At 74.6% G+C, this 42570-nt stretch carries 37 protein-coding genes (1 of these 37 only partly in view); 20 read left to right on the top strand and 17 right to left on the bottom strand.

The features are described 5' to 3' along the window. Nucleotides 1–527: 527 nt before the first annotated feature. Both AC069X_RS04780 and AC069X_RS04775 read left to right on the top strand, forming a co-directional pair. Nucleotides 528–1739 carry a M4 family metallopeptidase gene (locus AC069X_RS04780; RefSeq protein WP_478725079.1) on the top strand — a complete coding sequence of 404 codons (1212 nt, stop codon included), beginning with the start codon at nucleotides 528–530 and terminating at the stop codon, nucleotides 1737–1739. Beyond that, complete coding sequence (locus AC069X_RS04775) at nucleotides 1736–2038, top strand: protealysin inhibitor emfourin (protein ID WP_478725077.1); 303 nt, start codon at nucleotides 1736–1738, stop codon at nucleotides 2036–2038. The genes AC069X_RS04780 and AC069X_RS04775 overlap by 4 nt, the downstream gene beginning before the upstream one ends. 22 nt (nucleotides 2039–2060) lie before the next feature. On the opposite strand, the gene xdhC is transcribed toward AC069X_RS04775, so the two are convergent. The 3 genes from xdhC to AC069X_RS04760 are packed head-to-tail and all read right to left on the bottom strand — an operon-like array spanning nucleotide 2061 to nucleotide 6713. Further along, nucleotides 2061–2870, bottom strand: a complete 810-nt coding sequence (gene xdhC, locus AC069X_RS04770; RefSeq protein ID WP_478725125.1) for a xanthine dehydrogenase accessory protein XdhC — start codon at nucleotides 2868–2870, stop codon at nucleotides 2061–2063. A gap of 1 nt (nucleotide 2871) precedes the next feature. Next, nucleotides 2872–5247 (bottom strand): xanthine dehydrogenase molybdopterin binding subunit, encoded by a 2376-nt coding sequence (gene xdhB, locus AC069X_RS04765; protein WP_478725075.1) that lies wholly within the window; start codon nucleotides 5245–5247, stop codon nucleotides 2872–2874. Further along, nucleotides 5244–6713, bottom strand: a complete 1470-nt coding sequence (locus AC069X_RS04760; RefSeq protein ID WP_478725073.1) for a xanthine dehydrogenase small subunit — start codon at nucleotides 6711–6713, stop codon at nucleotides 5244–5246. Before AC069X_RS04760 ends, xdhB begins: the two co-directional genes overlap by 4 nt. An 832-nt stretch (nucleotides 6714–7545) precedes the next feature. Between AC069X_RS04760 and AC069X_RS04755 the strand changes: the two genes are divergently transcribed. Continuing rightward, entirely contained in the window at nucleotides 7546–7773 is a 228-nt protein-coding gene (locus AC069X_RS04755; RefSeq protein WP_478725071.1) for a CbtB domain-containing protein, read from the top strand. Between the two features lie 14 nt (nucleotides 7774–7787). Then, the gene (locus tag AC069X_RS04750; protein ID WP_478725069.1) at nucleotides 7788–8600 is read left to right on the top strand and encodes a CbtA family protein; all 813 of its coding nucleotides are present in this window, start codon (nucleotides 7788–7790) and stop codon (nucleotides 8598–8600) included. Nucleotides 8601–8694: 94 nt separating this feature from the next. On the opposite strand, the gene AC069X_RS04745 is transcribed toward AC069X_RS04750, so the two are convergent. Further along, nucleotides 8695–8967 carry a hypothetical protein gene (locus tag AC069X_RS04745; protein ID WP_478725067.1) on the bottom strand — a complete coding sequence of 91 codons (273 nt, stop codon included), beginning with the start codon at nucleotides 8965–8967 and terminating at the stop codon, nucleotides 8695–8697. Between the two features lie 261 nt (nucleotides 8968–9228). Between AC069X_RS04745 and AC069X_RS04740 the strand changes: the two genes are divergently transcribed. Then, complete coding sequence (locus AC069X_RS04740; protein WP_478725065.1) at nucleotides 9229–10659, top strand: amidohydrolase family protein; 1431 nt, start codon at nucleotides 9229–9231, stop codon at nucleotides 10657–10659. A 47-nt stretch (nucleotides 10660–10706) separates the two neighbouring features. On the opposite strand, the gene AC069X_RS04735 is transcribed toward AC069X_RS04740, so the two are convergent. Continuing rightward, the gene (locus AC069X_RS04735) at nucleotides 10707–11939 is read right to left on the bottom strand and encodes an FAD-dependent oxidoreductase (protein ID WP_478725064.1); all 1233 of its coding nucleotides are present in this window, start codon (nucleotides 11937–11939) and stop codon (nucleotides 10707–10709) included. Between the two features lie 296 nt (nucleotides 11940–12235). On the opposite strand from AC069X_RS04735, the gene AC069X_RS04730 reads away from it, so the two are divergent. Then, nucleotides 12236–12460, top strand: a complete 225-nt coding sequence (locus AC069X_RS04730; protein WP_478725062.1) for a hypothetical protein — start codon at nucleotides 12236–12238, stop codon at nucleotides 12458–12460. Nucleotides 12461–12794: 334 nt separating this feature from the next. Here the strand turns inward: AC069X_RS04730 and AC069X_RS04725 are convergent, their stop codons facing one another. The 3 genes from AC069X_RS04725 to AC069X_RS04715 all read right to left on the bottom strand — a co-directional run bounded on the left by AC069X_RS04725 (nucleotide 12795) and on the right by AC069X_RS04715 (nucleotide 16452). Further along, entirely contained in the window at nucleotides 12795–13994 is a 1200-nt protein-coding gene (locus AC069X_RS04725; RefSeq protein ID WP_478725060.1) for an MFS transporter, read from the bottom strand. A gap of 83 nt (nucleotides 13995–14077) precedes the next feature. After that, the gene (locus AC069X_RS04720; RefSeq protein WP_478725058.1) at nucleotides 14078–15385 is read right to left on the bottom strand and encodes a DegT/DnrJ/EryC1/StrS family aminotransferase; all 1308 of its coding nucleotides are present in this window, start codon (nucleotides 15383–15385) and stop codon (nucleotides 14078–14080) included. Continuing rightward, a complete protein-coding gene (locus AC069X_RS04715; protein WP_478725056.1) occupies nucleotides 15379–16452 on the bottom strand; it encodes an NAD-dependent epimerase/dehydratase family protein in 1074 nt (357 codons plus the stop codon). The genes AC069X_RS04720 and AC069X_RS04715 overlap by 7 nt, the downstream gene beginning before the upstream one ends. A gap of 813 nt (nucleotides 16453–17265) precedes the next feature. Between AC069X_RS04715 and AC069X_RS04710 the strand changes: the two genes are divergently transcribed. The 5 genes from AC069X_RS04710 (at nucleotide 17266) to AC069X_RS04690 (ending at nucleotide 24673) form a co-directional block, all read left to right on the top strand. Beyond that, the gene (locus tag AC069X_RS04710) at nucleotides 17266–18750 is read left to right on the top strand and encodes an aldehyde dehydrogenase family protein (protein ID WP_478725054.1); all 1485 of its coding nucleotides are present in this window, start codon (nucleotides 17266–17268) and stop codon (nucleotides 18748–18750) included. A 69-nt stretch (nucleotides 18751–18819) separates the two neighbouring features. After that, nucleotides 18820–20367, top strand: a complete 1548-nt coding sequence (locus AC069X_RS04705) for a GMC family oxidoreductase (protein WP_478725052.1) — start codon at nucleotides 18820–18822, stop codon at nucleotides 20365–20367. Beyond that, nucleotides 20364–21485 (top strand): quaternary amine ABC transporter ATP-binding protein, encoded by a 1122-nt coding sequence (locus tag AC069X_RS04700; protein WP_478725050.1) that lies wholly within the window; start codon nucleotides 20364–20366, stop codon nucleotides 21483–21485. Before AC069X_RS04705 ends, AC069X_RS04700 begins: the two co-directional genes overlap by 4 nt. 94 nt (nucleotides 21486–21579) lie before the next feature. After that, nucleotides 21580–23673: an ABC transporter permease subunit gene (locus AC069X_RS04695; RefSeq protein ID WP_478725048.1), complete on the top strand. Its 2094-nt coding sequence runs from the start codon at nucleotides 21580–21582 to the stop codon at nucleotides 23671–23673. 1 nt (nucleotide 23674) lies between these two features. Then, a complete protein-coding gene (locus AC069X_RS04690) occupies nucleotides 23675–24673 on the top strand; it encodes an ABC transporter substrate-binding protein (protein ID WP_478725046.1) in 999 nt (332 codons plus the stop codon). A 95-nt stretch (nucleotides 24674–24768) separates the two neighbouring features. Here the strand turns inward: AC069X_RS04690 and AC069X_RS04685 are convergent, their stop codons facing one another. Next, nucleotides 24769–25194 (bottom strand): subtilase-type protease inhibitor, encoded by a 426-nt coding sequence (locus AC069X_RS04685; protein ID WP_478725045.1) that lies wholly within the window; start codon nucleotides 25192–25194, stop codon nucleotides 24769–24771. A gap of 379 nt (nucleotides 25195–25573) precedes the next feature. Here AC069X_RS04685 and lanKC point away from each other — a divergent pair, with 379 nt between their 5' ends. The 4 genes from lanKC (at nucleotide 25574) to AC069X_RS04665 (ending at nucleotide 32143) form a co-directional block, all read left to right on the top strand. Then, complete coding sequence (gene lanKC, locus AC069X_RS04680) at nucleotides 25574–28228, top strand: class III lanthionine synthetase LanKC (protein ID WP_478725044.1); 2655 nt, start codon at nucleotides 25574–25576, stop codon at nucleotides 28226–28228. Further along, nucleotides 28225–28362, top strand: coding sequence for a SapB/AmfS family lanthipeptide (locus tag AC069X_RS04675; protein WP_478725042.1), 138 nt, complete (start codon nucleotides 28225–28227; stop codon nucleotides 28360–28362). The genes lanKC and AC069X_RS04675 overlap by 4 nt, the downstream gene beginning before the upstream one ends. A gap of 119 nt (nucleotides 28363–28481) precedes the next feature. Further along, the gene (locus tag AC069X_RS04670; RefSeq protein ID WP_478725040.1) at nucleotides 28482–30296 is read left to right on the top strand and encodes an ATP-binding cassette domain-containing protein; all 1815 of its coding nucleotides are present in this window, start codon (nucleotides 28482–28484) and stop codon (nucleotides 30294–30296) included. Next, nucleotides 30293–32143 carry an ATP-binding cassette domain-containing protein gene (locus AC069X_RS04665; RefSeq protein WP_478725038.1) on the top strand — a complete coding sequence of 617 codons (1851 nt, stop codon included), beginning with the start codon at nucleotides 30293–30295 and terminating at the stop codon, nucleotides 32141–32143. The genes AC069X_RS04670 and AC069X_RS04665 overlap by 4 nt, the downstream gene beginning before the upstream one ends. Before the next feature lie 116 nt (nucleotides 32144–32259). On the opposite strand, the gene AC069X_RS04660 is transcribed toward AC069X_RS04665, so the two are convergent. The 5 genes from AC069X_RS04660 to AC069X_RS04640 all read right to left on the bottom strand — a co-directional run bounded on the left by AC069X_RS04660 (nucleotide 32260) and on the right by AC069X_RS04640 (nucleotide 36147). Next, nucleotides 32260–32880 (bottom strand): response regulator transcription factor, encoded by a 621-nt coding sequence (locus AC069X_RS04660; protein WP_478725036.1) that lies wholly within the window; start codon nucleotides 32878–32880, stop codon nucleotides 32260–32262. A gap of 338 nt (nucleotides 32881–33218) precedes the next feature. Further along, a complete protein-coding gene (locus AC069X_RS04655; protein WP_478725034.1) occupies nucleotides 33219–33587 on the bottom strand; it encodes a PRC-barrel domain-containing protein in 369 nt (122 codons plus the stop codon). A 145-nt stretch (nucleotides 33588–33732) separates the two neighbouring features. Beyond that, on the bottom strand, nucleotides 33733–34470 hold the full coding sequence (locus AC069X_RS04650; RefSeq protein WP_478725032.1) for an SDR family oxidoreductase: 738 nt from the start codon (nucleotides 34468–34470) through the stop codon (nucleotides 33733–33735). 241 nt (nucleotides 34471–34711) lie between these two features. Continuing rightward, entirely contained in the window at nucleotides 34712–35935 is a 1224-nt protein-coding gene (locus AC069X_RS04645; RefSeq protein WP_478725030.1) for a helix-turn-helix domain-containing protein, read from the bottom strand. Beyond that, the gene (locus AC069X_RS04640; protein WP_478725028.1) at nucleotides 35932–36147 is read right to left on the bottom strand and encodes a hypothetical protein; all 216 of its coding nucleotides are present in this window, start codon (nucleotides 36145–36147) and stop codon (nucleotides 35932–35934) included. Before AC069X_RS04640 ends, AC069X_RS04645 begins: the two co-directional genes overlap by 4 nt. Nucleotides 36148–36360: 213 nt before the next feature. On the opposite strand from AC069X_RS04640, the gene AC069X_RS04635 reads away from it, so the two are divergent. From AC069X_RS04635 to AC069X_RS04620, 4 genes are all read left to right on the top strand, one after another. After that, on the top strand, nucleotides 36361–36867 hold the full coding sequence (locus AC069X_RS04635) for a hypothetical protein (RefSeq protein WP_478725123.1): 507 nt from the start codon (nucleotides 36361–36363) through the stop codon (nucleotides 36865–36867). Nucleotides 36868–36958: 91 nt separating this feature from the next. Continuing rightward, nucleotides 36959–38296 (top strand): (5-formylfuran-3-yl)methyl phosphate synthase, encoded by a 1338-nt coding sequence (locus AC069X_RS04630; RefSeq protein WP_478725026.1) that lies wholly within the window; start codon nucleotides 36959–36961, stop codon nucleotides 38294–38296. 116 nt (nucleotides 38297–38412) lie between these two features. Continuing rightward, nucleotides 38413–38952: an ArsR/SmtB family transcription factor gene (locus AC069X_RS04625; protein WP_478725024.1), complete on the top strand. Its 540-nt coding sequence runs from the start codon at nucleotides 38413–38415 to the stop codon at nucleotides 38950–38952. Next, a complete protein-coding gene (locus AC069X_RS04620) occupies nucleotides 38949–40265 on the top strand; it encodes an MFS transporter (RefSeq protein ID WP_478725022.1) in 1317 nt (438 codons plus the stop codon). The genes AC069X_RS04625 and AC069X_RS04620 overlap by 4 nt, the downstream gene beginning before the upstream one ends. 37 nt (nucleotides 40266–40302) lie before the next feature. On the opposite strand, the gene AC069X_RS04615 is transcribed toward AC069X_RS04620, so the two are convergent. From AC069X_RS04615 to AC069X_RS04605, 3 genes are all read right to left on the bottom strand, one after another. Continuing rightward, on the bottom strand, nucleotides 40303–40758 hold the full coding sequence (locus tag AC069X_RS04615) for an iron chaperone (protein ID WP_478725020.1): 456 nt from the start codon (nucleotides 40756–40758) through the stop codon (nucleotides 40303–40305). Between the two features lie 78 nt (nucleotides 40759–40836). Beyond that, nucleotides 40837–41289, bottom strand: coding sequence for a pyridoxamine 5'-phosphate oxidase family protein (locus AC069X_RS04610; protein WP_478725019.1), 453 nt, complete (start codon nucleotides 41287–41289; stop codon nucleotides 40837–40839). Next, complete coding sequence (locus AC069X_RS04605; RefSeq protein WP_478725121.1) at nucleotides 41286–41618, bottom strand: VOC family protein; 333 nt, start codon at nucleotides 41616–41618, stop codon at nucleotides 41286–41288. Before AC069X_RS04605 ends, AC069X_RS04610 begins: the two co-directional genes overlap by 4 nt. A 172-nt stretch (nucleotides 41619–41790) precedes the next feature. Between AC069X_RS04605 and AC069X_RS04600 the strand changes: the two genes are divergently transcribed. Next, nucleotides 41791–42570, top strand: partial view of an ATP-binding protein gene (locus tag AC069X_RS04600; protein WP_478725017.1) — the 5' portion only. The gene runs 2031 nt beyond the window's last position; 780 of the gene's 2811 nt are visible here — the first part of the coding sequence; it begins with the start codon at nucleotides 41791–41793; the stop codon falls past the right edge of the window.

Here is a 42570-nt window from a genome sequence, read left to right as displayed (position 1 = left end):
CCTCGTACTGGACGTACTCGGGCTTCCGCCCGGTGCGGCGAGAGCGCGTGCAAGGCGTCGCGGGGCAGACGGAAGTTCGACGACAGGCCCTAGGGCCGGGGCCGCGCGGTCAGGGGCGGCGCCGGCAGGCGGTGACGCGGTCGCCGTGGCCCAGCCGGCGGACGGTCAGCGGCGCGCGGCCCGGAAGGGGCCGCGTACGGGAACCACCGTACCCGCGGGCCGACTTGGAACGATCATGGCGTGAAGCGTCGGCCGTCGCTGCGTTTGCCGGCGGTTGCGGACGGCAGGAGACTGGTGGTATCAGCGTGGCCGTGCCGCGGGGAACAGGGCTGACCGGGCCGATGCCGGCGCCTGTCGCATGCTTGCCGTGGGTCGCGCCCACGCGTCCGCCCCGGTCACCTCAGGGGCCCGTGAACGCCGTCCCGGCCGGTCGAATCCCGGCCACCGTCGCGCACGTTCACCCTTCGAATTCTGCGGCCGGAACGATGAACCGTCAACCGTCGGTCCTCGCACCCCGGAGGTGCACCATGAGCAGGACCCGCCCGATCAGCTGCATCACTCCCCCGTACGTCCTCGACAAGCTCCTGGAGAGCGACGACGGCGACGTCCGCCAGGCGGCGCTGGCCACCCTGCTGGCCACCGCCCGGCTGCGGGGCGAGCGCTCCGTCCGCGCGGGCCTCGCCGGCGCTGACACACCCGGCAACGCCCGGCGCACCGTGTTCGACTGCGAGCAGGGGGAATCCCTCCGCGGCGCCGTCCTCGCCAGGTCGGAGGACGGCCCGGTGTCCGGGGACGCGTCGGTCAACCAGGCGTTCGACGCCCTCGGGCTGACCCGTGACTTCTTCAAGGAGGTGTTCCAGCGCGACTCGATCGACGGGCGGGGCATGCGCCTGGACGGATTCGCCCACTTCGGTTTCCGGTTCGCGAACGCCTTCTGGGACGGCCGGCGCATGGTGTTCGGCGACGGGGACGGGAGGGTGTTCAGCGACCTCACCCGTGACCTCTCCGTCGTCGCGCACGAGATGGGACACGGAGTCACCGAGCACACCTCGGGGTTCGAGTACCACGTGCAGTCCGGGGCCCTGAACGAGTCGATGTCGGACGTCTTCGGCTCGCTGGTCAAGCAGTGGTCGCTGAAGCAGACGGCCGAGGAGGCGGACTGGCTGATCGGCGCCGACGTGTGGAGCCCGGGCATCGAGGGCGACGCCCTGCGGTCGATGAAGGCGCCGGGCCAGGCGTTCGACCATCCTCTGCTCGGGAAGGACCGCCAGCCCTCCCGCATGAGCAAGTTCGTCCACCTGCCCGATACCGAGGCCGGGGACAACGGCGGGGTGCACATCAACTCCGGCATTCCGAACAAGGCGTTCCACGCGACGGCCGTGGGCATCGGCGGATTCGCCTGGGAGACCGCCGGAGCCATCTGGTTCGAGGCCCTCAAGGCGTCCGGCCCCCAGGACCAGTTCCAGGACTTCGCGGACACCACCTTCCGCAAGGCCGGGGAGCTGTTCGGCGCCGGCAGCCCCGAGCAGACGGCCGTACTGGCGGGGTGGCAGGAAGTCGAGATCCAGGTGCGAGGCGTTCCGGCCGGCCTCGGGCGGTCCCGGAGCTTCCCGGTCAACGGGCACGGCGGCGCCGGCCGGGAGACCGATCTGGCCGCCCTGGTCCGGCAGATCAGCGCCGTGGACGACAAGCTGACGGCGCTGGCCAGGGAGGTCTCCGCGCTGAAGGCCTCCCGATGAGGGTGACCCTCGAATCGCACGGCGGGCTGGCGGCCGCGGCCGGTCTGGACCGCCCGCCCCAGGTCGTGGACACCGACACCCTGCCGGAGGAAGCGGCGGCCGAGCTGGCCCGGCTGGTGGCGGCGGCCGTGGAGACACCACGGCCGGCCGACGACGGCCGCGCCAGGGACGCGATGAGCTACACGATCACCGTGGAGGACGGGGCCCGTTCGGCGGTCCTCCGGCAGTCGGACGCCTCCAGGTCACCCGCCTTCGCCGCCTTGCTGGCCTGGCTCCGGCGGCACTTCGCGCAGGAATGAACCCGAGGACGGGACGGCACCCTCACCCGCCGTCCCGTCCGAAGGTGCGGAGCAGGTCGGCCGCGACGCCCACCGCGATCGTGGCGGGCTCCTTGCCGGTGATCTCCGTCAGCCCGATCGGGGTCTTGATCCGGTCGATGGCGGCGTCGTCGTGCCCTCCCTCGGTCGCCAGACGGTGCCGGAACCGCGCCCATTTGGCGGCCGAGCCGATCAGTCCGATCGAGCCGAGCGCCGGGGTGCGCAGCGCCGCGTCACACAGCGCCGCGTCCTCGGCGTGATCGTGCGTCATGATCAGGACGTGGGTACCGGGGGCGAGTTCCGCCAGCACCTCCTCCGGCAGGAGGGGCGTGTGGTGCACGTGGACCTGCGCCACCGCGTCGGCGAGCACGCCGAGCCGCTCGTCGGTCAGCTGGCCGGGCCGGGTGTCGATCAGGTGGAGGTCCAGGTCCTGGCGGGCCAGGATGCGGGCCAGTTCCAGTCCGACGTGCCCGACCCCGAAGACGGCCACCGCCGGTACGACGCGCAGCGGTTCCAGCAGTACGCTCACGGCTCCGCCGCAGCACTGCACGCCGTGCGGGCCGGTGACCTTGTCGTTCAGGGCGAAGTCCATCAGCTCCGGCTCCGCGTCGGACGTCCCGATCACCTCGCGGGCCCGGTCGATCGCGACGGCCTCGATGTTGCCTCCGCCGATCGAGCCCCAGGTCTCGGTCCGTCCCACGACGAGTTTGGCGCCGGCCTTGCGGGGGGCGTGGCCGCGCACGGTCGCGACGGTCACGAGCACGCCGGGTTCCCGGCGGGCCCGCAACCGCGCGACCGCGGCCACCCACGTCATGTCAGGCATTGCTCAGAGCGCTCGTGTCGGCGGGGATCCCGCCGCCGGTGCCGCCGGCGCGGGCGGCCTCGATCGCCCAGTACACCGCCTCCGGGGTCGCCGGGGAGGCGAGTTCCACGCTGACCCCGGCGGGCCCGAAGGCCGCGGCGGCCTGCCGCAGGGCCTCCCGTACGGAGAAGGCCAGCATCAGCGGGGGTTCGCCCACCGCCTTGGAGCCGTAGACCGCGCCCTCCTCGGTGGCGTTCTGGAGCAGGGTGACGTTGAACTCCTCGGGCATCTCGGAGAAGCTCGGCAGTTTGTAGGTGCTCGCGGCCTGGGTCAGCAGCCGGCCGCGGTTCGGCCCGTCGCCGCCGTCCCAGCGCATGTCCTCCAGCGTGAGCCAGCCCGCGCCCTGGACGAAGCCGCCCTCGACCTGGCCGATGTCGATCAGCGGGGACAGGCTGTCGCCGACGTCGTGGACGATGTCCACCCGGCGGACGCGGTACGCGCCGGTGAAGCCGTCCACCTCCACCTCGGTCGCGGCGGCGCCGTGGGAGAAGTACTTGAACGGTGAACCCCTGAACGCCTTCGCGTCCCAGTGCAGTCCCTCGGTCCGGTAGAAGCCGGCCGCGGACAGCTGGACCCGCTGGAAGTAGGCGGTGCGGACGAGTTCGTCCCAGCCGAGTTCCTTGTCGCTGCCGAGGACGCGTGCGACGCCCTCGACGACGCGCACGTCCGAGGCGTTCGCGCCGAGCTGGGTGGCGGCCACCTGGAGGAGCCGCTCACGCAGCTGCTCACAGGCGTTCTTCACCGCCGCGCCGTTGAGGTCCGCGCCGGCGCTGGCGGCGGTGGCCGAGGTGTTGGGCACCTTGTCGGTGCGGGTGGGGGCGAGCCGTACCTTGTGCAGCGGGATACCCAGCGTGGTGGCGGCGACCTGGAGCATCTTGGTGTGCAGGCCCTGGCCCATCTCGGTGCCGCCGTGGTTGATCAGGACCGAGCCGTCCTTGTAGATCAGCACCAGCGCGCCGCCCTGGTTGAAGGCGGTGAGGTTGAAGGAGATGCCGAACTTGATGCCGGTCAGCGCGAGCGCCCGCTTGGTGTGCGGGTGGGCCGCGTTGAAGGCCGCGATCTCGCGCCGGCGGTCGGCGATGCCCCCGTTGTCCTTGACCTGCTGCCAGACGGCCGCGATGCGTTCGGGCTGGAGGACCTGCTGCCCGTACGGGGTGCACTGGCCCGGCCGGTAGAAGTTGCGCTCCCGCAGCTCCGTCGGGTCGATGCCGAGCAGGGGCGCGCACCGGCCCATGATGTCCTCGATCACCAGCATGCCCTGCGGTCCGCCGAAGCCGCGGAAGGCGGTGTTGGAGACCTTGTTGGTCTTGGCGATGCGGCCGGCGATGCGGGCGTTGGGGATCCAGTAGGTGTTGTCGATGTGGCACAGCGCGCGGGCCACCACCGGCTCGGAGAGGTCCAGGCTCCAGCCGCCGTCGGCGGTCAGCGTGGCGTCGAGGGCCCGGATGCGGCCGTCGGCGTCGAAGCCGATCTTCCACGCGGCGTGGAACCCGTGCCGCTTGCCCGACATGGTCAGGTCCTGGGTGCGGTTGAGCCGCAGCCTGACCGGCCGGCCGGTGAGCAGGGCGCCGAGCGCGGCGACGGCCGCGAACCCGTGCGGCTGCATCTCCTTGCCGCCGAAGCCGCCGCCCATGCGCAGGCACTGCACGGTCACCTCGTGGCTGTGCAGGCCGAGCACGTGCGCGACGATCTCCTGGGTCTCCGAGGGGTGCTGGGTGCTGCTCTGGACGAACACCTGCCCGGCCTCGTCGATGTGGGCCAGCGCGGCGTGCGTCTCCAGGTAGAAGTGCTCCTGCTCGGAGAACCGGAACTCGCCGGTGAAGACGTGCGCGGAGTCGGCGAGGCCGGCGTCGACGTCGCCGGTCACCATCATGGGCCGGGCGCCGTGGAAGCTGCCGGCCTCGATCGCCTCCTCCAGGGTGACCAGGGAGGGCTGCTCGTCGAGTTCCACCTCGACGGCCGCGGCGCCGAGCCGGGCCGCTTCCAGGGTCTCACCGAGCACCCAGGCGACGGCGTGGCCGTGGAACATGACCTCCTCGGGGAAGAGGGGTTCGTCGTGCTTCATCCCGGCGTCGTTGACGCCGGGCACGTCGGCGCCGGTCAGGACACGGACGACGCCGGGCACGTCGAGCGCGGGCGCGGTGCGCAGCGCGGTGATCCTGCCGCGGGCCTTCATGACCTGGACGGGGTGGGCGTGCAGGACGTCCTTGGTGCGGTGGACCAGGTCGTCGGTGTAGAGCGCGGCGCCGGTGACGTGCAGGACGGCGCTCTCGTGCGGTACCGGAAGACCGACGACGGGCTTCTCGGGGCGTTCGGACAGTCGGCTCATGACGGCACCGCCTCGGTGGTCTGTGCGTACAGCTTCAGCAGGCTCTGGCCCAGCATCGCGGATCGGTAGCCGGCGCTGGCTCGGTGGTCGTCCATCGGCGTGCCCTCGGCGCGCAGCAGGCCGGCGGCGGCCTCGGCGGTCTCCGCCGTCCAGGGCCGGCCCTCCAGGGCGGCCTCGGTGGCGAGGGCGCGGATCGGGGTGGCGGCCACGCCGCCCAGGCCGATGCGCGCCTTGCGGACGGTGCCGTCCTCGATGTCGAGCGCGAAGGCGACCGCCACGCTGGAGATGTCGTCGAAGCGCCGCTTGGCGATCTTGTGGAACGCGGTCACCGGTGCCGGCGGCAGCGGGACGCGCACGGCACGGATCAGTTCGCCGGGCCGGCACACGCTCTGCCGGTAGCCGGTGAAGTAGTCGCAGAGGGGGACTTCCCGCTCCCCGTCGGCGTCGGCGAGCAGCACCGACGCCTCCAGGGCGAGCAGGACCGGCGGGCTGTCACCGATGGGGGATCCGGTGCCGAGGTTCCCGCCGAGGGTCGCGCTGTTGCGGATGAGCCGGGAGGCGAACTGCGGGAACAGTTCGGCGAGGAGCGGGACCGTGCCGTCGAGGCGGCGTTCGATCTCGGTGAGGGTCAGGGCGGCGCCGATGACGACGGAGTCGGATGTGACCCGCAGCTCCCGCAGTTCGGGCAGCCGCTCGACGGCGACCACGCAATCCGCGCGGCGGGCGCGGATGTTGACCTCCACGCCCCAGTCGGTGCTGCCGGCGACGACCACGGCCCCGGGCCGTTCGCGCAGCAGCCGCAGCGCCTCGGGCAGGCTGCCGGGCCGCAGGAACGTGCTGTCGTCCCGGGTGTACCGGGTGGGGACGGGTTCGGGCGGGGACTGCTCGCGGCGCCGCGCGAGCGGGTCGTCCCCGGTGGGGGCGCCGACGGCGAACGCGGCGTCACGGATCGGGCGGTAGCCGGTGCAGCGGCACAGGTTGCCGCTCAGCGCGTGCAGGTCGAAGCCGTTCGGCCCGTGCTCGGGGTCGGTGCCCTCGGCGGGGTCCGGCTCCGCGTGCGCGCAGCGGCCGGGCCGGTAGTACTCGGCGGCCATGCTGCACACGAACCCCGGTGTGCAGTAGCCGCATTGGGAGCCGCCGCGGACCGCCATCTCCTCCTGCACCGGGTGCAGGACGGGCGGCGTGCCGGGCTCGCCGGGGGTGGCGAGCCCTTCGGAGGTGACGACCTCCTGGCCGTCGAGCGCCGCGACGGGGACGAGGCAGGCGTTGACCGCCACCCAGTCGGTGGGTTTGTCCACGCCGGGCCGGGCCACCAGGACGGAACAGGCCCCGCATTCGCCCTCGGCGCAGCCCTCCTTCGTCCCGGTGAGGCCGCGCTCGCGCAGGAAGTCGAGCACCGTGGTGTGGGGGGCCGCCGGAGAAATCGGAGTTTCTTTCCCGTTGACCGTGATCCGCGCCGCTACCATGGCACGTCCTCATTTCGGAGCGCGGTGGAACTGACTGACGTCATCGCCATTTCAGAAGCTTTCTGTTTCGGTGGCGCAGCTCGAAACCACGGAGAGCGCGCATCAGCGTGCGGCGAAATGCCGCAGGCAGTGACAGAAATCGAAAAAGACCGGGGCCGCAACAGGGCACGCCGGAGAAGGGGCTGTTCAGCAGCCGTGTGCTACGCGGCCCGGAGCCCAGGCGATCTGGTGAGCGAGGCGAATCAGTTCGGAGATGGTCGACATCCGACTTCGCCTCCTTCCGTCAACTCACGAGCCGGTCCGGCAGAAGTTACGTTGCCGCAGGTCCTTCGGTCAAGCGACCGAACGGGCCCTCGGACGGGGCGTTTCCGCGCGCACTCCGGCCAGCCGGCCGGGGTGGCGGACGGCATATGCGAGGAGTTTCTCTCCCTCTCGCCGCACCTGCGCGAACATCGGGAGTTCCGGTGTGGCGGATGCCCGGCGGCCCCCTGCCGCGAGCGCCCCCGCCTGCCGGCCGGCACACCCGCCGCGGCCCCGGCGCCCCGGCGCACCCTCCAGCCCGGCCTGAGCCCGGCTCCGGTACGGACGCCCGCGTCCCGTGTGATCAGCGACTCATCCGCTTGGTCGGACCGCGTGCGGGACGGTAGCGTCACGGCGACATCTGAACATAGCGACGACGGCGAGACGGAAGCCCGGTGAGAATCCGGCATGGTCGCGCCACTGTGTGCTGCGACGACACCCCCGCACGGGAGTGGGTCGCGGTGAGTCAGACCCTCGGACCGTCGTTCCGCACCACCACATGGGACGCGTCGTTCCCCGAGGAGGTTCCACCATGGCCGAGGCACTCGCTTCCGCAGCCATCCCCGCCCCCGCCGTCTCCCCGTCGGCCCCCCTGCCCGTCAAGGCCGTCCTGCCCTGGGCGCTCTTCACCGGCCTGCTGATGCTCGTCGCCCTCTACTTCGTCGGCGCCGAACAGGGCGCCACCGCCGTCTTCTCCGGCGAGGCCGTCCACGAGTGGGTCCACGACGGACGCCACCTCCTCGGCTTCCCCTGCCACTGAGAGGCACACGCACCATGTACGCCTCCACCGTCAGGGGTCTCCTGGTCCGCGGCATGCTCGCGGGCCTGATCGCAGGCCTGTTCGCCTTCGCCGTCGCCTACGTCGTCGGTGAGCCTCCCGTCCGCGGCTCCATCGCCGTGGAAGAGGCCGCGGCCGCCCACTCCGCCGCCCACTCCGGTCACGGCGACGCCGCCGCCGAGGGGGCCGAGGAAGAGGAACTCGTCAGCCGGCCCGTCCAGTCCACCCTCGGTCTCGCCACCGGTGTCCTGGTCTACGGCGTCGCCCTGGGCGGCATCGCCTCCCTCGCGTTCGCCTTCCTCCTGGGCCGCGCCGGCCGCTTCGGCCCGCGTGCCACCGCGGCCCTCACGGCCGCCGGGGCCTTCACCACCGTCTACCTGGTGCCGTTCCTGAAGTACCCGGCCACCCCGCCGGCCGTGGGCAATCCCGACACCATCGGCCAGCGCACCACCCTGTTCTTCCTGATGATCCTCCTGAGCGTCCTCCTCGGCGTCGGCGCGATCATCCTCGGGCGGCGCCTGGCCCCCCGTCTGGGCAACTGGAACGCCACCCTCGCCGCCGGGGCCGGCTTCGTCGTCGCCACCGCCGTCGCCTTCCTGGTCCTCCCCGCCAACACCGACGCGGCCAAGCCGGACTTCCCGGCCGCCCTGCTCTGGGAGTTCCGCGTGGCCTCCATCGCCGTCCAGGCCGTGCTGTGGGCCGCGTTCGCGATCGTCTTCGGCGTCCTCGCGGAGCGTCTCCTCAGCCACCGCACCGACCCCGCCGGCACCGGGGCCACGACCGCCCGGCCCGCGCCGGCCGTCAACTGACCTGGCGACAGGCCCTGGCACCACCACCGCAGAGCCCCGCCGTCCCGCACACCCGGGACGGCGGGGCTCTTGCCATGCGGGGGCTGGTGGTGGATCAGGCGTCGTCGGCCAGCTGGGCGATCCAGCCGTACGGGAGCTCCTCGCCGTCGACGGTGACGGCCTCGACGGCCCGGCTCTCGGGGTCGATCTCCGCCTGGACCCCCTCCCCCTCGTAGCGCGGGTATCCGGAGACGCCGGTGGCACCGGTGGCGCGGACCCGGGCGGTGCGCAGGACGGCGTCGTGGCCCTTGGCGTCCTGGACGCCGGGCGGACCGGGGCGGAGGACGACGGTGTACCGGTCCGGGGCGGGGTGGGCGGGGGGTGTCATGGGGTCAGGCTAGTGACCGGGGCCGCCGCCCGGTCCGAGGCGCGGCGGGAGGCCGTCCGGTCAGGCGAGGTGACGGTACGCCGGCTGCGGCATGACCGGTATCCGACCGGAACGGAAAGAGTTTTCCGCTGACGCCTATCGAACGGGCGTCCGCTGGGAATGCTCCGGTCAGTCTCCCCGCCCCGGTACGGCGCCCCGTCTCCTCCTCCGCGTCGCCCCCGGGCGGGCCTTCCGTTCTGAGCCCTCGGGAGGTACCACGCCATGCAGTCCTTCCCCGCCCCGCCGCCGGCCCCCAGCCGCCGCGGCCTCCTCGCCGGCCTCGGCCTGGCCGCCGCCGCTCCGCTCGTCCTCGGCGCCACCCCCCGCACCGCGCACCGCGACCTCCCGTCCGGGCCGCCCGCGCCGGGCGTACGGACGGTGCTGCTCCGCGGAGCCTCCCTGGTACTCACCATGGACCCCGCCCTCGGCGAAGGCCCCCTCGGTGCCTTCGAGAACGCCGACGTCCTGATGCGCGACGGCGCCGTGGCCGCGGTGGGTCCGGGCTTACGGCCGCCGGCCGGCACCTGGGTGGTGGAGGCTTCGGGCAAGCTGGTCATGCCGGGATTCGTCGACACCCACAACCACCTCTGGCAGGCGGTGATCCGGGGCGGGTGTACCGACCGGGACCTGTTCGGCTGGTTCAAGGGCTGTACCGACCCCCAGCGCGGCCGTCTGACGCCCGCGGCCCTCCACAGCTTCGTCCGGCTGGCCGCGCTGGACGCCGTGCAGTCGGGCGTGACCACCCTGGTGGACTGGGTGGACATCTTCTCGTACGACCTCGTCGCGAGCTACGTGCGGGCCCTGGCCGGGACCGGACTGCGGTTCACGTACGCCATGTTCCCGCCGGCGCCCGACGGGGCGCTGGTGGCCAAGGTGAAGAAGGAGCTCGTCGACCCGGTGCCGCTCGCCTCCTTCCAGGTCGCCACGCACGCGGCACGGGCCGCCGAAGCCCACAACCGCGCCCACTGGGAGACGGCCCGGGAGCTGGGGGTCATGCTCAACTCCCATGTGCTGGAGCGTCCCGAGCAGCGCGCCGACGACCCCCTCGGCGTCCTCTCCGACATCGGCGCGCTGGGTCCGCGGCTCCTGATCAACCACGCGGTGCACCTGACGGACGCGGAGATCTCCGCCCTCGCCGACCACGACGTGCGCGTGGCCCACTGCCCGCTCAGCAACATGCGGCTGGCCTCGGGCATCATGCGGCTGTCCGACCTCGGCCGCAGGGGCGTCAAGGTCGGGCTCGGTCTGGACGGCGGGACCAACGACACCTCCGACTTCCACGCGCTCATGAAGACGGCCGTCGGGCTGCAACGCGCCCGCACGGCCGAGGCCGGGGTCTTCCCGCAGGTCCACGACGTCCTGCGGATGGCCACGCTGGGCGGCGCCGAGGCCCTCGGGATCGCGGACCGGGTGGGTTCCCTGACCCCCGGCAAGCGGGCCGACCTCGTGGTCGTCGACCCGGCCGCCCTGAACTTCGCACCGCGCTTCGACTGGGTGGGCCAGCTCGTCTTCAACGGCCGCCCCGAGAACGTCGACGCCGTGTTCGTGGACGGGCGGGCGCTGAAATTCGGCGGCCGGCTGGTCGACGTCGACACGGAGCGCGTCGTACGGGAGGCCGAGGCCGCCGCCGCCCGCCTGCGCGCCGCCGGATAGCCCGCCCTCCGGGTACGGCCGCCGGGGGCCCGCCGTACCCGGAGCGGTCAGCGCAGGGACTCCTTCGGGGGGCGCTCGCGGAGGGCTCCGTAGCCGATGAAGTAGGCCGGGACGCGGTTCAGCCAGCGGGAGTCCGTGACGAGTTCCGTGAGGCGCTGCGCGCGCCGGGGGTCACCGAAGGCGGTGCGGCCGGCCAGCAGGGGTTCGATGACCTGGGTGTGGGCCAGGCGCTGGAGGCCCTGCGTCGCCACCGTGGTGGGCCAGCGGCGCAGTTGCACGCGGCGTACGTCGTGCAGGCCCACGGTGCCCTCGCGCAGCGGGCGCACCAGGTGGCGGGCGGCGGCCACCGCGTCCTGGACGGCGAGGTTGATGCCGATGCCGAAGACCGGCGACATCGCGTGGGCGGCGTCGCCGATGCACAGCAGCCCGGGGCGGTGCCAGCGGCGGAGCCGGTCGAGCCGTACGTCGAGCAGTTTGACCTCGTCCCAGGAGGTGACGGAGCCGGCCCGGTCGGCCAGCCACGGCGCGGCGTCCGTGAAGCGGGTCATGAAGCGCTCCAGCCCTTCGGCGCGGCGCTCGGCGTCCGTGCCCTTGGGGATGAGCGCCGCGCACTGCCAGTAGTCGCCGCGGTCGATGAGCGCGGTGAAGAAACGGTCGCCGAGGCCTCCGACGAGCCCGGTGGGGTCGTCGGCGCGGCGCGGCAGGCGGAACCACCAGGCGTCCATGGGGCAGGGGAAGCCCTCCAGGCCGAGTTCGGGCAGCTCCCTGGCCAGTGAACTCCGGCCGTCGCAGGCCACGGTGAGGGTGGCGCGCAGCTCGCCGGTGCGGCCGTCGGCGGTGCGGTAGCGGACGCCGCCCACGCGTCCGCGCTCCATGAGGAAGGAGGTCGCCCCGGTGTGCATGCGGAGCCGGAAGGAGGGCTCCTTGCGCGCTTCGTCGGCGAGCAGGTCGAGCAGGTCCCACTGGGGCACCATCGCGATGTAGTTGTACTTCCCGTGCAGCGCCCCGATGTTGCCGACCGTGACCAGGGAGCGGTCCGGGCCGACGGGCAGCCGTACGGAGGTCACCCGGCGCTGCGGCAGCCGGGCGAAGCGCTCGGCGAGGCCGATCTCGTCCAGGAGCGACAGGGTCGAGGGGTGCACGGTGTCGCCGCGGAAGTCGCGCAGGAAGTCCCCGTGCTTCTCCAGCACCGTCACCTCGACCCCGGCTCGCGCCAGCAGCAGCCCCAGCACCATGCCGGCGGGCCCGCCTCCCACCACGCAGCAGGTCGTGCGTTCCACGGCAGCACACCCCTTTCCGTTCCGCGCCGCCGAAATGACGACTCACAGGTAGGTGACTAGCATGGGCTGAGGACGGCTGCCACCGCGAAGAAAGGTCTTTCACCTGCGGTGATGAAATCGTCTCGGGGAATGTGCGGTCCAGCCCGACGGTCCGCGGCTCGAACGGCCGCGTTGACGGCGGACACGCCCTCCACACGTTTACCGGAACAGGGAACACCTCCGTGCTGTGGGCGAAAGGAGGCAGAAACCGCTTGGCGCCGCGTGAGCGGCGCAGTGACGAGAAGGGTTCTGGAACCATGCGAGCACTGAGAATGAAGCGGCTCTTCGCGGCATCCGCGATCGGCGTCCTGATGGCCGGCGGCGCCGCCCTCGGAGCGGCGGGTACGGCCTCCGCGGCGACGCCCGCCCACCCGGTCGCGTACGTGAGCGGCGGCGGATGGGACGACGACGGTCACGGGCACGGCCACGGCTGGTACGACGACGATGACGACTGGGGCGGTGGATACGGCGACGACTGCTGACGGGCCAGAGCGCCCTTCGGTCCGTGCGGGCCGCCTCACCGGCGGTCCGCACGGCGGCGCGCCCGGGGCCCCGCGCGTCCGGTGGGCGGGCGCGCCTTGTCGCCGCGAATGGGGCCGCGTCACCGCCCCCGGCGGGGTGCTCCTCCTCTTCCACCCCGCCGGCCGCGCGGAGCATGCCGCCCGCCAACGGCCGCCCCGTCGACCCCGACGACTTCCTCGCAGAGCACCGCGCGAAGCGGCTGCCCGCGCCGGGGTGTCCCTCTCTGCGGGCCATGCGGCGCGGAAGGCGGGGCAGATGATCCGGCTGAACGCGTCACGTCCCGCTCCGGAGGGGTCAGGGACGGCGCAGGCGCGGGGCCAGGGCCGCCATCACCGCCATCAGGGCGGGCAGCACCAGCATCGCCCACCGCAGGGTCGTCGCCTCCGCCAGCGCTCCGATGACCGGAGGGCCCGCGAGGAAGCCCACGTAGCCCACCGCCGACACGGCCGCGAGGGAGGAGCCCGTGTGGTCGGGGCGCAGGGCGGCCGCGTGGGCGAAGACGAGGGGGATGACGGCGGCCATGCCGAGGCCCAGCAGCGTGTAGCCGACGAAGCCGGCCGTCGTCGTCGCGCTGAGGATCGGGATGAGGGCCCCGGTTCCCGCCACGCCGGCGCACAGGAGCGTGAAGCGGACCGTTCCCAGTCCGGCGCGCATCCGGTCGGCGGAGAGCCGGCCGACGACCATGCCGACGGAGAAGACGGCGTACCCCAGGCCCGCGGCTCCGGCCGAGGCGCCGGTCTCCTCCTTCAGGTAGACCGCGCCCCAGTCGTTGACGACCCCCTCCCCCATCAGCGCGCAGAACGCCACCAGTCCGGGGATCCAGAGGCCCGGCCCGGGCAGGGCCAGCAGGGGAACGGCCCGGGTCCGGTGCCCGTCCGGGGGCGGTTCGGGGGCCAGGGCCGTGGCCGCCGCCCCCGCCACGACCAGCAGGACCAGGGCCGTCACCGTGAAGTGCGCCCGGATGCCGATCCCGGCGGAGGCCGCCAGGCCCCCCGCCGTGGCGCCGGCGATGCCCCCGAGGCTGAACATGGCGTGGAAGCCGCCGAGGACGGGCCGGCCGTAGGCGCGTTCGACCAGGACGCCCTGGGTGTTCATCGCGACGTCGACGGCCGTGTTGCCGCACGCGAACACGGCCAGCGCCGCCGTGAGCACCGCGAGGTCCGGTACGAGGGGCAGGCTCGCGAGGGCGCCCAGGTAGGCGGCCATGCCGGCGCACAGGACCCTGCGGCTGCCGAACCGGGCCACGAGCCCGCCCACCACCGGCAGCCCGAGGAAGGCGCCGCCGCTCAGGCCGACGAGGGCCACGGCCAGTTCGCCGGCTGACAGGTCCAGCCGGCTCTGGACGGCTGGCACCCGGGCCGCCCAGGTGGCGAAGGCGGCCCCGGTGACGAAGAAGACGGCGCAGACGGCCACCCGCATCGTCCGTGGGCTCCGGGTCCGCCCTCCGGCGGTGGGTGCCGCAATCCCGCCCGCGGTCTCGGGCTCGTCGCGCATCTACGTCCGTCCCCTTGTCGTTCGTACCCCGGTCGTACCCGGTCCGGCCCGCGCGCCCCGGCGGCGGGTCCGGCCGTACCGTCTCAGCGTGCCGCGCCGGCCGTCCGCCGGGTCAGGGCGATCAGCGCCTCCCGCTCCTCGACCAGGACCTTGTGCAGGACCTCGGCGTAGCGGCGCATCGTCCGGACGTCGTTGGGCGGGCCGAAGGAGCTGAAGCTCTGCCCCAGCACCAGGCGGCGCAGGCATATCTCCTCGCTCACGGGGTACTGCGCCGGATCGTAGTGGTGCCCGGGGCGGGCGTGGCCGCAGCTCCAGGGGCATCCGCGGCCGTAGCCGCGCAGCTCCCGGAACAGGGTCTGCCCGGGAACGGGCTGCGGCTGCCAGCGCATGATCTTCAGGCCTTCCGCGTTCACCGCCCGGGCGAGGGCGTCGCGGAAGGCGGCGACGGGAAGCCCGTCGAGTCCGAGGTCCTCGGGCATGACGAGCAGCGTATAGAAGAAGTAGACGTGCGTGCGGTCCTCGGGCACGGCCGGCGTGCGGATGCCGGGGATTCCGGCGAGGGCCTCGGTGAGCGCCGCGCCGTTGGCCTGCCGGACGAGGGACATCTCCGGCAGGCGGGTGAGCTGGGAGCGGGCGAACGCGGCGGCGAGGACGTCGATGCGGTAGTTCCAGCCCATGATGCGGGCGTTGTAGTCGCGGCTCTGGCCCGGGAGTTCCTCGCCGAACATCAGCACCCGGCGGGCCAGCCGGTGCTGCTCCTCGTCACGGGTCGCGAACAGGCCGCCCTCGCCGAGGGCGGAGAGGGTCTTGGACCCGTTGAGGCTGGCACCGCTGAGCGTGCCGAGGGATCCGACCGGGCGGCCCCGGTATTCGGCGCCGTGGGCCTGGGAGGCGTCCTCGATGAGGACGAGGCCGTGCCGGTCCGTGATGGCGCGGAGGGCGTCGTGGTCGGCGGGCAGGCCGTTGAGGTCCACGGCGACGACGGCGCGGGTCCGGTCGGTGATCCGTTCCTCGATCCGGGCCGGGTCGATGTTGAACGTCGCGGGATCGGTGTCCACGAACACCGGGATCGCGTTGGCCTGGAGCACGCAGGAGGCCGAGGCCAGGAAGGTGTCGGCCGGCACCAGCACCTCGTCGCCGGGCTCCACTCCGGCGGCCGCGATCGCCATGTGCAGGGCCGCCGTACCGGAGTTGGCGGCGAGGACGTAGGGCATGCCGGTGAACTCGGCCCAGGCGGCCTCCAGTTCGGCGACCGTACGCATGGGCCAGTGCCAGGGGGTGGCTTCCTCCAGCGCGTCGAGCACGGCCTTGCGGTCGGCGTCGACGATGAGCGGCCAGGGGGCCACCGCGTTCTCGGGCAGCAGCGGGGAACCTCCGTCGACGGCTAGCACGTCCTGGCCTCCTCGGCGGTGACGGACCCGGCCGCGGCACCGACCGCTGCGGTCAGCGTGACCCTGCGGCGGGCGGGGGGTTCTCGGCGGAACACGGCCTTGGCGGAGGGGATTTCGGGGAAGGGGCCGAGCAGGTCGGCGAGACCGGCCAGGCCCTCGGCCAGGCTGACGCGCGGGGCGAAGCCCAGCCCTTCGAGACGGGTGACGTCGGCGAGAAGGGTGAAGCTGTCCGCCAGGCTGGACGCGTCGGCGTCCAGCAGCGCGGGGCGCCCGGTCGCCGCGCCCACCGCCTCGGCCAGCTCGCGCATCGAGACGGCGGTGCCGGTGCCCAGGTTGTAGACCTCGCCGTCGGCGCCGAGGCCGGCCAGGGTCATCATGGCCCGGCACAGGTCCTCGACGTGGATGAAGTCGCGGCGCTTGCGGTCGATGTCTCCGACCACCGGGATGGGCTGCTCGTTGAGGTGCCAGCGCATGAACTGCGAGACTTCGCCGCCGGCCCGGCGCGGGTCCTCGCCGGGGCCGTAGACCACGAAGGACCGGCCGATGACGACGGGGAGTCCGGCCGTCGCGTGCAGGCTGCGCAGGGTCAGCTCCCCGGACAGCTTGGAGGCCCCGTACGGCAGGAACGGCTGCGTGGGGTGGTCCTCCCGGATGGGGCTGTGCAGCGGGGTCCCGTAGACGATGGCGGAGGAGAGGTAGACGAGGCGGCGGACGCCCAGTTCCAGGCAGGCGTTGCCGACGTTGCACGTCCCGAGGGCGTTGAGGTGGAAGTCGTGGCGGGGGTTGGCCACCGACTCGGTGCCGCTGGCGTTGCCGGCAAGGTGGAACACGGCGTCGGCGCTCTGCAGCGCCAGTAACGTCTCCCCGTAGTCCCGCAGGTCGGCACGGACGTAGGAGACGCCGGGCAGGGCCGCGAGGTCGGGGGGAAGGGGGGCGTGGTCGACGACGGTGACCTTCCGGGACAGGAGGCTGAGGGCCGTGACGAGGTGCCGTCCGACGAATCCGGCGCCGCCGGTGACGGCCACCGCCTCGTAGTGCGCTCCGGGCATGTCGGTGCCGTGGTGCACGATCACTCCATTCGGGGTTCGGGCTTCGGACTTCGGACTTCGGGCTTCGTGGCGAGGGGCGAAGAGACGGAAGGAGAAGGAGGAGGGGAAGGGGAACGAGCGGGCCCGGGCGGACACTGCCCGGTGGCCACTCGGGGCGCGCACGCACGCCGGCCGCCGCGCACCCGGCGGTGCGCTGAGAAGGGGGTGCCGTTCACCCCTGGCCCGCCCCGCAGTGCGCTCGGGCACCTGATCGGTTGAGGCCCGACCAGTTCACCACGGCTCCTCGGCGTGGGCGCAAGGGGCGCCGGGGAGACTGGCCGAGACTGCTTCCCGCCCTCCCGAGCGACGCCGGGAGGAGCGGAGCCGCCCCGTTCCCGCGATGATCGAGCGCGTACGGAGCCCCTGTGCCGAACCGGAAGCCCGGCGGCCGCCGCTCCCCGCCAGAGCCCGGATGGCCGGTTCGGCGGACTTGACCTTTCGCCCCGGACGGGATTTTCCACCCGAACACGACGGAGCAGGACGAGCCGGGTACCGCCGGGCGCGGCGATGCGGCGGACCGGGCCGGACGGCGGGCCGGCGGTCGTGGTCCGCGTGGACCTGATCCGCCGGGGCCGCCGGACCCGCCGCGGGCGCCCGCACGAGGGCGACGCGGACCGACCGGCGCCCCCTCCTCCGCAGGCCGCCCCCTCTTCCGAAGGCGCGCTCACGTGGCGTGACTCCCGTCACTTCCCGTGACGGATGGGGCATGTGGGCCGGGCCGCAGGGCAAGCGCGCCGAAGCAGCACGCACCGCGGGTGAGCCGCGGTGCCGGAAGCGGAGGTACAGCGCGTCGTGTCGGAGCAGAGAACCATCCACATCGCCGGGACCTGGCGGTCCGCGGCCTCGGGGGCCACGCGTGAGGTCCTGGACCCGGCGGACGGGACCGTCCTCGCGCTCGTCGCCGAGGGCGGCGCCACGGACACCGACGCCGCGGTCGCCTCCGCCCGGGCCGCCTTCGACGGCGGCCGGTGGCCCCGTACCCCGGTGGCGGAGCGCGCCGCCCTGCTGCGCCGCACCGCCGACCTGCTCCAGCGCAACCGCGAGTGCCTCGCGCTGCTGGAGAGCCGGGACGCGGGCAAGACCCTGGAAGAGGGGCGCGTGGACGTGGACTGCGTCAGCGAGGCCTTCCGCTACTTCGCCGACCTGGTCTCGGCGGAGAGCGCCGGACGCGTGGTCGACGCCGGATCGCCCGACGTCCACAGCGTCGTGGTCCATGAACCGGTCGGCGTCTGCGCCCTGATCACCCCGTGGAACTACCCGCTGCTCCAGGCCGGCTGGAAGGTCGCCCCGGCCCTCGCCGCGGGCAACACCTTCGTCCTCAAACCGAGCGAGATCACCCCGCTGTCCACGGTGGAGCTCGTCCACCTGCTGGCCGAGGCCGGCCTGCCGGACGGGGTCGCCAATCTGGTCACCGGCCCCGGCGACCCCGTCGGCGCCCGGCTGTCCGCCCACCCCGATGTCGACCTCGTCTCCTTCACCGGCGGCCTCGCCAGCGGCAGGAAGGTCATGCGGGCGGCGGCGGACTCCGTCAAGAAGGTCGCCCTCGAACTCGGCGGCAACAACCCGAACGTGGTCTTCGCCGACGCCTGCGCCACCGCGGAAGGCTTCGACACCGCCGTCGACCAGGCCCTCAACGCCGCCTTCATGCACAGCGGCCAGGTCTGCTCGGCCGGATCCCGGCTCATCGTCGAGGACCGCGTGGCCCAGCGCTTCGTCGCCGAACTCGCCCGCCGGGCCGACCGGATCCGCCTCGGCCGCGGCACCGACCCGGGCGTCGAGTGCGGGCCCCTGGTCTCCGCCGCCCAGCTCGCGCGGACGCAGGAGTACGTGGACTCCGCCCTCGCCGAGGGCGCGGTGCTGCGCTCCGGCGGTACCCGGCCGGAGGGGCCCGGCTACTTCTACCGGCCGACCGTCCTGGACGGCTGCCACCGGGGGATGCGCGTCGTGCGGGAGGAGGTCTTCGGGCCGGTGCTGACCGTGGAGACCTTCTCCACGGAGGACGAGGCCGTCGGACTCGCCAACGACACCGAGTACGGGCTCGCCGGCGCGGTGTGGACCTGCGACCCGGGCCGCGCCCGCCGGGTCGCGGGCCGGATGCGCCACGGCACCGTCTGGATCAACGACTTCCACCCCTACCTGCCGCAGGCGGAGTGGGGCGGGTTCGGACGGTCCGGCACCGGCCGTGAGCTGGGGCCGGCGGGCCTCGCCGAGTACCGCGAGACCAAGCACGTGTACCAGAACCTCGCTCCGCGCCCCGTGCGCTGGTTCGCGGGCTGACGGAGGAGGAGAACCATCAACACCGATCCGAGCACGACCACGGACCCGGGCACGGCCAAGAGCGGCGGCGTGCGGGAGTACGACTACGACTATGTCGTCGTCGGTGGCGGAACCGCCGGCTCCGTCATCGCCTCCCGGCTGACCGAGGACCCCTCGGTCACCGTCGCCGTGATCGAGGGCGGCCCCAGCGACGTCGGCCGGCCCGACGTCCTGACCCTGCGCCGCTGGACGGGCCTGCTGGGCGGCGAACTCGACTACGACTACCCCACCACCGAGCAGCCGCGCGGCAACTCCCACATCCGGCACAGCCGCGCCCGCGTCCTCGGCGGCTGTTCCTCGCACAACACGCTCATCGCGTTCAAGCCGCTGCCGTCCGACTGGGACGAGTGGTCGGAGGCGGGGGCCGAGGGCTGGCACGCCGCCGCCATGGAGCCGTACTTCGGCAGGCTCCTCAACAACATCGTCCCGGTGGCCGCCAAGGACCGCAACGCCATCGCCCGCGACTTCGTCGACTCCGCCCGGGAGGCCCTGGGCGTCCCGCTCGTCGAGGGCTTCAACCGCAAGCCCTTCCACGAGGGCGCCGGCTTCTTCGACCTCGCCTACCACCCGGAGGACAACAAGCGTTCCTCCGCCTCGGTGGCGTACCTGCACCCCGTGATGGACGAGCGCCCCAACCTCCGCCTCCACCTGGAGACCTGGGCGTACCGCCTCGACCTCGACGGTGCGCGGGTGCGCGGGGTGCACGTCCGGGCGCAGGACGGCACCCGGTCCCTGATCACCGCGCGCCGGGAGGTGGTCGTCTGCGCGGGCGCCGTCGACACCCCGCGGCTGCTGCTGCACTCCGGCATCGGCCCACGTGCCGACCTGGAGGCCCTCGGCATCCCCTCGGCGCACGATCTGCCCGGGGTGGGCGAGAACCTGCTCGACCACCCGGAGTCGGTGATCGTCTGGGAGACGGACGGGCCGATCCCCGAGAACTCGGCGATGGACAGCGACGCCGGACTGTTCGTGCGGCGCGACCCGCGGTCCCAGGGCCCCGACCTGATGTTCCACTTCTACCAGGTGCCCTTCACCGACAACCCGGAGCGCGTCGGCTACGAACGGCCCGCGCACGGGGTGTCGATGACCCCGAACATCCCCAAGCCCCGCAGCCGCGGCCGCCTCTACCTGACCAGCGCGGACCCCGAGGTCAAACCGGCCCTGGACTTCCGGTACTTCACGGACGAGGAGGACTACGACGCCCGTACCCTCGTCGACGGCATCAGGCTGGCCCGCGAGATCGCCGCGACCGAGCCGCTGGCGGGCTGGCTCAAGCGGGAGGTGTGTCCCGGACCCGAGATCACCGGCGACGAGGCGCTGAGCGCGTACGCCCGCTCCGTCGCCCACACCGTCTACCACCCGGCGGGCACCTGCCGGATGGGCGCCGCCGACGACCCCGGCGCCGTCGTGGGGCCGGACCTCCGGGTGCGCGGCCTCGACGGCGTCCGGATCGCGGACGCGTCCGTCTTCCCGACGATGACCGCGGTGAACCCGATGATCGGCGTCCTGATGGTGGGCGAGAAGGCCGCCGAACTGCTGGCCGCCGAGCAGCCGGCCGCGGAAGGCGGTGCCCGATGAGCACCGCCCCCGCCACCACCTCCGGCCCCGCCACTCCCGCCGGCCCCGCCGCTCGCGCCGGCTCGGCCGCCCCCGTGTTCTCCGTCGAGGGCCTCTGGAAGGTGTTCGGCCCCAAGGGCGCGGCCGCGAAGGTGCCCGGCTCGGAGCACGCGGGGCTGCCGGCGGCCGAACTGCGCGAGCGCACCGGCTGCACGGCGGCCGTCCGCGACGTCACGTTCGACGTCCGCAAGGGCGAGGTGTTCGTGGTGATGGGCCTGTCCGGCTCGGGCAAGTCCACCCTCGTACGCTGCCTGACACGGCTGATCGAGCCCACGGCCGGGACCCTGGCCCTCGACGGCGAGGACGTCCTCGCGATGGACGCCGGCCGGCTGCGCGAACTGCGCCGCCACCGGGCCGCGATGGTCTTCCAGCACTTCGGGCTGCTGCCCCACCGCAGCGTCCTGGACAACGTCGCCTACGGCCTGGAGATCCAGGGCGTCGGCCGGGCCGAGCGCCGCCGCAAGGCCGCCGAAATGGTCGGGAAGGTCGGCCTCGCGGGGCTGGAGGAGCGTCGTCCCGGACAGCTGTCGGGCGGCCAGCAGCAGCGCGTCGGGCTCGCCCGGGCACTGGCCGCCGACCCCGAAGTACTCCTGTTCGACGAGCCGTTCAGCGCGCTCGACCCGCTGATCCGGCGCGAGATGCAGGACGAGGTCGCCCGGCTCCACCACGAGGAGGGCCGCACCATGGTCTTCATCACCCACGACCTCGCCGAGGCGCTGCGCCTGGGCGACCGCATCGCGCTGATGCGGGACGGCCGCATCGTGCAGCTCGGCACGCCCGAGGAGATCGTCGGCTCGCCCGCCGACGACTACGTACGGGACTTCGTGCGCGACGTCCCGCGCGAGCAGGTGCTGACCGTGCGCAGCGCGATGCGTCCCGCCGCCGGTGACGCGGCCGGGCAGGGCCCGGCGCTGGCCCCGGCCGCCACGGTGGCCGACGCCATCGAGGCCGTCGTGCGCAGCGGCGGCCCGGTCCGGGTCGTCGACGGGGGCCGGTGCCTGGGCGTGGTCGACGAGGCCGCGCTGCTGAGGGTGGTGGCCGGGATGCCGGCCGCCGCCGGGCGGGAGGAGGCGGCATGAGAAGGACCCGTGAACCGCGCCGCCCCGACGGCCCGGGCCGTGCCGCCCGGCCCGCCGTCCCCGTCCTCGTTCCCCGCGCCGGGGGGTGGGGCCGATGACCGCGGCCACCGCCCCCGCCCGCGAGCCCTCCCGGCCGGGCGGCCCGCAGTCGCCCGGCCGGCCCGGGGCAGCGGGGCCCACCGCCGGCCGGCACACGAAGGCCGCGGCCGGAGCAGCCGCGACCGGGACGGCCGCGCACGCCGCGGCCGGGCGGCGGCGCACGGCCGGCGGGTTCCTGCGGCGCGGTCCGCTGCTGCCCCTGGCCGTCGCCGCCGCCGTGCTGGTGCCGCTCGCCGTGGCCTTCCCCGCGTCCGGCGGCTGGCCCTCGGCCCTGACCGTGGACCTGTCGGGTCCGCTCGGCCGGGCCGGCGACTGGATCATCGACCACCGGGACAGCCACCCGCTGTTCCTCTACTTCTTCGGGCACGTCAGCAATGCCGTGGTCGTGTCCGTCCGGGCCGTCTACGTGGTGCTGCTCGCCGCGGGCTGGACCGGGGTGACCGCGCTGGCCGCGCTGGTGGCCTGGCGGCTCGCGGGCATGCGGCTCGCGCTGACCAGTGCCGCCGCCTTCGCCGCGTGCGGGCTGCTCGGCATGTGGGTGCCGGCCATGCAGACGCTCGCGCTGATGGTCGTGGCCGTCGCGGCGGCCGTCGCCGTCGGCGGGCTCCTGGGACTGGCCGGCGGTCTCTCCGCGCGCGCCGGCCGGGTCCTGCGTCCCCTGCTGGACACCATGCAGATCCTCCCGGCGTTCGCCTACCTGCTGCCGATGGTGCTGGTCTTCGGGATCGGCGTGCCCGCCGCCGTGCTGGCCACGGTGGTGTACGCCGCCCCGCCGATGGCACGCCTGACGGCGCTCGGTCTGCGCGGGGCCGACGCGGGGGTGCTGGAGGCCGCCGCGTCGCTCGGCGCCACCGGGCGCCAGCGGCTGCTGACCGCCCGGCTGCCGCTGGCGCGCCGGCAGATCCTGCTCGGCGTCAACCAGTCCGTGATGACCGGCCTGTCGATGGCCGTGATCGCCTCCGTGATCGGCGCGGGCGGCCTCGGCGACCGCGTCTACCAGGCGCTCGCGTCCGTCGACGTCGGCGCCGCCCTGGCCGCCGGCATCCCCATCGTGCTGCTGGCCGTGGTGCTCGACCGCACGGCGGACGCGGCGGGGCGCAGGACCGGCGCGGACGACTCCCCCGCGCTCGGTGCGCGGCAGCGCCTGCTCCGGGTGTTCAACGGCTGGTACGGATGGCTGCTCACCGTCCTGGTGGCGGTGGCCGTCGGTGTGGCGGGCCGGATCGCGGGCACCTCGCGGTGGCCGGAGTCCTGGACGGTGTCCATCGCCGAGCCGGTGAACGCGGCGGTCGCCTGGACGACCGCCCACCTGTACTCCGGGGTGCCCGTCGTCGGGGGCACGGCCGACTGGGCGGCCCGGTTCACCGGCTGGGTCCTCGATCCGCTGCGCGGTGGCCTGCAGGCCGCGCCGTGGTGGCTGCTCCTGCTGCTGGCCGGGGCGCTCGCCCTGCTCGTGGGCACCCGGCGCACCGCGCTGACGGCCGTCCTGGCCCTCGCCGCGGTCGGCGTGCTCGGCGTGTGGGAGGCCTCGCTGGACACGCTCTCCCAGGTCGTCGCCGCCGTGGCCGTCACGCTCGGGCTCGGTTCCGCCGTCGCGGTGGCCGCCGCCGGCAGCGCCCGTGCGCAGCGGCTGCTGCGGCCGGTGCTGGACGTCTGCCAGACGCTGCCGCAGTTCGTCTACCTCATCCCCGTGGTGGCGCTGTTCGGGGTGGGGCGGGCACCTGCCGCGGCCGCCGCGGTCGTGTACGCGGTGCCGGCCGTCGTCCGGATCACCGTGCAGGGGCTGCGCGAGGTGGACCCGGCGGCGGTGGAATCGGCCCGTTCGCTGGGCGCGACCCGGTGGCAGCTGCTGCGGCAGGTCCGGCTTCCGCTCGCCCGGCCGGCGTTGCTGCTGGCCGTCAACCAGGCGGTGGTCCTGGTGCTGGCCGTCGTCATCATCGGCGGCCTGGTCGGCGGGGGCGCGCTCGGGTACGACGTCGTCCTCGGCCTGGCGCAGGGAGACCTGGCGACCGGTCTGGTGGCCGGTGCCGCGATCGTGTGCCTCGGCCTGCTGCTCGACCGTGTCACCCAGCCCGTGAAGGAGGCCTGAGATGTCCGAGCGCACCTGCGAGCTCGCGTCCGGGCGGCGCGGACGCGGTCGCCGCGGCACCGCCCTGCTCGCCGCCCTCACCGGGCTCGCCGTACTGACCGGCTGCGGAGCGGCCGACATGACCCGGCAGGCCTCTCCGTACGCCGCCGCGCAGGACGCGAGGACGGTCACCCTCTCCGTCCAGTCCTGGGTGGGCGCCCAGGCGAACACCGCCGTGGCCGCCCACCTCCTCGAACACGAGCTGGGCTACCGCGTGGACACCGTGCAGGTGGACGAGGTCCCCGCGTGGGACGCCCTCAGCCAGGGGCGGGTCGACGCGATCCTGGAGGACTGGGGCCACCCGGAGCAGGAGGAGCGGTACGTCGAGGGCAAGAAGACGATCACCCGCGGTGGTGACCTGGGCGTGACGGGCCACATCGGCTGGTTCGTCCCCACCTACTTCGCGGAGGCCCATCCGGACGTCACCGACTGGAAGAACCTCGACAAGTACGCCGGCCTGCTGCGCACGGCGGAGAGCCGGGGCAAGGGGCAGCTGATGGACGGCTCCCCGTCGTACGTCACGAACGACAAGGCGCTGGTGAAGAACCTGGGCCTCGACTTCGAGGTGGTCTTCGCCGGCTCCGAGGCGGCCCAGATCACCCAGATCAAGCAGTTCGCGAAGGAGCGCAAGCCCTTCCTGACGTACTGGTACAAGCCGCAGTGGCTCTTCGAGCGGGTCCCGATGACCGAGGTGAAGCTTCCCGAGTACACCGAGGGCTGCGCCGACGACCCGGAGGAGGTGGCGTGTGCCTATCCGCACACGCCGCTGCAGAAGTACCTGAACACGCGCTTCGCCGAGTCCGGGGGCCGGGCCGCCTCCTTCCTCCGGAAGTTCCACTGGACGACGGCGGAGCAGAACGAGGTGGCCCTGATGATCGCCGAGGAGAAGCTGTCGCCCCGGCAGGCGGCGCGGCGGTGGGTCGAGCGCAACGAGGACGTCTGGCGGCCTTGGCTGGACTGACGACGGCCGCCCGCAGGCCTTCGGTACGGGCCCCCGCCCCGTGGGCGGGGGCCCGTACGCGCGTCCGCCGGCCCCGGGGCTGCGCCGGGGGCCCGTCAGAACGCGTAGAGCGCGTTGCCGTTCAGGGTCGCGGACATCTCGCACGGGTTGGGGAAGGTGTGGGACCAGGCCATGCGGGCGCCGTTCCAGACGCCGTCCGCCGTGACGGTGACGGGGGCGTAGTGCCTGGGGCAGGAGCGCTCCGGGTCCGGGGCGGACACCAGGTCGTCGAAGTCGCCGCCGGTGGCGTTCAGGGCGTCGCACGCGGCGCGGGGGTCGGGGTGCGTCCCCTCCGCGGTGTAGGCGCAGCTGAGGACGGCCGCCCGCTGGACGGTGCCGGTGGCGGCGTCGGCGCCCTGGGTGATGGTGAGGACCACGGCGGACGGACCGTGCGGGCTCGCGGGCTGGGCCCCGGCGACGCCCGTGGCGCCGGCGAGGCAGAGGAGGGCGGCGGCGGAGACTACGGCTAAGCGGTGACGCACGAGAACACTCGCTTTCGATTCCAAGGATTTGAATGCGCAACATCTTTCATGCGGCGCTCAACTTGGGCCGACACTGCCAGACCTGAAGGACCCTCGCACATCGACGATCGAATTACGGACAGTGAGTTCGAATATCGGATCATGTCGCCTCGCGCGGGTCCCACCGGGTCGCGGCCCGCACACCCCGCGCGAGGGTCCCGTCCGGGGCACCGCCCGCCCCCTCCAGGCTGACCGGAACGATGCGGTGCCGGGCCGGGCGGGGTCCGGGCGGAGTCCGGTGACCCGTGCGTACCGCATGCCGGGGTGGTGACAAACGAGACTGTCGCGCCCTCCTGGCGGCGTGTCACCTTGGACCGCGTCACCGACCGAGGGAGCAGGTGTGAACAAGGGGCACGCGGCCTTCTGCGACGCCGACCGCTGGTTCTACGACGCGCCGTACCTGCGCGCCGGCGAAAGCTTCCCTCAGGCCCTGGCCCCCGTACCCGAGGGGTGGACCTCGCACCGCAGCGGCGACTGGCTCGCCCTGCGCCCGCTCCGCCTGCGGCTGCCCGCGCAGGGCTGGAAGATCCACGTCTCGGCCTGCCTCGACGACGCCGAGGACGTCCTCGCCGCGGTCCACGCCCACTGCGTGGAGCGGCGCATCGCCTTCAAGTTCGTCCCCAGCCGGTACCTGCTGCACCTGCGCAACGCCAAGTACGCGGACCGCTCGGCGAGCGGGAAGTTCCTCACCGTCTACCCCGCCGACGAGGACGCCTGCCGGCGCGTCGCCGAGGACCTCGACGCCCTGCTGGCCGGCCGGCGCGGCCCGTACGTCCTCAGCGACCTGCGCTGGAACGACGGCCCCGTCCACCTGCGCTACGGCAGCTTCACCCTGCGGCACTGCTACGACGGCGACGGCGAGCTGGTCCCGGCGGTCGAGGCACCCGACGGGCGCCTCGTACCGGACGCGCGGGGGCCGGTGTTCCAGCCGCCCTCCTGGGTCGAGACCCCCGGCTTCCTGCGGCCCCACCTGGACCGGCGCTCCGCCGTCACCCTCGAAGACGTGCCCTACACCGTGGAAGGGGCCCTGCACTTCTCCAACGGCGGCGGGGTCTACGCGGCGCGGGACACCCGGACGGGCGAGCGGGTCGTCCTCAAGGAGGGCCGCCCCCACGCCGGGCTCGCCGCCGACGGGGCGGACGCGGTGACCCGGCTGCACCGGGAGCGGCGGGCCCTGGAGCGGCTGGACGGGCTGGACTGCGTACCCGCCGTCCGCGGCGCCTTCACCGTCGGGGACCACCACTTCCTGGCGCTCCAGTACCTCGACGGCAAACCCCTCAACACCTACTTCGCCCGCCGGCACCCCCTGATCGAGGCCGACCCCGACACGCGGGAGCTCGCCGCCTACACCGACTGGGCACTGAAGATCCACGCCCGGGTCACGGAAGCCGTCGAAGCCGTGCACTCCCGCGGCATCGTCTTCAACGACCTCCACCTCTTCAACATCATGGTCGCGGAGGACCCTGCCACGGGCGAACCCTCCGTCTCCCTGCTCGACTTCGAGGCCGCCGCCCACGTCGACGAGAACCTCCGCCAGACCGTCGCCAACCCGGCCTACGTCGCACCGCCCGACCGGCGCGGGTTCGCCGTCGACCGCTACGCCCTGGCCTGCCTGCGCCTGGCCCTGTTCCTGCCGCTGACCAGCCTGCTCGTGATGGACCGGGCGAAGGCGGCGCACCTCGCGGACATCGCGGCGGAGCAGTTCCCCGTGCCCCGGCCCTTCCTCGACGAGGCGGTCCGCGAGATCCTCGGCGACCCCCCGGCCGACGCCGGCCGGTGCCGGTCCGCACCCCGCTCCGGGCCCGCGCCGGACCGGCCCTACCTGCCCGCCGACCCCGGCGACTGGCCGGCCGCCCGCGCCTCCCTGACGGCGGCCCTCCGCGCCACCGCCACCCCCGGCCGCGAGGACCGGCTCTTCCCCGGGGACCCGGCCCAGTTCTCCACCGCCGGCGGCGGGGCCGCCTTCGGGCACGGCGCCGCCGGTGTCCTGTACGCCCTCGCCGAAACCGGGGCCGGGCCCTGGCCCGAGGCCGAGGAGTGGCTGCTCGCCCGTACGCGCGACCCGGCCTCCGGCACCCCGCTCGGGTTCTACGACGGCCTCGCCGGACTGGCCTGGACCCACCACCGGCTCGGCCACACCGACCGCGCCGCCGCCCTCGTGGACCGCCTGCTCGGCCAGCCCTGGCAATCGGCCGGGCCCGACCTCCACGGCGGCCTCGCCGGCATCGGACTCGCCCTGGACTCCCTGGGCACCGCCACCGGCGAGAGCGCCCTGCACGCCGCCGCGCTGCGCTGCGCGGACCTGGCCTCCGGGGCGGCCGCCGGGCTGAAACGGGCGGGCCTGCTCCACGGGCACAGCGGTATCGCCCTGCTCCACCTGCGCCTGTACGAGCGCACCGGCGACCCCGAACTCCTGGCCCGCGCCGGGCGTTTCCTCCACCGGGACCTGGACCGCTGCGTCACCAGCGCCTTCGGCACCCTCCAGGTGGACGAGGGGCGGCGCACCATGCCCTACCTCGGCGCCGGGAGCGTCGGCATCGGCATGGTGCTCGACGACTGGCCGGCCGGAGCGGCCGACGACCGCTTCGAGAAGGCCCGCACCCGGATCGTCCAGGCGTGCCAGGCGACCTTCTACGCCCAGCCCGGCCTCTTCCGCGGGGCCGCGGGCATGATCCTCCACCTGTCCCGGACCACCACCGGCGGCCCCGGGACGCACCCGGCGGACGTCGCCCGGCAGATCGAGGCCCTGGCCCGGCACGCACTCCCGTACGAAGGGCACCTGGCCTTCCCCGGCGAGCAGTTGATGCGCCTGTCCATGGACCTTTCCACCGGCACGGCAGGCGTGCTCCTCGCCCTCGGCAGTGCCGCCACCGGCGGGCGCACGCACCTGCCGTTCCTCCCGCCGCCGCACACGGCGGCGGCCCCAGAGCCGGTCCCCCACCGGGGGGCCGTGACCCATCGCAACACACCGGCGAATGAGAGGAATCAGCCATGACCCTTCTCGACCTGCAGTCGATGGAGACCCCCGAGGAAGAGGCCACCGAGGCGGCGCACCTGACCGGGGGCGGCAGCCGCGCCAGCCTGCTCCTCTGCGGCGACAGCAGCCTGAGCATCACCACCTGTAACTGATCAGGTCCCTTCCGGGCCCGGGCGGCACCCCGCCCGGGCCCGCACCCAGGGGGTGTCCGGCGGATCAGGGGCCCGGTCCCCCGCCCTGGGGCCCGTGGGCGCGAGAGGAGCCGCCGCCGATGACCCAGACCGACGGCCCCGGCGAGGCGGCGGCCACCCGCACCGCCGACCGGGCGCTGAAGGCGGCCGCGCGGCACAGCGCGGGCCGCACCGCCGCCGTCCTCGGCTGCTCGCTCGCCGCCTCCTGCGCGGCCCTCGCCGAGCCCGCCGTACTCGGCCACTGCCTCGACCTGCTGCTGCGCCGCGACCCGTCGGCCTCCCGGTGGGCCCTGTACTGCGCGGCGCTGGCCGTCGCCGAGGTACTGCTGGACGCCGCGACCGTACGCCTCACCGGCGGCGTCGACGCCCGCTCCGCCGCCTGGCTGCGCCGGCGCGGACTCGCAGCCCTGCTGCGCACCGCCCCGCACCACGCGGCCCGCCACTCCCCCGGCGAGGTCTCGGCCCGGCTCACGGCGCACGCCACGGCCGCCGGAACCGTCCCGGCGGCCGTCGCCACCGGCGCGACGGCCTTGGTGCCCCCGCTCGGCGGACTCGTCGCCCTGTGCCTCGTCGACGTCTGGACCGCCCTGGCCTTCCTCGCCGGACTGCCCGTACTGGCCGTGCTGTTGAGGACCTTCGCCCGCACCTCGGGCGCCAGCGTCGGCCGCTACCAGCAGGTGCAGCTCGCCCTCGCCGGGCGCCTCGCCGAAGCCCTGGCCGGGGCCCGCACCATCGCCGCCGCCGGCACCGCGGAACGCGAGGCGGCGCGGGTCCTCGCGCACCTTCCCGAACTGGGCCGCGAGGGGCGGCGGACGTGGCGGATCTACGGGGCGACCGTCGCCCGCACCAGCGCCCTGATGCCCCTCCTCCTCTGCGTGGTCCTCGGCGTGGGCGGCCTCCGGCTCGCCGACGGGGCCCTCGGCGTCGGCGGGCTGCTCGCCGCCGTCCGCTACGCGGGCCTCGCGGCCGGCGCCGGAGCGGTCACGGCCGCGCTGGCCGCGGTCGTGCGCGGCAGGGCCGCCGCCCGCCGCACCGCGGCCCTCCTCGACCTGCCCGAACTCCCCCAGGGGGACCGGGAACACGCCCCCGGGGGCCCCGGCACGCTGGAGCTGCGCGGCGTCCGCGTCGAGCGGGCGGGCCGGACCGTCCTGGACGGCATCGACCTGCGGGTCCCGGGCGGCACCACGGCCGCGGTGGTGGGCCGCTCCGGCTCCGGCAAGACCCTGCTGGCCGCCGTCGCCGGACGCCTCACCGCGTGCGACGCCGGCCAGGTGCTGCTGGACGGGATCCCGCTGGAGGAGTTCACCGCCGGGGCACTGCGCCGGGAGGTCGGCCACGCCTTCGACCGGCCTGCCCTGTTCGGCGGGAGCGTCGGCGCGGCCGTCGCCTTCGGAGCACCGCCGGAGCCGGGACCGGACGCCGTCCGCGCCGCGGCCCGGGCGGCGGGGGCCGACGCGTTCGTCCGCCGCCTGCCCGAGGGGTACCGGACGCCGGCGGCCGAGGCCCCGATGTCCGGCGGGGAGCGGCAACGGCTGGGCCTGGCAAGGGCGTTCTGCCATGCGGGCCGCCTGCTCGTGCTGGACGACGCCACCTCCAGCCTGGACACCGTCACCGCCCGCGAGGTGGAGCGCGCCCTGGCCCGCGAGGTGCGGGCCGGGACCCGCCTGGTCGTCACCCACCGGGCGGCCACCGCGGCCCGGGCGGACCTCGTCGTATGGCTGGAGGAGGGCCGGGTGCGGGCGACCGGGACGCACGCCGCGCTGTGGCGGGACCCCGCCTACCGCGCGGTGTTCGGCCCGGGCGGGGACGGCGGCGCCGGGCCGGGGGCCGCTCCGGCCACCCGGCGTGCGGGCCGGGAGGCCGCGCGCGGGGCGGGCGGGGAGGCGGGTCCGTGAGCGAGTACGGCGCCTGGCGGCGGGTCGGCGCGGAGGGGCGGCGGTTCCTGCGCCGCCGCATCCGGACGCTGGGCGTGCTCGCCCTGTGGTCCCTGCTGGAATCCGCCCACACCTTCCTCGGCGGGTACGCGCTGGCCCGCGCCCTCGACGACGGCTTCCTCGCCGCCCGGCCCGGCACCGGCCTCGCCTGGCTCGCGGCGGCCGGGGCGGGCGCCCTCCTCGGCGGGCTCGCCCTGCGGGGGGTCTTCGCCGGGCTCGCGGACCTCGTCGAACCGCTGCGGGACGGTCTGGTCCGCCGGGCCGTGCGCCAGTCGCTGGAGCGGGCCGTCGCCGATCCGGCGCGGGCCGCCCACACGGGGGCCGTCTCCCGGCTCACCCAGCAGACCGAGATGGCCCGGGACTCCTTCGCCGGGCTGGTCCTCGTCGCCCGGTCCTTCGTCTTCACGGCGGCGGGCGCGCTGGCCGGGCTGGCCGCGCTGGCCCCGGTGCTGCTCCTGTTCGTGCTGCCGCCCCTGCTGCTGGGGACGGCCGCCTTCCTGCTGACCCTGGGTCCCATGGCGCGGACGCAACGCCGGGCCCTGGACACCGACGAGGCGCTGGCCGGGCGGGCCGGCGAACTCGCGGCGGGGCTGCGGGACGTGGTCGCCTGCGGGGGCGGGGCGGAGGCGGGCCGCCGCCTGGAGGTGCTGATCGCCGATCAGGAGCGGCTGGCCCGGCTGCTCTCCCGCTGGGCCGCGCTGCGCACGGTGGCGCTGGGGGTGGCGGGCCGGCTGCCCGTCGTCGCGCTGCTGCTGGGGGCGCCCTGGCTGATCGGGCGCGGGCTGAGCGCGGGCGCCCTGGCCGCCGCGCTGACCTACCTGGCCCAGTCGCTGCTGCCCGCGCTCGACTCCCTCATGGGCGCCCTGGGGGCCGCCGGGACGAGGCTCCTGGTGGTCCTGGACCGCTTCTGCCCGCCGGAGCCGGCGCGGGTCACCGCTCCGGATCCGCGGCCGTGCCCGCCGCTCCCCGATCCGCTCCCGGCTCCGGTGCCGGGTCCGGGTCCGGTCCCCGGGCCAGGTTCGGCCCCCGGGCCAGGTCCGGTCCCCGGGCCGCCCCCCGGGCCGGCCGCCCCGTCCCGGGGGGCCGTGCCCGCGGCCGAGCTGCGCCGGGTGCGCTTCGCGTACGGGCCCCGCGCCGAGCCGGTCGTCGACGGCCTCGACCTCGTCCTGCGCGAGGGGGAGCACCTCGCGGTCGTCGGGCCGAGCGGCATCGGCAAGTCCACCCTGACCGCGCTGCTGGCGGGGGTGCTCCCGCCCGACCGGGGCACCGTGCTGCTGGCGGGCGCCCCGGCGGGCCTGCGTCCCGTCCGGGGGCCCGACCCCCGCCGGGCCCTGCTGCCGCAGCAGGCGTACGTCTTCACCGGCACCGTCCGCGAGAACCTCGGCCACCTGTGCCCCGGGCCCGTGCCGGGGGAACGGCTGGAGCAGGCCGTGGCCGCCCTCGGGGTGTCCGGGCTCGTGGACCGGCTGGGGGGCCCGGACGCGCCCGTCGACCCGTCCGCGCTGTCCGAGGGCGAGCGCCAGCAGCTGGCCCTGGCGGCCGCCTACCTCTCCCCGGCACCGCTGCTGCTGCTCGACGAGGCCACCTGCCACCTCGATCCGCGGGCCGAGGAACGCGCCGAACTGGCCCTCGCCCGCCGCCCGGGCACCACCCTGGTCGTCGTGGCCCACCGGATCTCCTCCGCGGTCCGGGCCGGCCGGGTCCTCGTACTCGACGGGACCCGGGCGGTCCACGGCACGCATGCGGACCTCCCGGCCAGGTCGCGCCTGTACCGGGAACTCGTGGGAGCGTGGAGCGCGCGGGGGTGAACGCTCCCGTTCCGGGCGGCCGGGGGGCGCGAACGGCACGGGTGACGCCGGTGGTCCGGGTGGTGTGGGTGGTGTGGGTGGTTCGGGCGGTGCGGGCGGCGTCGCGGCCCGGGGTCTCAGACCCAGCCGGCCTTCCGCGAAATCCGGATGGCGTCTATCCGGTTGCGGGCTCCGGTCTTGCGGGTGGCGGCGGCCATGTAGTTGCGTACCGTGCCGCTGGCGAGGTGCAGGGCGTGGGCGATCTCCGCGATCGAGTCGCCTTCCGCGGCCCGGGCCAGGACGCTCAGTTCGCGCGGGCTCAGCGGCACGGCGTCGGCGTCCAGGAGGGCGGAGGCCAGGGAGGCGTCGACGAACCGCTCCCCGGCGGCGACCTTGCGGACCGCCCGGACCAGCCGGCCGGGCGAGCCGTCCTTGTCCACGTAGCCGCGGGCCTCGGCCTGGACGCCCCGCCGCAACGAGCCGGGCGCGCCCGGCGTGGCGAGGACCAGCAGCGGGGGCGGCGGCTCGGGGAGCGGGCCGGCGCAGCGGGCGCCGGCGGCCGCCGCGGCCCCGAGGGTGGCCGAGGCGCCCGGACAGTCGAGGTCGACGACCGTCACGTCAGGTCGTAAGCGCTCGGCCTGGCGTGCCGCGGTCCGCCAGCCCGCGGTGGTGACGTCGAAGCCGCCCTCGCATCTCAGCAGAGCGGCGAGGGCCGACCGCACGATGCTGACGCTGTGCAGGACGAGGACCTTGGTCATCGGGGCTCTCCTCAGTGGTGATCGCCGGGCACCAAGCGGCTGCCCAGCCGACCCCGGCGAGGAACGTCCCCGTTGCGGGCGCACGGGCGCACGTGGCCGAAGGCCGCTCCCCCCGGGACCGCCCCGGCGGGCCGCGACACGCGCGCCACGCTCCGCCGGAACGGCTCCGACGTCAGGTGACGCGCGTCGGCGCGGTGAAGCGGTAGGGCTGATTCCGGGCGCATGGGGGTGCGGAACGTGCTTCCGTTCCGGCGGCGCTCACCCGTCCGGCCCCCGCCGGTGAACGGCGGGGGCCGGACGGGTGACGGGCTCTCGCGTGCGCGGTCCGCTGCGCGGTGTCAGAGGGGCCGGCCTCCGAAGGCACCGCCCGACCGGTAGTAGGAGGACAGTTCGTCGTGGTAGCCGGCGTCGCCGAGGTGCTTCTCGCGGTGGAACTCGGGAGCGTTCTTGATCTGCTCCTTCGTCCGGTCGACGTAGATCTTCTCCTCGTCCACGTCGATCCGCGAGACGGTTCCGGCGGGGAGGAGGACCTCCTTGCCGAAGATCCACACACCGGTGTCCACCACGATGTAGGCGGAGCCCGCTTCGTCCGAGTGCTTGTCGACCTTGCCGATGGCGCCGTCCACGGCCTCCACCTTGTAGCCGCTCAGGTCGACGCCCTGAGCCCGGCCGGAGGTCTCACGGTAACCCCATGCGTTCTCTGTCATTGGAGCTGATCCTTCCTGCTCGGTGCGGAGTTGATGCTTCCGTGACACCTCGCCTGCCCCGATCGTCCGGCCTCACACGTACGCGTCCCCGGCGCCCGGGCCCTCCCTCCCCCTCCAGCCGGCCGTTCCCCTGCGCGCGGGCCGGCTACTGGGCGCTGGCGGCGGGACGGATCACGAGTTCGTTCACGTCGACACCGGCCGGCTGGGAGACGGCGTACGCGATGCCGTCGGCGACGGCCGCCGCGGGCAGGGCCACGGCGCGGTACGCCTTCATCGCCTCCCGGGCCGTCGGATCTCCGATGGAGTCGGCGAGTTCGGACTCGGTCACCCCCGGGGAGACGAGGGTGACGCGGATGAGGCCGTCCGCGGACTCCTGGCGCAGCCCCTCGGAGATCGCGCGGACGGCGAACTTGCCCGCGCAGTAGACGGCCGCCGTCGGCGACACCTCGTACGCCCCGACGGAGGCGATGTTCACGATGTGCCCGCCGCCCTGGGCGCGCATCACGGGCAGGGCGGCGGCGATGCCGTGCAGGACACCGCGGACGTTCACGTCGAGGGTGCGCTCCCACTCGTCGGTCCGGAGGGCGGCCAGCGGGGAGAGCGGCATCACGCCCGCGTTGTTGACCATCACGTCCAGCCGCCCGTAGCGCTCGCGGGCGGCCGCCACGAAGCCGTGCACGTCCGCCGCGCCGGTGACGTCCAGGGCGCGGAAGGCGGCGCTGCCGCCCCGGGCGGTGATCTCACGGGCCAGGGCGTCGAGGCGGTCGGTCCGCCGGGCGCCGAGGAACACGTGGTGGCCGTCGGCCGCGAGGCGGCGCGCGGTCGCCTCTCCGATGCCGCTGCTCGCTCCGGTGATCGCCACGACCTTGGCTGCGTTCGTCATGTCCTGTCTTCCCCTCGATGGCGCGTGGAGCCGTCCGGCGGGGAGGGCCCGCCGGGCCGGCGTCACCGAGTCTTCGCGCCCCGCCCCCGGCGTGCCAGGACGGCCGCTGCCCGGGTGCGGTGCACCCGGGCAGCGCGGTGCGACGGCGGCCGGGCGCGCCCCCGGCCACACCGCCCGACCGGATCCGACCACGGCGGGACCCGGCCCGGCCCCTCCCCCGGACCCGGACCCGGACCCGGACTCAGACGATCGACCTGACGGTCCCGTCCGCGTACCGCAGCGTCTCGTCGATGGCCTTGGCCATCGCGCGCACCTCGTCGGGCCCGGCCGTGAGGAGGGCGGGGACGTTGATGAGGCTCGCGGCGAGGAAGCATCCCGCCACGGTGACGAACTCCTCGTAGCGCTTGCGCCCTTCGGGCCCGAGGGATTCCCAGTCACGGGGTTCCGGCGGCAGGCTCGCCCGCCACCGTTCGAGGGCGTGGATGCCGTGGACGCCGACGTAATCGATGAGGTCCGTGGCGCGCGACAGGGCGTCGACCATCGTGTCGAAGCCGCTCTGCGACTGGTCGAGGGCCGCCTCCGCGACCTCGACCTCGGCGCGCAGCCGTTCCTCCTCCTTCTTGTTCCGGCGTTTCCTCACGACGTAGAAGCCGGTGGCCGCCAGCGCCGCCGCGGGGGCGGCGACCATGCCGGTGAGCAGGAGGATCCCGCCCGCCATGCCCGCCCCGCCCGCGGCCAGCGTGCCCCCGCCCAGCAGGGCCAGGGTCGCGTTGGTCGCGGCGGCCCCCGCCAGCGCCGAGATGGCGGTGCCGGTGGAGGCGGTCCCGAACAACGCGGCGGCGGTGAAGGCGCCGTAGGCCGCGACGCCTCCCGCGGCCGCCCCGGCCGCGCCCCCGGCGGCGGCGCCGCGGATCGCGTTGGCGATCCCGGCGGACATGGCCTCGATGCGTATCGCCGCGGGCGTCTCGCCACTGTTCCCGGTCTCCTCCTCACCCGGCATCTCCGGCTCGGGTGCCCCGCCGATGCTCTCGGCGAGCTCCACGAACCGCATGAAGAACCCGTCGCGGACGAGGTCGTGGGCCCGGTTGAAGGCTTCCCCGTGCTCCTGGGTGATCTTCGACCGCTGGGCCGCCTTCTCGTTGACCGCGGCGTGGCGCCTCTTCGTCTCCGCGACCTGGTCGCGCAACTTCGCGGGACGCTGGCCCCGCTCCAGGGCGAGGGACCTGGTCCGGTCCTCCGCCTCCTGTTTGAGCTGCCCGGGGGTCAGCTGGAGCGCGAGGGCGATGGCGGCCAGGCGGTGCTCCCCGGGGGTGACGATCCCGCGCTCGATCCGGGAGACCGAGACGGCGCCGCCCTTGCCGTAGTCGGCCCGCTCGGCCAGCTCCTCCTGGGTCATCGGGACGCTCCGGCCCTGCCGGTGCTCGCGGATCACGAGCCCCATGGCCTCGGCGCTGAAGTCGTTCACCGGTTCCGCTCCTCCGGGGCCGGCGGGCGGTGGCGAAGCCAGGAGGAGTGGAGTTCGCGCGCCAGCACGCCCCCGGAGCGCAGGGCTTGTGCCCCGTCCTCCACGAACCGCTTGTACGCCTTGACGACGGCCGGGTCACGGCGGACTTCGTCGGCGGCCTGGATGTTCTGTGCGGCCGTGAGGGCCAGGTGGGCGAGGTCGAGTCGGGGCATGGAAGGTGAGCCTTTCGTCGCTGACGGTGCCTTGCGCGTGGTCAACGTAGCGTCACTTAGTGTCCGGCGTCCGCACTATGCCGAAACCGGCGGGATCCGCTCCGGCGACGGCGCCCCCGCCGCATCCGCCCCCGGGCACGGCCCGTAGGGTTCACCCGACCGATCAGGCGGACTGAACGACAGTCCGGGGGAAGGGTGGGGGCCGTGGACGGCATGGCAGCGGGCGGCGGGTCCTGGCGGATCGGCGACCAGGAGGGCGGTGTCCTGGCCGCACGCTGGTGGCAGTGGGCCCTCTCCGCCCCCGACGACCGGAGCCCGGTCTCCGACACGACCGGTGAGCACGCCGGCTGGCAGCAGCCCGACGACCTCTGGTTCCTCGCCGGCACCTACGGCGGCCGCGTGGTCCGCCGCTGCGAGGTGCCCTCCGACCGGCCGGTGTTCTTCCCCGTGCTCAACGTCCAGCACACGAAGCTCCACTCCCGCACACCGCTGAAGCTCGACGTGGCGGAGGCGAAGGCGTTCCTCAACGGTGTCCCCCTCGACCTGCGCGAGTTCACCGCCCCGCTCTTCCGCGTGGGACTGCGCATGCACCTCGCGTGGGGTGTCTGGGCGGGGATGGCTCCGCTCACTCCGGGCCAGTACGTCCTGGAGATCAAGGGCAGCACGACCGGCGGCTTCTGGATCGACACGACCTACCACCTCACCGCCGTCCCCGCCTGATCTCCTCCACGGCAGCGGCGGCGCGGCGCGTGAGCCCGATACACCCGTTCGAGCGATCCCGGCCGAGGGCGTCGTCTGACAGCCTCGATCCATGACGATCAACGGATTAGGCGACGTACGCGGCGACCGGCGGCTGCTGGTGAGCGTGTTCAACGCCCACGAGGCCCGTGAGGCCGTGGCCGGCGGGGCACGGATCATCGACAGCGAGGACCCGCGCAGTGCGCTGGGCACCATCAAGCCCCGGCACATCCGGGCCGTCGCCGACGCGGTGGCGGCCTGCCACCGGCCGCTGCCCGTGCAGCTGAGCACGAACATCGGGGAGGACCAGCTGCTCTACCGGCGGGCCCCCGGCGGCCGGGCGCTGCGCAAGTCCCGCTACGAGACGGCCGGCAAGTCCGCGCAGGCCGCCTGCGGGGTCGCCATGGCCATGGGTACGGGGGTGGACGCGGCCAACGTCGTCAAGGTCGGCCTGGACGGCATGGAGCCCGACGAGGCCCGCGAGGTCCTGGCCGAAGTCGTCGCCACGCTGCGGGAATCGGGCGCGTACGCGACGACCCGGGTGATGGCGGTCTTCTTCGCCCAGGACCTCGGCCTCTGGGAGGAACGCCGGCTGCTCGCCCCCGTACGCCGCGAGCTGCTGGCGCTCGGGGAGTACCATCCCGCACCGCCGGACGCCCCCGGCGGCTTCGACCTCGCCGACCACGCCCACGCCCTGGGCTCACGCTCGGGTGAGCCGCTGTTCGGCCCGGGTGCCCCGCCCACGCTCGACGACCTGGTCAAGGCCGGGGCGCTGCCGCGGGACGCTCCGGACAGCCGGGCGGCGCTCAACGACCTCTTCCGGCACGCCGAGTACGGCTGGACCACCGCCAGGCGGACCGACCGGGAGGCGATCGCCCGCATGGTCGACACCGCCGCCGCGGCGGGCGCGCACGGGATCATGCTCGACACCAGCATCCTCCTCAAGGCCGCCCGGGTGTCCCTGGTCGCCACGACGGGCGGCGAGCTCGTCGACACCAACGCCGCCGACCTCTCTCCCCAGGGCCTGCCCCGCACCGGGATCCTCGGCCTGGACGAACTCCGCTTCTTCGTCGGCCACGCCCACCACCACGGCCTGGAAGCCAACCTCGCCGGCTCCGTCGAGAGCCACCAGGCCCAGCAGCTCTGGCACCACCTGCCCGACCTCGACCAGATCTCCGCCCGCGGCTCCGTCACCGTCGCGGGCCGCGACCCGTCGACCGGGGTCCGGCTGCCGGACGGCAGGCACCAACGGGTCGTCAGCAGGCACCTCGTCGCCGGCTGCGTCCCGCCCGAACACGGCGGGGCATTCGTCCTGCCCGCGGGCATGTCCCGGCAGCCCGAGGTGTCCGCCGCGCTTGCCGAGCACTACCCCGGCATCCGCCTCCTCCCCGCCGGCCCGCCGGCCCGCTGAGCCACCGCTTCCGGCCCTGTCCCCGCGGGAGGGTCCGGGCACGGGCGGTGGAGGTCGTCCGAACGGCGTGCGGGAAACCCCTTGCGCAATGGTCAAGAGTTGTTGACCATTGAGCCATGCCCACCGACGATCTTCCCGAGACGTTCCACGTCACCACTGACGAGCAGCTGCGCGCCGTCTCCAACCTCACCCGGCACCGGATCATGGCCGTGCTCCGCTTCGAGCCCGCGACGATCACGCAGATCGCCGAGCGCGTGGGCCTCGCGAAGGGGAGTTCGAGCTACCACGTGCGGCTGCTGGAGCGGGCCGGCCTGGTGAAGGTGGTGCGGACGCGGAAGGTCCGGGGGGTCACCGAGCGGTACTACGCCATGGCCGCCCGGGCGATCGTGCTGCCGGATCCGGGCGAGGGAGGCCCGGACGTGCTGATGCGGCACGCGGTGGCGGACCTGGAGGCGGCGCCCGCGGATGCCGGGCGGCACGTACGGATGGCTCATCTGCGGCTCACCGACGAGCAGTTCACGGAGCTGGGGGCGCGGCTGCAGGCACTCGCGGACGAGTACCGGGAGCTGTCCGATCCGTCGCTGCCGGACACGTCGCTCGTCTTCGCGCTGTTCCACCCGGCCACGCGCCCGCAGGCCGAAGGGGGCGACCAGTGATCACGGACGTCCGGAAGCCGCCGGCCGGGTTCGGGCGGCTGTGGGCCGCGCAGACGGTGTCCTCGCTCGGCGACGGGGTGACGCACGCCGCGCTGCCGCTGCTGGCGTTGACGCTGACGCGGGATCCGATGGCACTCGCCGTCGTCACGGCCGCCGGAACGCTGCCGTGGCTGCTCTTCGGGGTGCTGGGCGGTGCGCTGGTGGACCGCTGGGACCGCCGGCGCACGATGTGGGTCACGGACGCGGCGCGAGCGGCACTGCTCGCGATACCGGTGGCAGCGGCCGCGCTCGACGTGCTGAGCATTCCGCTGCTCGCGGCCACCGCCTTCCTCCTGGGCCTCGGCGGGCTCTTCTTCGACACGGCCGCCACGGCTTACCTGCCGGATCTGCTCGGACGTGACCCCGCGCTCCTGGAGCGCGCCAACTCCCGCCTGCGCGCCACCCAGACCGCCGCGTCCGGCTTCGCCGGGCCGCCCGCGGGCAGTGCCCTGCTCGCGCTCGGCCGGGCGGTTCCCCTGCTCGCCGACGCGGTCTCGTTCGCCGTCTCGGCCCTGCTCGTACGGTCGCTGCCCGCCGTAGCCCGGCCGGTACCGCAGGCCCGTGAGTCGCTGCTGCGGCAGGCGCGGGCGGGCGCCTCGTACGTCTTCGGGAACCGGCTGCTGCTCGGGCTGGCGCTGCGCCCGGCGGTCGGGAACACCGCCTTCCTCGCCGTGGAGACCGTCCTCGCGCTCTTCGCGCACGAGCGTCTCGGCATCGGCGCCTTCGGCTTCGGCCTGCTCCTCACGGCGGAGGCCGCCGGCGGTCTGCTCGGGGCCGGCATCGCCTCCTTCCTCGGCCGGCACCTCGGCACCGGTACCGCGCTGACCTGCACGGCCGCAGTCGAGGGACTCGCGATCCTGGGCCTCGCCGCCGCCCCGGACCCGTACGTCGCCGGCCTCGCGCTCGCGGTCTGCGGCGCGGGTATGGGCGCCACGATGGTGCTCGGCCCCTCCCTCCGGCAGGCGATCGTCCCCGCCCACCTGATGGGGCGGGTCGCCTCCACCTCCCGCATGCTCGCGATGTGCGCCGCCCCGTTCGGCGCCTTCCTCGGCGGCTGGCTGGCCACCGCCTACGACGTGCGCACCACGCTCTGCACCGCCGCAGGCCTCCTCCTCGCCATGACCGCCGTCACCGCGACCATGACCGGCAACCGCCGGGTCGAGGCGGCGCTGCGCGCCGCCGCCCCGGCCGCGGGTGCTCCCGGAGGTCCGGCCGACGGTCCGGATCAGCCGCGGTCCCGGTCCGACGACGCCGCCGGGAGCACGCCGCGCTGATCCCGGGCGGCGACGGGGGCGGCCCACCGGGCGCGCCTCAGCTCACCGCCCGCCGCACGAGCGCGGCGATCCGCGCCTCCACCTCGGCGGTCACCTCGGTCAGGGCGAACACGGCCGCCCACATCGGGCCGTCGTCGAGCTGCGCCTGGTCGCTGAAGCCGAGCGTCGCGTAGCGCGCCTTGAACTTCTCGGCGCTCTGGAAGTAGCAGACGACCTTGCCGTCCAGCGCATAGGCGGGCATCCCGTACCAGAGCTTCGGCGCGAGGACCGGGGCGGTGGCGGTGACGACGGCGTGGACGCGCTCGGCCATGACGCGGTCCGTGTCCTGCATGCCGGCGATCTTCGCGAGGACGTCCTGTTCCGCCTCGGCCGCCTTGTCCTCCTTCGCGCCGCGGCGGGCCGCCTTCCTGAGTTCCTGTGCGTGGTCCTTCATCGCGGCACGCTCTTCGGCCGTGAACCCCTCGTACGCGCGGTTGTCGGTGCTGGTGCTCATGGTGGATCTCCTTGTCCGGGCTCTGGACGAGCGGATACTGGTCGGGCCCTTGCGGGCGGGGGGCAGGCCGGCGGGGCGTCAGACGAGCCAGCGGCCGTCGCGCATCAGCTCGCGGCCGGACAGTTCGTTCACCTCGCGCCAGGCCCGGATGCGGTGCGGAGTGATCCGGAACCAGTGGTAGCGGGTGGTCAGGGTGCGCGGGTCGAAGCCGGTGCGTGCGGCGAACCGGTCGCCCAGGTGCGGCGGCAGCGCGTCGAGGGCGAGGACCTCGACGCGGCCGTCGATGACGGCGACGTCGCGGGTCTGGCCGAGGGCGAGCCGCGCGGTCCGGGTCGCGGCCAGGTTCCGCCCGGTGGGGCTTTCCGCCGGGGTGGCCGCGAGGAGCGCCTCGCCGTCCCAGTCGAAGGACAGCGGTACCAGGTGCGGGACGCCGTCCGCCGAGGCACTGGCCACCCAGACGTCGACGTCGTGGCCGAGCCGGTGCTCGGTGTCGCGACGGCGCTGCGCGCGGGAGCGGGGCGGGGTGCTCATCGGTCCTGGATCAGTCCGATGAGGTTGCCGTCGGGGTCGACGGCGGTGGCCACCAGGCGGCCGCCGCCGACGTCGTGCACGGGCTCCTTGACGGTGGCGCCCGCGGCGGTCAGCGCGGCGAGCCTCGCCTCGACGTCCGGCACGTGCCAGTAGGCCAGGGAGGAGGTCAGGCCCTGCGGTCCGCCGCCCGGGAGGAGGCCGACGTGCTGGCCCGCGGCATCGAAGCCGACGTAGTGGGGCCCGTCGGTCTGCGGCTCGACACCGAGCAGCGCGGTGTAGACCGCCTTGGCCTGGGCGAGGTCGGACACGGGGTGCAGCACGGTCTTCATCCCGTGGGTGGAAGAGCTGGTCACGGTCACTCCTGTCGTTGCGGAACCGGTCGGCCCGGTGTGGTCCGCCGGGCTCGTCGTCTTGTGGTCACAGCTTCGCCCGGGCGGGGTACGGGGCGCCTCCGTGCCCACCACGGAAAGGACCACGGAGAGGACTGCGGATAATGACCCGGTGTCCACTCCAGTGATCTCGGCTCGCGAAGCCGACGTGCTCGCGCTCCTCGGGGAGCACCTGAGCAACGCGGAGATAGCCGCGCGGCTCTTCATCTCCGTACGGACGGTCGAGTCGCATGTGTCCTCGCTGTTGCGGAAGTTGGAGGTGCCGGACCGGAGGGCGCTGTCCCGGCGCGCGCCCGTGCCGGAAGGCACCGGGCGGGCGCGCCCGGCACCCGCGCTTCCGGCGCCGCTGACGGCGTTCGTCGGCAGGACGCGCGAACGGGCCGAATTGGCCGCGGCGGTGACGGTGCGCCGGCTGGTGACCGCCGTCGGGCTGGGCGGGGTGGGCAAGACGCGGCTCGCGCTGGCGGTGGCCGCTGACGCGGCGGGCGGCTTCGCCGACGGCGTGTGCTTCGTCGACCTGGTCCCGGTCACCGATCCGGCTCGGGTGGGCGCGGCGGTCGCGGCGGCCATGGGGGTGGGCGAGCAGCCCGGGCGCGGCATCGACGACGCGCTGGTGGCCGCGCTGGCGGACCGTCAGGCGCTGCTGGTGCTGGACAACTGCGAGCAGGTGCGCGACGGGGTGGCGCCGTTCCTGGAGCGGCTGCTCGTGGCCTGCCCGGGGATACGGGTGCTCGCGACCAGCCGGGCCCGGCTGATGGTGCCCTTCGAGTGGGTCTTCCCGGTTCCGCCGCTGTCGCGGGTCGGCGGCGGCGAGTCGGAGGCGGTGGCCCTGTTCCTGGAGCGGGCGGCGGCGGTCGGCAGGGCCCCCGATCCGGCGGAGCGCGACCGGATC

Source organism: Streptomyces sp. NPDC043896 (assembly GCF_056435605.1).
This window is presented reverse-complemented; position numbering and strand designations above follow the sequence as displayed.

Bases quoted from the DNA above. Each gene is read 5' to 3' on its own strand.
- AC069X_RS04650 (WP_478725032.1), bottom strand. From the start codon at position 34,470: ATGACGAACGCAGCCAAGGTCGTGGCGATCACCGGAGCGAGCAGCGGC.
- AC069X_RS04610 (WP_478725019.1), bottom strand. From the start codon at position 41,289: ATGAGCACCCCGCCCCGCTCCCGCGCGCAGCGCCGTCGCGACACCGAG.
- AC069X_RS04635 (WP_478725123.1), top strand. From the start codon at position 36,361: ATGGCAGCGGGCGGCGGGTCCTGGCGGATCGGCGACCAGGAGGGCGGT.
- AC069X_RS04730 (WP_478725062.1), top strand. From the start codon at position 12,236: ATGCGAGCACTGAGAATGAAGCGGCTCTTCGCGGCATCCGCGATCGGC.
- AC069X_RS04740 (WP_478725065.1), top strand. From the start codon at position 9,229: ATGCAGTCCTTCCCCGCCCCGCCGCCGGCCCCCAGCCGCCGCGGCCTC.
- AC069X_RS04775 (WP_478725077.1), top strand. From the start codon at position 1,736: ATGAGGGTGACCCTCGAATCGCACGGCGGGCTGGCGGCCGCGGCCGGT.
- AC069X_RS04670 (WP_478725040.1), top strand. From the start codon at position 28,482: ATGACCCAGACCGACGGCCCCGGCGAGGCGGCGGCCACCCGCACCGCC.
- AC069X_RS04695 (WP_478725048.1), top strand. From the start codon at position 21,580: ATGACCGCGGCCACCGCCCCCGCCCGCGAGCCCTCCCGGCCGGGCGGC.
- AC069X_RS04690 (WP_478725046.1), top strand. From the start codon at position 23,675: ATGTCCGAGCGCACCTGCGAGCTCGCGTCCGGGCGGCGCGGACGCGGT.
- AC069X_RS04700 (WP_478725050.1), top strand. From the start codon at position 20,364: ATGAGCACCGCCCCCGCCACCACCTCCGGCCCCGCCACTCCCGCCGGC.
- AC069X_RS04725 (WP_478725060.1), bottom strand. From the start codon at position 13,994: ATGCGCGACGAGCCCGAGACCGCGGGCGGGATTGCGGCACCCACCGCC.
- AC069X_RS04640 (WP_478725028.1), bottom strand. From the start codon at position 36,147: ATGCCCCGACTCGACCTCGCCCACCTGGCCCTCACGGCCGCACAGAAC.
- AC069X_RS04605 (WP_478725121.1), bottom strand. From the start codon at position 41,618: ATGAAGACCGTGCTGCACCCCGTGTCCGACCTCGCCCAGGCCAAGGCG.
- AC069X_RS04655 (WP_478725034.1), bottom strand. From the start codon at position 33,587: ATGACAGAGAACGCATGGGGTTACCGTGAGACCTCCGGCCGGGCTCAG.
- xdhB (WP_478725075.1), bottom strand. From the start codon at position 5,247: ATGAGCCGACTGTCCGAACGCCCCGAGAAGCCCGTCGTCGGTCTTCCG.
- AC069X_RS04760 (WP_478725073.1), bottom strand. From the start codon at position 6,713: ATGGTAGCGGCGCGGATCACGGTCAACGGGAAAGAAACTCCGATTTCT.
- AC069X_RS04675 (WP_478725042.1), top strand. From the start codon at position 28,225: ATGACCCTTCTCGACCTGCAGTCGATGGAGACCCCCGAGGAAGAGGCC.
- xdhC (WP_478725125.1), bottom strand. From the start codon at position 2,870: ATGACGTGGGTGGCCGCGGTCGCGCGGTTGCGGGCCCGCCGGGAACCC.
- AC069X_RS04780 (WP_478725079.1), top strand. From the start codon at position 528: ATGAGCAGGACCCGCCCGATCAGCTGCATCACTCCCCCGTACGTCCTC.
- AC069X_RS04745 (WP_478725067.1), bottom strand. From the start codon at position 8,967: ATGACACCCCCCGCCCACCCCGCCCCGGACCGGTACACCGTCGTCCTC.
- AC069X_RS04625 (WP_478725024.1), top strand. From the start codon at position 38,413: ATGCCCACCGACGATCTTCCCGAGACGTTCCACGTCACCACTGACGAG.
- AC069X_RS04755 (WP_478725071.1), top strand. From the start codon at position 7,546: ATGGCCGAGGCACTCGCTTCCGCAGCCATCCCCGCCCCCGCCGTCTCC.
- AC069X_RS04660 (WP_478725036.1), bottom strand. From the start codon at position 32,880: ATGACCAAGGTCCTCGTCCTGCACAGCGTCAGCATCGTGCGGTCGGCC.
- AC069X_RS04615 (WP_478725020.1), bottom strand. From the start codon at position 40,758: ATGAGCACCAGCACCGACAACCGCGCGTACGAGGGGTTCACGGCCGAA.
- AC069X_RS04630 (WP_478725026.1), top strand. From the start codon at position 36,959: ATGACGATCAACGGATTAGGCGACGTACGCGGCGACCGGCGGCTGCTG.
- AC069X_RS04750 (WP_478725069.1), top strand. From the start codon at position 7,788: ATGTACGCCTCCACCGTCAGGGGTCTCCTGGTCCGCGGCATGCTCGCG.